Source organism: Candidatus Omnitrophota bacterium (assembly GCA_016929445.1).
Taxonomy (GTDB): Bacteria; Omnitrophota; Gorgyraeia; order JAFGIU01; family JAFGIU01; genus JAFGIU01.
The window spans coordinates 1-41,861 of record JAFGIU010000078.1; the positions used below are offsets into that span (position 1 = coordinate 1).

36 protein-coding genes are annotated in these 41,861 nt (G+C 54.3%); 33 read left to right on the forward strand and 3 right to left on the reverse strand.

Features of this window, described 5'->3' with window-relative positions; genetic code table 11:
• Nucleotides 1-1,494 (reverse strand): AAA family ATPase (locus JW937_06570; protein MBN1587074.1); only part of this gene is annotated, 1,494 nt, incomplete at its 3' end.
• 93 nt (nt 1,495-1,587) lie between these two features.
• Between JW937_06570 and JW937_06575 the strand changes: the two genes are divergently transcribed.
• The 12 genes from JW937_06575 to JW937_06630 all read left to right on the forward strand — a co-directional run bounded on the left by JW937_06575 (nt 1,588) and on the right by JW937_06630 (nt 15,447).
• Nucleotides 1,588-2,370, forward strand: coding sequence for a transporter substrate-binding domain-containing protein (locus JW937_06575; GenBank protein ID MBN1587075.1), 783 nt, complete (start codon nt 1,588-1,590; stop codon nt 2,368-2,370).
• Nucleotides 2,371-2,505: 135 nt separating this feature from the next.
• Nucleotides 2,506-3,681, forward strand: coding sequence for a hypothetical protein (locus JW937_06580; protein MBN1587076.1), 1,176 nt, complete (start codon nt 2,506-2,508; stop codon nt 3,679-3,681).
• A gap of 7 nt (nt 3,682-3,688) precedes the next feature.
• Nucleotides 3,689-4,612 carry a hypothetical protein gene (locus JW937_06585; protein ID MBN1587077.1) on the forward strand — a complete coding sequence of 308 codons (924 nt, stop codon included), beginning with the start codon at nt 3,689-3,691 and terminating at the stop codon, nt 4,610-4,612.
• The gene (ggt, locus tag JW937_06590; GenBank protein MBN1587078.1) at nt 4,613-6,286 is read left to right on the forward strand and encodes a gamma-glutamyltransferase; all 1,674 of its coding nucleotides are present in this window, start codon (nt 4,613-4,615) and stop codon (nt 6,284-6,286) included.
• 413 nt (nt 6,287-6,699) lie between these two features.
• Complete coding sequence (locus JW937_06595; GenBank protein MBN1587079.1) at nt 6,700-7,956, forward strand: hypothetical protein; 1,257 nt, start codon at nt 6,700-6,702, stop codon at nt 7,954-7,956.
• 18 nt (nt 7,957-7,974) lie between these two features.
• Entirely contained in the window at nt 7,975-8,883 is a 909-nt protein-coding gene (locus JW937_06600) for a zinc ABC transporter substrate-binding protein (protein ID MBN1587080.1), read from the forward strand.
• Entirely contained in the window at nt 8,883-9,707 is an 825-nt protein-coding gene (locus JW937_06605) for a metal ABC transporter permease (protein ID MBN1587081.1), read from the forward strand. Before JW937_06600 ends, JW937_06605 begins: the two co-directional genes overlap by 1 nt.
• 44 nt (nt 9,708-9,751) lie before the next feature.
• Entirely contained in the window at nt 9,752-10,804 is a 1,053-nt protein-coding gene (locus JW937_06610; protein MBN1587082.1) for a hypothetical protein, read from the forward strand.
• Nucleotides 10,791-11,213 carry a hypothetical protein gene (locus JW937_06615; GenBank protein MBN1587083.1) on the forward strand — a complete coding sequence of 141 codons (423 nt, stop codon included), beginning with the start codon at nt 10,791-10,793 and terminating at the stop codon, nt 11,211-11,213. Before JW937_06610 ends, JW937_06615 begins: the two co-directional genes overlap by 14 nt.
• A gap of 9 nt (nt 11,214-11,222) precedes the next feature.
• Nucleotides 11,223-12,947 (forward strand): cation:proton antiporter, encoded by a 1,725-nt coding sequence (locus JW937_06620; GenBank protein ID MBN1587084.1) that lies wholly within the window; start codon nt 11,223-11,225, stop codon nt 12,945-12,947.
• Between the two features lie 401 nt (nt 12,948-13,348).
• The gene (locus JW937_06625) at nt 13,349-14,707 is read left to right on the forward strand and encodes a circularly permuted type 2 ATP-grasp protein (GenBank protein MBN1587085.1); all 1,359 of its coding nucleotides are present in this window, start codon (nt 13,349-13,351) and stop codon (nt 14,705-14,707) included.
• On the forward strand, nt 14,704-15,447 hold the full coding sequence (locus tag JW937_06630; GenBank protein ID MBN1587086.1) for an amidohydrolase family protein: 744 nt from the start codon (nt 14,704-14,706) through the stop codon (nt 15,445-15,447). Before JW937_06625 ends, JW937_06630 begins: the two co-directional genes overlap by 4 nt.
• Here the strand turns inward: JW937_06630 and JW937_06635 are convergent.
• Complete coding sequence (locus tag JW937_06635) at nt 15,393-16,994, reverse strand: CHAD domain-containing protein (GenBank protein MBN1587087.1); 1,602 nt, start codon at nt 16,992-16,994, stop codon at nt 15,393-15,395. The genes JW937_06630 and JW937_06635 overlap by 55 nt on opposite strands.
• Nucleotides 16,995-17,322: 328 nt before the next feature.
• On the opposite strand from JW937_06635, the gene sixA reads away from it, so the two are divergent.
• The 18 genes from sixA to JW937_06725 all read left to right on the forward strand — a co-directional run bounded on the left by sixA (nt 17,323) and on the right by JW937_06725 (nt 37,265).
• Nucleotides 17,323-17,829, forward strand: coding sequence for a phosphohistidine phosphatase SixA (gene sixA / locus JW937_06640; protein ID MBN1587088.1), 507 nt, complete (start codon nt 17,323-17,325; stop codon nt 17,827-17,829).
• Between the two features lie 19 nt (nt 17,830-17,848).
• Nucleotides 17,849-18,541 (forward strand): dTMP kinase, encoded by a 693-nt coding sequence (gene tmk / locus JW937_06645; GenBank protein ID MBN1587089.1) that lies wholly within the window; start codon nt 17,849-17,851, stop codon nt 18,539-18,541.
• Nucleotides 18,534-19,265 carry a thymidylate kinase gene (locus JW937_06650; protein ID MBN1587090.1) on the forward strand — a complete coding sequence of 244 codons (732 nt, stop codon included), beginning with the start codon at nt 18,534-18,536 and terminating at the stop codon, nt 19,263-19,265. The genes tmk and JW937_06650 overlap by 8 nt, the downstream gene beginning before the upstream one ends.
• Nucleotides 19,266-19,340: 75 nt before the next feature.
• On the forward strand, nt 19,341-20,036 hold the full coding sequence (locus JW937_06655; protein MBN1587091.1) for a response regulator transcription factor: 696 nt from the start codon (nt 19,341-19,343) through the stop codon (nt 20,034-20,036).
• Nucleotides 20,037-20,042: 6 nt separating this feature from the next.
• Nucleotides 20,043-21,824 (forward strand): HAMP domain-containing protein, encoded by a 1,782-nt coding sequence (locus JW937_06660; GenBank protein ID MBN1587092.1) that lies wholly within the window; start codon nt 20,043-20,045, stop codon nt 21,822-21,824.
• 110 nt (nt 21,825-21,934) lie between these two features.
• The gene (locus JW937_06665) at nt 21,935-23,179 is read left to right on the forward strand and encodes a putative porin (protein ID MBN1587093.1); all 1,245 of its coding nucleotides are present in this window, start codon (nt 21,935-21,937) and stop codon (nt 23,177-23,179) included.
• Nucleotides 23,180-23,211: 32 nt separating this feature from the next.
• Nucleotides 23,212-24,174, forward strand: a complete 963-nt coding sequence (locus tag JW937_06670) for a phosphate ABC transporter substrate-binding protein PstS family protein (protein ID MBN1587094.1) — start codon at nt 23,212-23,214, stop codon at nt 24,172-24,174.
• Nucleotides 24,174-26,450, forward strand: coding sequence for an ABC transporter permease subunit (locus JW937_06675; protein MBN1587095.1), 2,277 nt, complete (start codon nt 24,174-24,176; stop codon nt 26,448-26,450). Before JW937_06670 ends, JW937_06675 begins: the two co-directional genes overlap by 1 nt.
• A gap of 8 nt (nt 26,451-26,458) precedes the next feature.
• Nucleotides 26,459-28,099, forward strand: coding sequence for a phosphate ABC transporter permease PstA (pstA, locus tag JW937_06680; protein ID MBN1587096.1), 1,641 nt, complete (start codon nt 26,459-26,461; stop codon nt 28,097-28,099).
• Between the two features lie 54 nt (nt 28,100-28,153).
• Nucleotides 28,154-28,996: a phosphate ABC transporter ATP-binding protein gene (gene pstB / locus JW937_06685; GenBank protein MBN1587097.1), complete on the forward strand. Its 843-nt coding sequence runs from the start codon at nt 28,154-28,156 to the stop codon at nt 28,994-28,996.
• 56 nt (nt 28,997-29,052) lie between these two features.
• Entirely contained in the window at nt 29,053-29,715 is a 663-nt protein-coding gene (phoU, locus tag JW937_06690; GenBank protein MBN1587098.1) for a phosphate signaling complex protein PhoU, read from the forward strand.
• A gap of 77 nt (nt 29,716-29,792) precedes the next feature.
• Nucleotides 29,793-30,695 carry a glycosyltransferase gene (locus JW937_06695; GenBank protein MBN1587099.1) on the forward strand — a complete coding sequence of 301 codons (903 nt, stop codon included), beginning with the start codon at nt 29,793-29,795 and terminating at the stop codon, nt 30,693-30,695.
• Nucleotides 30,692-32,101 carry a hypothetical protein gene (locus JW937_06700; protein ID MBN1587100.1) on the forward strand — a complete coding sequence of 470 codons (1,410 nt, stop codon included), beginning with the start codon at nt 30,692-30,694 and terminating at the stop codon, nt 32,099-32,101. Before JW937_06695 ends, JW937_06700 begins: the two co-directional genes overlap by 4 nt.
• Nucleotides 32,079-33,311, forward strand: coding sequence for a glycosyltransferase family 4 protein (locus tag JW937_06705; protein ID MBN1587101.1), 1,233 nt, complete (start codon nt 32,079-32,081; stop codon nt 33,309-33,311). The genes JW937_06700 and JW937_06705 overlap by 23 nt, the downstream gene beginning before the upstream one ends.
• Entirely contained in the window at nt 33,283-34,887 is a 1,605-nt protein-coding gene (locus JW937_06710) for a hypothetical protein (GenBank protein ID MBN1587102.1), read from the forward strand. Before JW937_06705 ends, JW937_06710 begins: the two co-directional genes overlap by 29 nt.
• Before the next feature lie 122 nt (nt 34,888-35,009).
• Complete coding sequence (locus tag JW937_06715; GenBank protein MBN1587103.1) at nt 35,010-35,750, forward strand: hypothetical protein; 741 nt, start codon at nt 35,010-35,012, stop codon at nt 35,748-35,750.
• A gap of 8 nt (nt 35,751-35,758) precedes the next feature.
• The gene (locus JW937_06720) at nt 35,759-36,634 is read left to right on the forward strand and encodes an exosortase/archaeosortase family protein (protein ID MBN1587104.1); all 876 of its coding nucleotides are present in this window, start codon (nt 35,759-35,761) and stop codon (nt 36,632-36,634) included.
• Nucleotides 36,624-37,265 carry an EpsI family protein gene (locus JW937_06725; GenBank protein MBN1587105.1) on the forward strand — a complete coding sequence of 214 codons (642 nt, stop codon included), beginning with the start codon at nt 36,624-36,626 and terminating at the stop codon, nt 37,263-37,265. Before JW937_06720 ends, JW937_06725 begins: the two co-directional genes overlap by 11 nt.
• An 11-nt stretch (nt 37,266-37,276) precedes the next feature.
• Here the strand turns inward: JW937_06725 and JW937_06730 are convergent, their stop codons facing one another.
• The gene (locus JW937_06730) at nt 37,277-38,152 is read right to left on the reverse strand and encodes a phosphate ABC transporter substrate-binding protein (protein MBN1587106.1); all 876 of its coding nucleotides are present in this window, start codon (nt 38,150-38,152) and stop codon (nt 37,277-37,279) included.
• Nucleotides 38,153-38,695: 543 nt separating this feature from the next.
• On the opposite strand from JW937_06730, the gene JW937_06735 reads away from it, so the two are divergent.
• The 3 genes from JW937_06735 to JW937_06745 form a co-directional block, all read left to right on the forward strand.
• A complete protein-coding gene (locus JW937_06735) occupies nt 38,696-39,652 on the forward strand; it encodes a TIGR02597 family protein (protein MBN1587107.1) in 957 nt (318 codons plus the stop codon).
• A gap of 18 nt (nt 39,653-39,670) precedes the next feature.
• Complete coding sequence (locus tag JW937_06740) at nt 39,671-40,294, forward strand: hypothetical protein (protein ID MBN1587108.1); 624 nt, start codon at nt 39,671-39,673, stop codon at nt 40,292-40,294.
• 45 nt (nt 40,295-40,339) lie between these two features.
• The coding region (locus JW937_06745) for a hypothetical protein (protein ID MBN1587109.1) at nt 40,340-41,861 on the forward strand (1,522 nt) is incomplete at its 3' end.

The window sequence follows — 41,861 nt, forward strand, 5'->3', positions numbered from 1 at the left end:
CAGGATTTTGACGGCCTTTTGCTGGTCGGGGTCGGGGGGGAGAGGGGTTTTTGCTTTGTCATCCCGAACCCTGGCGGGGACGTGGGGATCTTTGTCCCGCAAAGATGGCCGCGGCTCTGCTGGGCCTCGCCATGACGTATTCGTGTTACATTGCTTTACGGAATTCGCCACGGACAAAGTGAAGGCATTTGCATCCACCTCTACCAAAGTCCCAATCGTGGCACGCTGCTTGAGCTCCTCAGGATCAAAAAGCCGGATCACGCCGAACTCGCCGTCATATCCTGCCTGGCGGATCACTCGCCCTTGCCGCATGCGTTCAATGGCTTCGGTGAGCAAGGAAAATTGCAGCTTCTCGAGTTGCTCCGGCGGCAGCTCGTTGAGAATATGAAACTCGCTCCCGAATTTTGCCAGCAGCTTCTCGTATTGCTGTTGTACCTTCTTGCTCCCGGGCCCGACTCCCAAAATTTCGGAAAGGATCTCCGGCAGAGGAATGATGCTGCGGAACGCATCCGTGTGTGCCGGTCTCTCCAGAGGAGCCCGGTCTGCCAGTTCTTCCACGCGGTACAGGACGCCGAGAGTCAGCGGTTTATTGCATACCGGACAAATCCCTCCATGACTCCGGCTTTCTTTTGGAGACAGTTGAACTCCGCACTTGCGGTGTCCGTCTGCATGGTATTTGCCTTCTTCGGGGAAGAACTCGCAGGTTCCGCCGTATCCCTCTCCGGTTTCCAAAGCACGGCGCATGGAAAAGTAGTCCATGGGCGTTTCAAACAAGCAGGCCTCCCGTCCGAGTTTGGAGGGAGAGTGAGCGTCGGAGTTGGAAACCAGCCGGTACTTGTCCAAGTCTGAGACCCGCCAATTCATTTCCGGATCCGAAGAGAGCCCTGTCTCCACAGCAAATAGATGACCAGCCAAGTCTCCGTAGCAGCCGGCTACGGAATCGAAGCCCGACTTGGACCCGAGCACAGCAAACCAGGGGGTCCAGATATGCGCGGGCACCAGATAACAGTCCTCTCCGCCAGACTCCAAAGTGATCTCCAACAGGTCGCGGGAATCCAGGCCCAGGATCGGGCGGCCGTCGGAGCGGATATTACCGATGCTTCCGAGTTTGGCGTTGATCTTTTCAGCCTGTTCGACTGTGGGACTGTAAATGAGGTGGTGGATCTTTCGCGTGCGCTCGCCCTTCTTATAAATCGTGGAAATCTCCACGGAGAGCATAAAGCGCACGGGGCCTCTGCAAGAAGCGGGTAAGCGATTGGCGATGCCGCGTTCCAGGTCTTCCCGCAAACGAAAGAGCCCCTGTTCCGCAGGCACGAGCTTGCTCTTGATCTCCTCAATCCAGGCCGGGTGCGTGAAATCGCCGGTCCCGATCACCTGGATCCCTTTTTTCTGCCCCCAATAGGCCAGATTTTCCAGGTCGCAATCCTTGCTTGTGGCACGGGAATACTTGGAGTGAATATGCAGGTCCGCGTAGAAGCGGGGATGCTTGCTCATAATCTGGATTGTCCGTCCTTTCGAGAAATCCATTATAATTAACCCACCGCAATGAGGATATCTATTCGGGGCGTGCAAAGAGGAGGGGTTGAGGTGAGACGGCAAACTCTTTTGAGAGTTGTGTTTGGGGTCCTTCTGGGCGCCGGTATCTTGTTGGGATTCGCAGGCGCGTCCGCACTTGCGCAGGAGAGCAGCCTCACCTTGCGGGTCGGGGTTGCTCCCAACAACCCGCCGCTTATTTATAAGGAGGGCCAGAACATCGCCGGGTTGGAGGCGGACTTTGCGCGCAAGCTCGCCTGGGCTCTGGGCAAGGAAGTCCAATTTGTCGAACTCCAGTTCGATGAGCTTATCTCCGCACTGAATGACGGCCGTGTGGACATTATTATGTCCGGCATGTCCGTGTCAGAGCCGCGCAGCCTGAACATCGCATTTACGGAGCCGTATTTACGAACAGGGCAGACAGCCTTGATCCGCCGGGAGGATTCATCCCGCTATCTCAATCCTGATGAGGCTCTTTCCACAGAGGCCAAGGTCGGTGTGGAGCGGGGGACCACCGGGGATCTTCTGGTGCAGGAGCGTTTTCGCAATGCCCAGCGCATGGTCTACAAGGATCCTCAGCGTGCGGTGCGGGCTCTGAAGAAGAGGAAAATAGGATTATTTGTTCACGACGCCCCGGTGATTTGGTGGCTGGCTGCGGAAAACGAGGCAGATGGTTTGATTGCAATGAGCCGGGGGCTGACCGAGGAGTATCTTGCGTGGGGGGTTCGTCAAAGTGACACGGAGCTCCTGGAGGATATCAACTATCGCGTTGCACTGTGGCGGCAGGACGGGACCTTGGGAGATATTCTGCGCCGCTGGGTTCCCTGCGCGGAGTAAGCACTGAATAATATCACCGCCTACCTAAAAACGAGTGGCGCCCCGGAGGCTTTATGTGTCCGGGGGCTTCCCTATTCCTTTGACCGCGTGCTCGTGGTGCCGGCTTGTCAAGAGCCGGTGTCTTTACTCAATCGCTTGTTCTCCATCCCAACGGGCGGCCAGTCTGTTTTGTGTGTGCTGGTCCTCAATGGCTTCGGCAGTCAGGGGCTCCGGCGATCCCGGAAGCTGTTGAGCCGGCTCCGGAATCATTACCCGGCCATTTGGCAAACCCCGGGTTGTTCCCAGTTGTCGCTGCATTGTTCCCAGCCACTTTGGAAGCGGGCAATTCTCGCCGTGGATTGCTGCACACAGGGCCGTCTTTTGTCTCCTGAACATGGAACAGGCCTGGCGCGCAAGATCGGGGCGGACATCGCCTGCCGGCTTATTGATGTGGGAGCAGTGAAGCATCCGTTCATCCATTGCACGGATGCGGACGTGGTTTTGCCCGTAGGATATTTTGATGTGCAGCCCGCCCCGGAAGACGTGGCATTAGTGTATCCTTTTGAGCTTTGGTGCGCCGGGGACTCGAGCGCGCAAAGAGTTCAACTGATGCAAATGTACAAACTCCATTACGAGCGTAGCGGATTGGATTGGGCTCGTTCTCCGTACACCTTTCACACCGCGGCAAGGGCGCTGGCCGTGGATTCCGGTGACTACGCTGCGGCAGGGGGTTTTCCGAAAATTGCGGACAACGAGGCCTTTTATCTTCTGAATGAACTCTCGAAATTGGGCCGGGTCCGGAGTCTTTCCTCTCCCACCCTGGGGGTCCATCAGAACGGGGATAGCATGGGCCCTCTGGAGGAGCCGCGATTTTTGCATCCTCAGGTGTTTTTCTACCTAAAAACCTGGCTCAAGCAAATGAGTGAGTTTTGGGGCAAGAGGAAAACCTTTTGCCAGCTGGGATTTGGGCGTATCCTAACCCGGGGTTTGGCCTATGAACGTGCTTCCGGTCTTTCGGCGGAGATTTTGCAGAAAGTCCTGGAGTCCATGGGGGCGGAGCAAGCCGTGCGTCATGGGTTGGAGCGTGCCCGGACGCGGGAGGAGTTTCTGAAGTCCCTGCACACTTGGTTTGATGCCGCGAAAACGCGCCGCTTCCTCAATCTGTTGTCTTGCTCCTACTACCCTTCGGTGAGTTTGCCGCAGACTTTGCTTAGAGCTCCCTTTACGCCCAAGTTAAGCCAGAATTGGGGGCATGGCATTGATCCCTTGCAGACAGCAGTAGCTGCCTTTAGAGAAAGAGAAATCCTTCAAGCAATAAAAGCAGAAAGCTAATTGACGCATGAGTTTGCCTGATAGGAGTTTTGTGGAGCAAAAGAAAGTCAAGGAGTGCCCCAGGGGGCATTGTGTGTGGATTTACCGAAAGTCCGAGGCCTATGTCAGCAGAGTTCTCGAATACAATCAGCTCCATCCTGAGACGCCGATCCGGATTCTTTTTGTGTGCGGCGGACTCATTGAGGTCACCCGGAATGGAGGGCATCTGCCTCCGATGGAGACGGAGAGGCTGCGATGGTTCCGGGCCCGGCTTCCGCAGGGGGTGGAGATTCATGCTTGTTTGGAAACCCCGCAGGGAGAGACGCTTGCTGCCCTGGAATGGTCTCAACAAGAAGCCCTTGCTCAAGAGGTGGCCAAGGCCATTGATACGAATCCGGATATTCAGGGAGTGCACTTTGATATTGAGCCTTACCGGCCCGGCGCCCTTCCCTTCTACATCTACATGAAGAAGTATTGCGCGAAATCCGTGGGCGCGGCGGTTAGCGGGGCAGATGCGCAACTCCTCGGTGTTTTGGATTTTCCGGTTCTGATGGGCTATGACTTGGCCTCGGAACCGCCTCATTCACCCAAGGCTTTCGGCGCTGCCGCAGCCAGAATCTACACGGAGTATGCCCGTGCGGCTTCCGCGGCCGGCACCTGTTATTTTGTGGGCGTTCCGTTTATCTCTACCTGGTGCGAATTTGAATACCGGAAAAACCGTAAGACAAATATTGTCGAACATACGCCATGGCGCATGGAAGCTTACGTGCGCGAAGCTCTTCACGTTTTTGAAAAGGAGCATTTCAAATCAGATCCTTATTACGCGGGTGTCGGGATCTGGGGCTTTCTGGAACCTTCCGAACCAGGCGTGAGTCCGCTGCGTCTGGAGTGGGGGACTTACCCTCACCTCATTAAAGAGGAGTGTTGGGCACTTTTGCCCCGCTTTGCCTGAGTGAAACTCATTCGACTCTTTTTTGCCCTTGCTTTGCTTTCTACAATCACCCCTTCCTTTGCTGCTCAGACAGGAGGAGTGATTGCCACACCCCATCCCATTGCCACTGAAGCCGGAAAGCAAGTCTACGCGCGCGGCGGGAATGCCGTGGATGCCGCAGTGGCGGCGGCGCTCACCCTGGGGGTGGTGGACGGATACAATTCCGGGATCGGCGGGGGCTGTTTGATGCTGGTGCGCTGGTCCTCCGGGGAGATCGCGGCCTTTGACGGCCGGGAAACTGCGCCTGCCTTGGCAACCTCAGACATGTTTATCCGAGAGGGACAGGTGGATTCCAAGCTCAGCCGTTTGGGGGCTTTGGCAGTGGGCGTTCCCGGTTCTTTGGCCGTGTACGATCATGCGTTGCGGGTAGGCGGCCGCTTCTCACTTGCCGAACTTCTGGCCGGGGCCGCGTATTTGGCCGAAGAAGGCTTTGAGATTGACGGAAATTATTCAGAGCGCTTGGCCCGCGCCGCGCCGTATCTTCTGAATTTTAAGAGTTCCAGCGAAGTGTTTCTGGATGAGAGGGGATTTGCCTGGCCCGAAGGGCACCGGCTCAGACAACCGGATCTGGCCCGAACCTACCGCAGTCTTTCCCGGCAGGGCATTGACTATTTTTACGGCGGGCCCTTTGCCGAGGCGGTCGAGGACTGGATGAACCAAAACGGCGGCCTGCTTAGTACACAGGACTTCAGGGATTATCAGATGCGTTTCCGCGAGCCGGTTGCCTGCATCTATCGCGGTTATACGGTTGTGGGATTCCCTCCGCCGAGTTCCGGGGGGATTCAGGTGGCTGAAATCCTCAATATCCTGGAAAACTTTGATCTTAAAGCCCTGGATCAAGAGTCCCGCTCTCTTCGCTGGCACGTGATGGGGGAGGCCATGAAGCGGGCCTTTGCTGACCGGGCTTACTGGTTAGGCGATTCGGATTATGTGTCCGTGCCCCGGGGCCTTGCCGGCAAATCCTATGCGCGTGCCCTGGCCGGACAAATCAATCTCGATAAAACATCCCCGGTTTCCACACACGGGATGCCCCCGAAGGCTGCCGAGGATCTCTTTGGCAAACATACGGCGCATATCAGCGCAGCGGATGCGCAGGGGAATTGGGTGGCGCTGACCGCATCGCTCAACACGAGCTTTGGCTCCAAGGTGGTGATCCCTGGGACAGGGGTCCTGCTCAATAACCAGATGGACGATTTTTCTGCGCTGCCGGATTCGGCCAATGCCTATGGTTTGGTCGGGTTTGAGGCCAATAGTGTGGGGCCTCGTAAACGTCCGCTTTCCAGCATGAGCCCGACCTTGGTCTTGGAGGGCCAAAGGCCGGTGCTTGTTTTGGGCGCAGCCGGCGGGCCGACGATCATCAGCCAGGTTGTGCAGGTGATCGTTAATTACCTGGATTTGGGTATGCCTTTGGAGGAGGCGGTGGCGGCCCCGCGGATTCATCACCAGTGGAAACCCGACCGTCTGCGCACGGAAGAGTCTGTGCAGCACGATCAGGTGCGTGAACTCTTGTCCTACGGCCACTTGCTGGAGATGACGGAATTCATGGGGGCAACCCAGGCTGTGGGCTACGATGCCGGCGGCGCACTTGTGGCCGTGGAAGATCCTCGCCTGAATTCGCGGCGGTCCTCCCATTGACAGAGATCTGAGCCGGGCCTAGAGTAGGCCCCATGTTGCGGAAGCTTTTTATCCCTCACAGGAATTTTCTGGTTGGTCTGCTGATTGCGGGTTTGCTCCTGTTGGTTGTTCTGGGCGCGATGCCCCATAACCATGCTTTGGATCCGGAACACGGTTCCTCTGAATCCGGTCAGTGTTTAATCTGCAAGGCTGTCCGGGGCTTTATTTCCGCAGATCCATCACCCCCGGTGCTGTTCTCTGAGAGTGAAAGTCGTTCTCAAATCATTCCGGAATTTTCCGAGAAGTGCCCCTTGTTGACTGCAAAGGCGTCCTGCCCCCAACGTGCGCCGCCTTGTTGGGTTTCCAACACCGTCTAACGCAGTTCGATACCTGACATTCAATCATCGAATCAACCCGCAGAATAGGAGACTCGTATGCGAAGAGTCATTGCAACCTTGCTTGCATTCTGCCTCCTCCCGGCCCCGGCCTTTGCCGGGCTTGCGGAGGCGGAGGCGAACGCACTGAAAGACGAAATCCGCCATTTGACCGAGGCGGTTGAGGCCTTGACCCGGACGGTTCAGCGCCAGGAATCCCGTATCCAGGAACTGGAAGCGGAAAAACGTGAACCGGAAGCCAAGGCAGAGCGTCCGGCTCCGGTTTCGCTTCCGGTGGTGCGCGCGGAGGCGCCCAAGGGTTTGTCTGTGTTCAATCCCGAAATCGGTGCAGTGGCCGATATTGTGGCAAAGCTGACGGAAAGCGGGGAGGACGGCGAAGGAAATGACAAGATCAGCGTGCGCCACCTGGAACTGGTCTTGGGACATGATGTGGATCCCTTCACCCGCATGGATGTGGTTCTCGGACTCTCGGATTATGAGCACCACATTCATGTTGGGGAAGCCTATATCACGCGCTGGGAACTGCCCTGGGACACCAAAATCCGTTTGGGCCGGGTCCGTCCCAAGGTGGGCAAGTCCGCGCCTTTGCATTTGGGCATGCTCGATACCGTGGACCAGCCCTTGGTGGTGCAGAGTTATTTGGGGCACGAAGGGCTCGCGCGCACCGGGATCGAGGGGAACTGGTTTTTGCCGGAGTTTGCCGATACTCTCACCCAAGAGCTCAGCCTCAATTTGAGCGAAGGCGGCGTGGGCGAAGGCGGAGCCCTGTTTGGGGAAACAAGCAGGCGTCCCTCTTTCTTCGGGCATCTCAAGAATGCCTGGGACATCAACGACGAAAACACTTTTGAGTTGGGAGCGACTTATCTCACGGGTGCGAAGGGAGAGGAGGAAAATTTTGATGTTCACTCCCTGGGACTGGACGCGACCTGGATTGCCTACCCGACCCCCAGTACCCGCCTGAAGTGGCAGAGTGAGGTTTACCTCCAGCACCGCGAGGACACCGATCCTGGACTTTCCAACGATCCATGGGGCATGTATAGCTTGTTGGACTATCGTTTGGGGCCCAAGTGGGGAACCGGCCTGCGTTTCGATTATGTGGAGTTGGTGGATGCCCCGATAAGCAATCCCAGGTCCGCAGATATGGGAGCCGCTGCCTATCTCACCTTTTACCAAAGCGAATTTGCGCGTTGGCGCGCTCAAGTGCAGCATGTGGAATGTGCCGAAGGAGGGAACGACAACCGTTTCTACCTGCAGGGCACATTTGCGATCGGTGTTCATAAGCACCAGTTGCAGTAGGCACAGGAGATTCAGATCATGAAAAGAATTCTGACGGTTCTAGGTATCGCAATGTTTACGATGACCCCCGTGGTTCAAGCCAAACCCTTGCGTGTGGTGGCGACACTCTCCACCTTTGCGGATTTGGCTCAGACCGTGGGCGGAGAGCATGTGAAGGTTTCTTATATAGCTTCTCCAAAATTCAACCCGCACTTTATCGAACCCCGGCCCAGCGATGTGCTCAAGGTCAAGAAGGCCGGACTTTTCATTCATGCGGGCCTGGATCTGGAGATGTGGCGGTGGCCTTTGGTGGATGCGGCAGGCAACGGAGCGGTGCGGCCCGGAGGGGAGAGGGAACTGGATCTTTCCCGGGGGATTTCACTCATCGAGATCCCCACTAGCGCAGTCAGCCGGTCCCAGGGCGATATCCATATCTACGGCAATCCGCATTATTGGGTGGCGCCGGCGAACGCCGGAATCATGGCTCAGACAATTGCGGACAAGTTGACGGAGATCGATCCTGCGAATGAGGCGGACTACCAGGCGGCGGCGAGTGCTTTTGTGCAGAAACTCAACGCGGCGATTGTGCGCTGGCGGCAAGAAATCGCGCCTTTGCAAGGGAAGGAGGCGGTGGCCTATCACAACGAGTGGCCTTACTTGACAAACTTTGCGGGTCTTCGCGTGGACTATTTTCTGGAACCCAAGCCCGGGATTCCGCCCACTCCAAAGCATGTCCAGTTCCTGGAAAACTATATGCGCCAAAAGGGAATTCACGTGATTCTACAGTCCAATTCTTCGCCTAACGCGGCCTCCCGGAAACTTGCTGAAGCTACCGGAGCGCGCCTCGTGACGCTCTGCCATAATGTGGGCGGGCTTCCCGGTTGCGACGACTATTTTGCGATGATGGATTACAACCTGAATCAGCTCACGGAGGTTTTTGAAAACTAATGGAATTTTTGCAACTGATGGCGGCTCCGTTCCTGGCCTGTCTGGTTCTAACCGGCATCCATGCCTACTTAGGCTTGCATGTGATCGAGCGCGAGGTTATTTTTGTGGATTTGGCTTTGGCTCAGGTCGCGGCCTTTGGGGCAACCGTGGGGTATCTCTGGGGATTCGGGTTGCACTCCTCTCAGGGCTATCTCACGGCCCTGGGCTTCACAATGGCGGGGGCAGCGGTCTTTGCCTTTACGCGGACCCGCAAACCCGTGGTTCCGCAGGAGGCGCTTATCGGGATTGTCTACGCGGTGGCGGCTGCAGCCTCCATTCTGGTCCTGAGCCGGGCCCCTGAAGGCGGGGAGGAACTTAAATCCCTCATGGTGGGGCATCTCTTATTTGTCCGGTGGCCGGAGATTCTTAAGGTGTTTCTTCTTTACAGCGCGATCGGGTTCCTGCACTGGCGTTTGCGCAGGCCTTTCTTGGAGATCTCTCAAGATGTCGAGGCTGCCTTTGCCAGGGGAATGCGGGTGAGGCTGTGGGATTTCCTTTTCTATGCGACCTTCGGTTTTGTGGTTACCAGCTCCGTGGAGCTGGGAGGTGTGCTGGTGGTCTTCTCCTTCCTGATTGTGCCTGCGGTGTGCGGAGTCCTGCTGGTCCGGAGTGTTCTGGCGCGTCTGGTGGTGGGTTGGATGTGCGGGACGCTCACGAGTGCGGCGGGAATCGTGGCCAGCTACGTGTGGGATTTGCCTACGGGGGCCAGTGTTGTTTGTTGTTTCGGGATTTGCCTGATTCTTTGTGCTCTCTTTGCGGGGGTGCGGGGCCGCCCTTCTCATTGAAGCTCTGACGACTTTACCTATAATAGGGAGCGGAGGGGCTGATCATGATACGTTGGGGGCTGACTATCGTAGGGGTCGGGATGCTTATCCTGGCCGTGGTTCAACGCGTTTCTTTCCCGCCTATTTCCACGACTCCTGAAGTGGTGACGACTGAAAGAGCGGTGGAGTATCTTCAGGATTATGGCCAATACCGGTATTTAAGCATTCAAAGCGCACCGGACTTGGATCGCCGCATCTACGAGGCTGTTTCCGTGCGGCCCGCGAACGCAGCGCGTCCCACAGACAAAGTCTACTCGCCGCTCGGTCCGGGCGATGGTTTTCCTGCAGATTTGGAATCCTACCTTGGGACTTTGGTGCGTGTGAACAGGCGCTCCACAGGGCACAAGGTCTCCTTGGGTATGGTTGAAGACAAGAAGGCGGGAAAGGAGGAGATGGTGCAGGAGCGGATCCTCACTCCCATTGAGGGAAGCGATTACCGGCTTTGGGTGATTTCTCCCTCTTTTGACGGGGGTGACCCGGGCGGGTGGCACAGGTACTCTTCTTTTGAGGGGGTGCTTACGCGTTTCAGGGATCTCAAGGAGAATGTCAGACGGCCGGATGTCGAGCATAGCTACAAAGAGCTGGTTCAGTTCATTGAAAAGGAATTTGGCATAGCCGTGCCGGAGGACGCCTACTTATTGGTCTGTGATGTGGACTGGGACCACAAGCCTTACTATTACTGTCCCCTGAAGGGAAGCCAAAACCAGATTTTTTATATGATGAGCGATGCGATCCTGAATAAGGTTCAATCGCAGTCTTTGCTGACCGGGATCTTCAAGCCTTGGAACTCTGCGGTCTACGGTGACTTCGGAAAGATTCTGGGGATTGATATGCCCAAGACCATTGGCATTTTGGACCAACGCAACGGTGAGGACTACAATCGCGACCGGAGCGTAGACTTTTCCAATATGGTCGTTATGGGGTCCTTTTTTACCCTGCTCGGTATCATCGGAATCATCCGGCACCGTTTTAAGATGAAAAAACTGGCTAAGCAGAGAATACAATCCCCCTTGCACAATCCCCAACACCTGGAGAGGAACGTCGATGACCAAACTTAAGGTTTGTTTTGTGATCCTGATCTTGTCTTCGGTTGGGATAAGTCCCGTGGCCCTGGCTGATGAAGATTCCGGCCGCATTATTAGCGGGGTTCTCGGAAGCTTGCTCGGGGTGCCTCCGCAAGAGCAGGAGCAGCCGGATGCCGTTTATATTGCTCAAGAAAAAGAAAAGCTCGTGTACTTGCTCCAGAGCGGGGAATATGCGACCAGCCGCCAAGGCGAGCCGGTGGACGCGATGTTGCTGGGTATTCCTTTGACGCGTGCGGACCATGTGTACAAGGCCACGCCGTTTCCGCCCCCGGGCGGCGCCTATCGAGCGACGAATCCCTATTCCGCGCAGCCGGGATCTTCGACGAGCGCTCCTTCAGGGTCTTATCAACAACAGTTGGAACAAATGCGCCAAGGGTACTGATCCAAGCCGATGGATCAAGTTCCTCTTTTCACAGATCTCTTCCTGGTTCTCGGCCTCGCCACTCTGGTGGCCGTGGTTCTTGAGCGTTTTCGTCTCCCCACGATCATAGGTTTTCTGTTAGCCGGTCTGGCAATGGGTCCGCACGGCTTTGGTTTGCTCCCGGATGTAGACCGCATTCACCATGTGGCGGAGTTGGGGGTGGCTTTACTCATGCTCACAATCGGGCTGGAGCTTTCCTTTGATCGTTTGAAAGGGATGGGCCGCGTCGCAGTCTTGGGCGGAGGCCTGCAACTGGTGCTTTCCAACTTGATCGGCATGGGCTTTGCCTATTGGAAAGGGTGGCCGCTCTTCCAGGGGTTCCTCCTTGGGTCGATGATTGCGCTCAGCTCTACGGCCATTGTTCTCAAATACTTGATTGACCGCGGTGAGACAGATGCAGTCCACGGGCGCATGGCAGTGGCTATTCTTATCTTTCAAGACCTGGCCATTGTTCCGCTCATGATCCTGGCCGGAGCCGGGTCAGGAAACGGGGGTATTTTTGAGGAACTGCTCACACCGATTGCCAAGGCCCTGGTATTTTTGCTTGCGATTATCTTGGCCTCGAAATATGTGTTGCCGTGGGTTTTGAGGCAAGTCGCCCTGCATCGAAGCCGGGAAATATTCTTTTTGTCCGGCGTGGCCCTTTGTTTGGTCACTATGTGGGCCGGGGAAAAGATGGGCTTGTCGATTGCGATCGGAGCCTTCTTTGCCGGACTGATGTTTGCGAACAGTGATTACAGCCATCAGCTCCTGGGCGATATCACACCCTTCAGGCATCTCTTTGTCAGTTTCTTTTTCGTGTCACTCGGCATCCTTTTTGATATCCACTTTGCCTTGGAAAATATCTGGTTGATCCTGCGTGTGGTCGGGCTTGTGCTCCTGGTCAACTTTGTGCTCATGAGTGTCTTGCTCACGGTTTTGGGTTACGCTCCGAGAATAGCGTTGACTGTCGGCATTATTCTGTCGCAGGTTGGGGAGTTTTCTTTCCTTTTTCTGGAAACGGCGCGTTCATCGGGCGCTGTGGGCCCGAGGCTCTACCAGGTGCTTATCTCTTGCGCTTTTATTACCATGTGCATGACCCCGATCCTGTTCGCAATGGTGACTCCGATTTCACGTTTTGCTCAACGCCGCCCCCGGATGGGACTGCCCCCGACTCAGTGGGGACCTGACCAGGGAGTCTCGGGCGCGCTGCGGGAGCACATCATTCTTTGCGGGTTTGGACCCACAGGCCAGGACATGAGTTCCGCCTTTCAGGAAGAGAAGATTCCCTTTGTCTTGGTCGAGATGAATCCGCGGCAGATTGCCAAGGCCCGCGAACGGCGCGTGCGTGTGATTTACGGGGATGCGGCCAACCGTGAGGTTATGCACAAGGCCGGGATTGAGCGCGCCAAGGCCGTGGTCGTGAGTTTTGGGGATCCGGTGGGAATGGCGCAGATGATCCGGGTGGTAGAGGCCCTGAACCCTGGAATCTTGTTAGTGGTACGGACTCGTTTCGAACGCGATGCGGCGCGTCTGTACGGATTGGGAGCGGACATTGTGATTGTGGAGGAATGGGAGGCGAGTTTTGAGTTGCACCGGACGGTCTTGGCGGCTCTGCAAGTGCCTCCCGAACACATTAACCGGCATTTGGAGCGCATCCGCACACGAAAAGAGCTAATTGTCGAGGATTCTATCCTGAACACCGAGAGCAACTAGATCCCCTACAGGGACGGTTCTCGCCTATTCCTTTCGCAGCAAGGAGTTACGTGAGAACCGTCCCCCCAACCGCATCCGTCTTGTTAGAGCGGTGAGCAGTTCTCCACCGCGCTGCCAGCCAGCAAACTCCTCGTGAGTCTGTATGCGATTGGGGATGGACGGCGCCTCGCAGAGGAGCTCAAAATCGCTGAAGCCACAGATGTCTTGGCTGCGTGTGCCCTGCGATTTTGGGCAGCCCCCCGTACTTTACTGTTTGATGAAGCGACTTTATAAGGCGATCCGGCGCGAGGTGACCGGCCCGATCCCTAGGGAATGCAGACCCGAAATCCACACTCATGGGGACGACCCTTACATAACTCCCATTGCTGTAAATAGTTGGCGAGAACCGTCCCTGGTGTATAATGGGCCCCGTGATCAACCCGCTCTACGACTCCATTGCGATTGAGAACTCCGCCCAAATGAGGGAGGCTCAACGCCAAGTCAACGAAGAGATGATTCGCCGCGATTGTCTCTTTGACGGCAAACCCCTGCCGCACTTCCTTAAACCGTATTTTCTCTCCGAAAAGCAAACGGAGCTTCTGGGGGATATGTCCGCGTGTCTTATCGGCGTTTTGGAGAAGATCACCAAGATCTACTTTGAGCGTCCGGAGCTGCAATCCAAGTTCGGCCTCAGTCCTTTGGCCGCGGAACTCATGGAGATCCACCCGGGCTATTCCAGGAACATTGTGATCTCCAGGCCGGATGCCTTTCTGGACGGGGAGGACCTGCAGTTTATCGAGTTCAACTGCGACAGTCCGGCCGGGGCGGTGTTCACGGACCTGGAAGAGGAAATCTTTCTCAATGCCTTCCCGATGACAGAGTTGGGTAAGCAGGTGGATTGGGTGCGCTTCAGCCGCACAGAGGCTGTGGTCGACGCACTCTTGGATTGCTATATGGATTTCGGCGGACGGCGTGAGCACCCGAGCATTGCCATTGTGGATTGGAGAGATGTGAAGACCCAGGGGGAGTTCAAGCTTCTCCAAAATTACCTCAATCAGGAAGGTTACGAGGCCGTGATTGCGGACCCCAGGGATTTGGTCTACAAGCAGGGGGAGCTTTATGCCGGAGGCGTGCGCATTGACTTGGTCTACCGGCGTGTGATTTTTAATGAACTCATGGAGAGCATTTACGAGGTCCAAGACTTTATCCGCGCCTATCGCGATAAAAAGGTTTGTGTGGTGAATCCTCTGCGTTCGCGGCTTGCGGCCAACAAGGCCATGCTCTCTCTTCTCACCAATAACGCTTATGACCATTTCTTCACCGACAAAGAAAATGAGGCTAAGAAGAAGTATATTGCCTGGACGCGCCGGCTGGTCGACGCCGAGCACTTTTACGGGGGGCGGAAGAAACTGGTGATCGATCTGGTGTTGAATCACCAGGAGGATATGGTGCTCAAGCCGGCCGACGGCTATGGCGGCAAGAATGTTTTCATCGGAAGAGAGACCTCCAAAGAAGAATGGCGGAGGCTTGCGGAAAAGGCGTTGGATGCTGAGGAGGAGTGGGTGGTTCAGGAATACGTGCCTATTCCCGAGCAGACTGTGCCGGTGATCGAAGGCAATGCCGTCAAGCTGGTGAAGAAGAAGGTGAATATCAATCCCTATGTTTTTAACGGTCGTTATGCGGGCGCCATTGCCCGCCTGTCCGACGACTCGGTCATCAATGTGAGTGCCGGCGGCGGATTGGTGCCGGCCATTACCTATGCGGAGAGAGAAGAGACTTGATCATTGACGTGCACAATCACATCGGGCGAAGCGGGGACGGCTGCGAATCCCGTTTGGAAGATTTGTTTAGGGCCATGGAAGCGGGCGGAGTCGACCGGACCGTGCTCTTTCCCGTTGACGACAAAGCTGAAGGGGCGGGCTACCGGAGCGCGAATGACCGGGTTTTGGAAGCCGCGCAGCAGCATCCGGGGAAGATCATTCCCTTCTGCCGCGTGAAGCCCGCAGAGGGAGAACCGGCTCTGCAAGAGCTGCGGCGCTGCGCAGAGCGGGGCCACCGGGGTGTGAAGCTGCACCCGCGCTCCGACGAATTCAGCCCCGGACAGGCGCACGGCGTTCTGGAACTTGCCCAGGAGCTTGGGCTCCGCGTTGTGATCCATACCGAAAAAGAAGAGAACTGCCGGCCGGATGAGTGGCGTCCGTTCTTTGAAGAATTCCAGGGCATCCATTTTCTTATCACGCACGGCGGTAAAGGGACCTACCGGACGCTGCACGAAGTGATCGGCCATTTGCGGAATGTCTGGGTGGATACGAGCGTGCTTTCCATGTTTCGCACCAGCTTCATTATGCAGCATTTGGGTTTGGACCGGATCGTCTACGGCACGGACTTTCCCTATTCCCACCCTTTATTGGAAACAAAGAAGCACGAACTCATCCTGAGCGAAGCGGATGACCGGGACAGGGTGTTCTACCGGAATGCCTTGGATTTCCTGGGCGAGGTGAAAGGCGCTTTCTTGCTCTGAAAACGTTTCCACTGCGCGGGGAGCTTAGCCTCCAGAGATTGTATTTTGCGGTGCTGCTGCTCGATCATCCGGCCGAAAGCCAAAAGGAGTTCGGGGGAAGTGGGCTCCTTCGCATCTGTGTCGAAAGCGCTTTTCCTTAATAGCTCTGCCGCAAGATGCGTGTCGCGATGATTTCCGAGCAGTGTTTGCAGGGAGCTCAGACGCAGAATGAACTTGTCAAATCCCTTCCCATAGATTCCGCTGAACCACTCGCTCGTATAACGCAGTTGTTTGCAGGCGAGGCGCAGTTTATGCCAATCGCCTGGGTTCCCGTTTTGCAGGGCCTTTTTGCCCCAGCGTAGGACTTTGTTGTATTGCCCTTCCAGGAGTTTAACCGCGGCCTCGGAGGCGGGGGTGCATGCCAAAGGGGCTCGGGGCCGCTGAGCAGGACCCTGCTCAAGAAAGGCTGTGAGGTTTGCGAGGAAGCTCTGGTAACGCGCGGAATCCAGAACCTCCAACATCTCTTGCCGGACGATTTCACGTTTCTCCATGAGCCGGGCCTGATACTGTCCCACCGCATCCCCGTCCTCCTGGGCGGTGTAGAGATACCTGGAAATCATTTCCAAGTGATTATCATAATCCCGCACCCGGCCCAGGGCTTCCGCTATCCATTTGAGTGTGTTGTCGAAACTGATGACTTTGGAGGCCGGAAGCGCGTCTCCAAAGGTGACCCATGCAGCGCGCATCCGGCGGATCGCCACGCGCATGTCATGCACAAATTCGGGATCCAAGCCCAAGCGGGCGCCGGGCTCGTTGGCCCGCATGAACTGAAAATGCGCGGCCAGGACCCGGTAAGCCAAATCAATGAGGCGGTCTTGGTGCCTTGCCGTGGGCCGCAGCGGCACTGCCGGCGCCGGGGGCTTGAGCTCCAAGGCCTGAAGGCTCCGGTTGAACTTGCTGCCGGCAGAGGCGGGGATCGAAGTCTTCTCGCACAGCTCGCGCAGGATTGTTTCCGTGACATGGACCGGCCCGTTCCAGTGCTCGATTTCAACTTCCCTAAATGTGTCTGTCAGGACCGGGCGTTTCCCGTTGAGACGGAAAATGCGTGTGTGATCAATGGAGAGGGCCAACTCATGGTCTTCTCCGCGGCGCGCTGTGGCACAGGTGCGCTGGGTCTGGATTCTAAACAGGGGTTTGAGCCGCAGCGGGGCCCCGCATTGCTTGAGGTAGGCGCGGATCGCTCCCGGCGGAAGTGTGTTGAGGACTTTGCGAATCGGGGCCTGCACTTCTTCGATTTCAGCGCGTTGGGCCACCCCGCTCTTGGCCTCAGTCAGAGCCTTGAGAAAAATCTGCAGGCCGGATTTGCTTTGACGCACGCGAAGCGCGGCTCCGGCCCGGTAAAACCACCAATCCCGGGTATCCAGATAGATATCGCGGATTTGTTCCTCCCTGCGCACACCTTGTTTGAATTGGTAGTCGTTTTCCAGCAGAGAGAGCAAGGCCTCAAAGGCCTTTTCGTCCGCGTCCAGCTTGAGTTCCAATTCTTCTCTTCGCAGAAATCCGCTCATGGCAAATCCTTGTATGGTAGGCCCCGCAGCCTGCGGGGTGTTAGCATAGCACTGCGCTTGGGCCCGCGCAATCGCGGTCCAGCTTGGGTGTCAGGGCCACAGTCTATGCAGCGAACCCTGAGGAGCCGCGTAGCGGCGTCTGGAAGGGCACAAGGGGTGCCTGCCACACGGTCAGGTCAAGACTCGGTTCACTCAGGAAGCTAAAGAAAGTATTCGCAAGGGGATGTAAGCTCCCGGTAAGTTCTTGGAGCCCCCACCACCAATGGCTTGACCTGCCTGAAGCGCAGTGTTAGTTGTAGCATGCATTTAGGCAAGGAGAGATCGGATTTTGAGACTTTTATTAATGCGCCATGCCACGGCGGTTCCCCGGGGGATTTTGAAACCTGGCCAGGATGCGGCGCGGCCCCTGACTGAGCAGGGGCGCCAAGAAGCCCGGGCCGTAGCTAATGGGTTGCAGAGAATAGAGTTAAAGATCGATCTGATTTTGAGCAGTCCATGGTTGAGAGCAAAGGAAACCGCCGAGAATGTTCTCGACGTATACAAAGGGGTGCCGGAGCTGTGTCTGTGCGAGGCCATGCAGGGGGATGCGAGCCCGCAAGAAACTTTCAATGCTCTGAGAGCCTACGTTGAATTTGGGATTATTCTGCTTGTAGGCCATGAGCCACACCTGAGCCGGCTCTTGGCTGAGCTAGTGACCCAGCGCGCCGACTTGGATGCGGTGTTCAAAAAGGCCGGAGTGGCATGCGCGGACTCCCACACGCGTCCTCCCCAGGCAGGCTCAGGTGTGTTACGCTGGCTGATGACCCGCAAGCAACTGGAATTGATCGGCAAGTAGTCGATTGTGGAGACTGACAATGGCAGAAGCCCCGCGACAGCAGAGACACCCCTATCCGGGAAGACTTATTATCGTTGAAGGTATCGACGGCTCCGGCAAGAGCACCCAGCTGCAACTTATGGCTCGCTGGCTTGAGGCGCAGAGACACACTGTTTTCTTTACAGAGTGGAACTCCTCGAAGCTGGTCAAGGAAACCACTCGTAAAGGCAAGAAATCCAAGACGCTGACTCCTCTCACATTCAGTTTGCTTCACGCAACGGACTTTGCAGACCGTCTTTTCTACAATATTCTCCCTCCACTCAAGGCCGGAATGATTGTTTTGGCTGACCGCTATATGTACACGGCCTTTGCGCGCGATGTGGCACGCGGCTGTGACCGGGATTGGGTTCGCAAGCTTTACAGTTTTGCCATCAAACCCGACCTGGCTTTGTACTTCCGGGTTCCTGTGGAAATTTCTTTGGGACGTATTCTTTCGGGACGGGAGGCAATCAAGTATTACGAAGCGGGCATGGACCTTAACATGGGGGATGATCCGGTAGAAAGTTTTGTTAATTTCCAGACCAAGATCCTGGCAGAGTACGACCGTGTGGTTGACGAGTGCGAGATGCATGTGATTGACGCCTCTGCGGATATTGATGAGCAGCAGGATATTGTGCGTAAGACGGTTGTTGAAATGCTGCAAGACTACGAATCGGGGAAGCGGAATGGGTAAAGTCAAATTTCTGGGAGAGGGAATACCGTATCTGGATTCATCCTCACTCAACCTGAAGGGCAAGCTGATTATTATTGAGGGGACTGATGGAGTGGGCCGGACCAGCCAGGTCGAAAAGCTGCGCAATCACCTGGAGATTCAGGGCTATGGGGTTGTGGAGACGGGCTGGACCCGCTCCAACCTGATGTCCAAACTTATCGAGCTGGCCAAAGAGGGAAATTCGCTGACACGGGAAACTTTTAGCATGCTTTATGCCACGGATTTTGCGGATCGCCTGGAAAATCAGGTGATCCCGGCTCTTCGCAGCGGTTTTGTGGTGATTTCGGATCGCTATGTTTACACTGCCTTTGCGCGTCACGGCGCCCGCGGGGGCAATCGCGAATGGATACGGGATGTTTACGGATTTTCACTGGTGCCGGACATCGTTCTTTATCTGAAGGTCGACGCAAAGACGCTTATCCCCCGAGTTATCAAGGCCTCGGGTATGAATTTTTGGGAATCCGGTATGGACATGCGCATGGGGGAGGATCTGTACGACAGTTTTTGTGTTTACCAGGAAAAACTGATCAAAGAGTACGATGCCATGGCTGAAGAATACGGTTTTGAAGTTGTGGAAGCCCGCGACAGGTCCATTGGGCAGATCCACGAGGATATTTGCGGCCGGATCGAGCCGATTCTAAGGCGCTCCCGCGGCGTGGATCTCGCCAAGCTGCAGCAAAAATGAAAGGCTTGGCGACATTGGCAAACCAGTCAGAGGCATCAACGTGAAGCAGAGCTGTTGCGAATAGCGAGGCGGGTAATGGAAAAGAAGATTCTGGTGGTCGAAGACGAAAAGAATATCGTCGAGACAGTAAAGTACAATCTCGAGAAAGACGGCTACCGTGTGACTGTTTGCATGGACGGGGAATCAGCGTTGAAGGCGTGTATGAAGGACAAGCCTGATTTGGTTGTGCTGGATCTGATGTTGCCCAAGCTCGATGGACTGGAAGTCTGCCGTGCTTTGAGGGAGGCGCCCGAGACCCGGGGGATCGCCATCCTGATGTTGACTGCAAAGGCCGAAGAGGCTGACAAGATCGTGGGTTTGGAACTGGGTGCAGACGACTACATGACCAAGCCCTTTAGTCCCCGGGAGCTGGTTGCCCGTGTGAAAGCTATCCTGCGCCGCTCCAAGAAAGGCGTGATGCAGGAGGAGGACATCAGTGAAGTCGGCAAAGTGCGCGTGGATTGGGGCAAGTACAAGATTACCGTCGACGGAAAGACCGTGACGCTGACGGCCAAGGAATTCGCTTTGTTGAGGACTTTGCTGAATGCAAGGGGGCGTGTGCTTACTCGTGATGCACTGTTGGAGCGGGTCTGGGGCTATGAGCGTTCCTTAGAGATTGAGACGCGTACGGTCGATTTGCATGTCAGTCAACTTAGGCGGAAATTGGGCGAGGACGGAAAGCGTATTCTTACGGTCAAGAATGTGGGTTACCGTTTCGTCCTGGACGAATAGCGAGCCATGCGTCAGCCTCTTTATAAAACTTTGCTTTTGAACATGCTGGCCGTAATCGTTATTTCTTTCCTATGCGCCGCAATCATTGGAGACACACTCGGCGCCAAATGGGTTGTTAAGCAGCGCACCGCTTCTCTGGAACAACTTGGCCGAGTCATGCTTCCTCAGGCGCGGGATGGTTTCGGCCCCCCGGCCCCAAATTCTGAATCGCAGGCTGTAGCCCGGCGCTTGGGAAGCCTGGGCAACTGCCGGGTCACATTGATTTCTAATGACGGCGTTGTCATCGGAGATTCGGAGAGAAACTCCGAATCTCTTCCGCTGATGGAATCCCACCGCAACCGCCCCGAATTTATTCAAGCCGTGGATGAAGGTCTCGGCTTCGGGTTTCGTTACAGCCGCACCCTGAAGAAGGATTTTCTGTATGTGGCATTCCGCGTTGAAAAGGAGGGGCGCTCAGCAGGGGTGTTTCGTTTGGCCATTTCCTTAACGGAGCTGGAGCAATTGAGGGGCTCCATGCGCCAAGCTGCATTCGTCAGTCTGGGGCTTGGGTTGCTCTTTGCGGTTTTATTGAGCCTGTGGTTTTCCAGGCGCTTGACCCGGCCTATTGCGCACATGACTCAGGTGGCTCGCCGGATGGCTGAGGGGGATCTGGATGAGGAGATCAGAACCAGTGAAATTGAAGAGGTAGCGGAGTTGGGGATAACTCTGAATGGGATGGCTCGTTCTCTACGGGGTCACATGGACAGTCTTTTGGCCGAAAAGAACCAAGCCACAGCGATCGTCCAAAGCATGGCTGAAGGTGTGGTGGCCCTGGATGAAATAGGCCGTGTTTTGATGATCAATCCAGCCGCGGCTCAGATGTTCGATGTGGCGGTTGCAAGACCCAGAGGCCTGCCGTTGGTTGAAGTGATCCGGCAGCACGAGATGAATGAGTTGGTGGAACAAGTACAGCTCAAGAAGAAGACCGCGCGGCGAGACATCCATGTTTATCAGCCGGTGGAAAGGGTTCTGACCGCCCAGGCTGTTTTGACGGGCAGTTTCGGACCTGGAGATCCTCATACGGTCATTGTGATTCAGGACCTTACTGAGCAACAACGCTATGAGCGCTTGAGGCGGGAGTTTGTGGCCAACGTTTCCCATGAATTGAGGACACCGCTCACATCAATCCGGGGTCTTGCGGAAACCCTGGAAGAGGGGGCTTTAGAGGATCCGAAGAATAACCGGCGCTTTCTCGGGATCATACGTGAAGAGAGCAGCCGGCTGGAGCGTCTTATCGAGGACTTGCTGCAGCTTGCGCGCATCGAGTCCCAAGAGGCCGCTTTTAAAACACAGGAAGTGGATTTGGAAAAATTAGTCTTGGGCTTGGCCAAAACTTTCCAGTCTGAACTCAAGAAGCGAAGCCAAAAACTGCAGATTGAGCTCGGCAATCTGCCGCCAGTCCAAGGGGATCCGCGGCGATTGGAGCAAGTTTTTATCAATCTGATGGACAATGCCATTAAGTACAACAAGGACTGCGGAGAGATTAGGATTTCTGCTCAAAAGGCGGACGGGAAATTAAGAATTTCCGTTCAGGATACGGGCATCGGTATTCCCGAAGAGGATCTTCCCCGAATCTTCGAGCGCTTCTATCGTGTGGACAAAGCACGCTCCCGGGAGCTTGGAGGAACCGGCCTGGGGCTGTCCATCGTCAAACACATTGTGGAGGAGCACGGGGGGGAAGTTTCTGTGACCAGCGAGTTGTCCAAAGGATCGGTTTTCTTGATTACCTTGCGGCTGGCCGCGGGATAACCTTACACAGAGCTTACATAGAATAGTTCTCCTGCTGACATCATCCTTCCACAATACTCCCCGGGTGGGTTAGGTAGAGGATGGTTGTGTCACAAAAAGGAGGATGTCCGATGCGTAAGTGGACAGCTTTGGCTGCAGCCTTTCTGGTTGCATGCTTTTTGTCGCCATCACAGCTCTTTGCAAGTGAAGTGGATGTTCTGCTCGATAAGCTGGTCGAGAAAGGTCTTTTGACTCGTGCCGATGCCGAAGAAGTGCGGGGCGAAATGAAGGCCGAGTCCCGCGCAGCAATCTCATCAACAGAAGATGTTGCTGTGGTGAAGACTGCAGGGCCGGAGTGGAAGGTCAGCGGTGACATCCGGCTTCGAAATGAGTACCGGGAACGAACGGGTAGCACAAGTCAGAACCGGCAAAGAGTCCGTTTTCGCGTAGGTGTGGACGCGAAAATTAGCGACGAGCTGAAGGTTGGAGCTCGTGTGGCTACGGGCAGCCTGACAGACCCGGTTTCCACGAATCAGACCTTCGACGATACCTTTGTGAAGAAGAACTTCAATCTGGACCGTGCTTATATCAAGTGGACTCCGGATACAGAGTCAAGTGTGAAGGTTATGGCCGAAGGAGGAATTTTCGGAAATCCGTTCCATACTGTGAGTCCGATGATATGGGATGACGACCTTTCCTTTGCCGGTGTTGCAGGTAAGTTGACGCACGAAGGGGAAATCGGGGATGTGTTCCTGGTTTTGGGCGTATTTCCGGTTGATTCGGATGGGTATGGCAGCGACGCCCCCACACTGTATTCGACTCAGTTGGGCGCCAGCGTAAAACCATTCGAGAACGCCCGCTCCGAATTCGCCGGCAATCTGAAGGTGACCGGAGCTTTTGCCTTTCATATCTTCCAAAACACCGCAAACAAGGCAATCATTAACACCCAAACAGGCAATACAGCCGCAGCCAGTGATTTCAACGAGTTCAACCCTTCGATTCAACTTGACACCAAAATTGCCGCCGTTCCCTTCAAGCTTTTTGCGGATTATGTTAATAATGACGGCGGGGGCAGCCAGGATACCGGTTATCTGGTTGGTTTTAAGCTCGGCAAGGCAAAAGAGCCGTGGTCTCTCAAGAAGGGTGTGGAGGTCGGTTACTTCTATGAAAAGCTGGAGGCAGACGCCGCCTTTGACGCGTTTGTGGATTCGGACTTCGGTTCTGGCGGGACCAACCACAAAGGACACAAAGTCTGGTTGAAGCTGGCCACACTCGAAAACTCCAGCCTTCAATTCGCCTATTTTGATACCAAAGCTGTCACAGGGGCTGTGGCAGATAACGATACCTTTCAGGTTGATTGGGTTACTAAGTTCTAAAACCAGTAGCCCTCACACAGGAGGAACGGCAAATGCGTAAGACTGGAATATTCTTGGCGGCATCCGCTCTCATTTTTTTGGGCGCGTCTGTGAGCTATGCTGCCTCAGTTGATTCCCAGCTTCCGAAGTATGCGAAAGTATCTGGGATTTCTGGGAATCTCAACAGCGTGGGTTCGGATACGCTGAACAATCTGATGACTCTCTGGGCTGAGGGGTTTGCCAAGCACTATCCGAACGTGAAGATTCAGATTGAGGGCAAGGGTTCTTCAACCGCGCCGCCGGCTTTGATTGAAGGGACGGCTCATTTGGGCCCCATGTCGCGTCCGATGAAGTCCAAGGAGATTGACGCATTTGAAGCAAAGTACGGATACAAACCCACGGTTTTCCGCGTGGCTCTGGATGCCTTGGCGGTCTATGTGAACAAGGACAATCCCATCTCTTTTATGACCATGGAGCAGGTGGACTCGATCTTTTCCACGACTCGTAATTTGGGAGGGAGTACGGATATCACGACCTGGCGCCAGTTGGGTTTGACAGGGGCCTGGGATAAGCCCGTTAGTATTTATGGACGCAACTCCGCATCCGGAACCTATGGGTATTTTCGAGAAATTGCCATGGGTAAGGGCGATTACAAACCAGTGGTGAAGGAACAGCCGGGTTCTGCGGCCGTGGTCGAAGGTGTGACCAATGACCTCTTTGGGATTGGGTATAGTGGTGTGGGCTACAAGACTGCCGGGGTCAAGGCCTTGCCGCTTACGGCCAAAGGGAGTGTGGAAGCATTTGCTCCGGTCGAGGAGAATGTTTATTCCGGAGACTACCCCTTGAGCCGCTACCTGTATGTCTACGTGAACAAGGCGCCTGGCCAGGGGCTTGATCCGTTGACCTCTGAGTTCCTGAAGTTTGTCCTCAGTCAGGAAGGCCAGGAACAGGTCATCAAGGATGGCTATGTTCCTCTGGTTTGGGACATTGCCAAGGATGATCTAGCAGAACTCTGATGAATGTTTCGGCCGTTCTCCATTCTGGAACGGAATCGCAGCCGCCGCAGTCGTTCGCCCTGAGCGATGCGGCGGCTCGGTCTTTTCGAGCGCGCACCCAGCGAATAGACCGCTTTGCCCGGGTTTTGATTTCCATCAGTGGTATCTCAGTGATTGCTGCAGTGCTTGGAATCGGTATCTTTCTTCTCACGGAACTGGCTCCGCTTTTTGGGGGCGCGGACGTGGTCCAGATTCAGCAGCTTTCGACTTCCGTTAACGGTTCCGGCTTAGTGGTGCTTTCCGACGAGCACCAGGAGAAGTTTCTTACTATTGATACGGAGCCCTGGGTGCGGGTGCAGTCCCTTTTGCCGGAAAAGGCCCCTCAGAAATTGGAGTTGGAAGGGCTTAGCGGCCAAAAGCTTCTTTCGGTCTACAGACAGAATCAATCCTCCAGAGTGGCTTTTGGGACGAATCAGGGAAAGGTGTGGGTCGGCAGCATTGCCTTGAACACAGTGTTTGTAGGTTCGGAGCGCACCATCCAGGCTGCTGTGGAAAGGGAAGTCTTACTCGATATCGCAGAAGGGGAGATCAGCAAAGTCGCTTTCAGAGCCGCTGAAGATGTTGAATTAGCGATTTCTCTTGTCGATGGTTCCAACCTTGTAGCCACCCGCGTTGCCGTAAAACGGCCTTTAGTGGGCCCGGTTAAGCGAACACCTTCCAATGGGGTGATTCCCATGGACGCTCCTCAAACGGTAACCGGAATTCTGATTAAGGAGGACTGCCAGGAAGTCCTGTTGGGTACCTCCGGAGGGGAATTGCAGCGCTGGCGAGTGCCTTCCGTCGGCCCCCCTGTTCTTTTGGAATGCCTCCGGGTGGTAGAGGAAGGAGGCGTGAATTTTATGGCCTTCATCCTCGGGGATAGGTCCGTAGCGATTGGGAGCGGTAACGGAGAAGTCCAGACTTGGTCTCCGGTGAGGGATCCGGGCAGTGAGGATGGTTGGACTTATGAGCGCGTGCATTCCTTCAAAAAGCACGATACGGCCATTGCCCAGATTGTGGGCTCGCCCAGGGACAAAGGGTTTGTGACTGCCTCAACAGACGGAGCCCTGAAGCTGCACTACATGACCACGGATGCGACTCTGGCGGAATGGGAGATGAACAGCGCGCCTGTTGCTCTGGAGTTTACGCCAAAAGCCGATGGCCTGCTCGCGTTGGATTCGGATGGCCGGATGCATCAGTGGAGGGTGGATAATCCCCATCCGGAAATTAGTTGGAAAGCTCTTTTTGGAAAGGTTCGCTATGAAGGCTATGACGAGCCCAAATATGTCTGGCAGTCGCATGGAGCAACCGATGACTTTGAGGCCAAGTTCAGCATGGTGCCCTTGGTCTTCGGAACACTGAAGGGCACTCTTTATGCCATGCTCTTTGCCGCGCCCATTGCTTTGTTTGGAGCCTTGTACAGTTCCCAGTTTTTGGACAAGCGGTTGCGCAACCCGGTAAAGTCCTTTGTTGAGTTAATGGCGGCGCTTCCGAGCGTTGTCCTGGGTTTTGTAGCGGGTGTGATTCTGGCTCCGTTTTGTCAGGGCTATGTGGTCTCAATCTTGATCTTGCCGGTGCTGCTTCCTATTGTGGTGATTCTCGGAATGACCTTGTTGTCCAATTTTTCCCCAGTTGTCTTGCAAGCGCTCATTCGAAAGTCCGAACTCTGGGTGATGTTAGGTTTTCTCTGCGTGGGCTGCTGGCTGGCCTTGGTCCTGGGGCCTTTGTTGGAACGGCTGGTTTTTGGAGGGGATTTTCAAGACTGGCTGTTGGATTTGTTTGGGACCCGTTATGACCAGCGGAATGCTTTGGTTGTTGGAATGATCATGGGCTTCGCGGTAGTCCCGCTCATTTTTACCATTTGCGAGGACGCATTTTCATCCGTGCCTCAGCGTTTGGTGTCGGGCTCCCTGGCTTGCGGGGCTTCGCCCTGGCAGACTGCGTGGAAAGTGGTTTTGCCTGCGGCAGGATCCGGTGTGTTTTCAGCCGTTATGGTGGGTTTCGGCCGTGCGGTGGGGGAGACCATGATTGTTCTTATGGCAACCGGCAATACTCCGATTATGGATTGGTCCGCCTTTAATGGATTTCGAGCCTTGTCTGCGAATATAGCGGTTGAAATTCCGGAGGCACCCTGGGGCAGCACGCACTACCGGGTACTTTTTGTGGCTGCGCTCCTTCTTTTCTGTATGACATTTATCGTTAATACAGTCGCGGAAATGGTTCGTCTAAGACTTCGAAAGCGATTGCAGGGGATGTAGTAGTGGGCATGAAACGATCCAAAATCAAGAATACATTGGATACGGTCCCGATTTGGGTCACCGGCAGCATGCTGGGCGTTGCCCTTTTGATGATTGTGGCTCTCCTTGGACTGATCCTTGTTCAAGGGCTGGGGGCTTTTTGGCCCCAACCCTTGTGGAAAATTTCACTCAATAACGGCCAAGAGTATTTGGCGCTGGACCATCGTGGCGAGGTGATTCCCGCCCAGGAGGATAGCGCCGGTGAACCCTTGCGCCGGACTTTGTACCGGATCGGAAATAAGGATCTGTACGGGAAAGACTTTGTCTGGATTGACCACAGCGAAATCAAATCTCTGGAAAGGCCAAGGGAGGCGGTGGCAGTAGAGCGTCTGGAATGGGGGCCTTTGTATGGGTACGTTCAAGCTGTGATCGCGCGGGGTGTGCAGAGTTCCGGGCGGTCCGACGAGGTTTGGAATAAGCTTCAGGAACAGCTCCCATTAGCTGCCAAGCGCCGGAAGAAGATTCATGAGCTTGAGAAGGCGGAGATCGGAAGGATTAGCGGCAAAATCAGCCAAGCCCGCCTGGACATCAAGAAGGTGGAGCTGAAAATGGACCCCGGGTCTCTGCGCGCCCGGGAAATGATTGATGCCCAACAAAAACGCATCAAAGATCTGAATGAGAAGTATGAGGAAGCGGCGAAGACACTGGCTGAGCTCCGTGCCGAAGACCGGGAATTTGAAGTGCTGTTTCGGACGGTGGAGGGGCATGAGAAGAGTCTGCCCATCTCTTCTATTGTCCGGCTCTACGAACCAAACCGTCTGACATGGTTCGGGAAAGCGGGGGTCTATCTGTCCAGAATGGCCGAGTTTATTTTGGGGCAGCCGCGGGAGGCCAACTCCGAAGGAGGCGTGGCCCCTGCGATCTTTGGAACGGTCATGATGACTCTGATCATGACAATCGCGGTTGTCCCGCTCGGGGTGCTTGCGGCATTTTATTTGCATGAATACGCGAAGCAGGGGCCGATGGTTTCCGGAGTCCGGATCGCGGTAAATAATTTGGCCGGAGTGCCGTCCATTGTCTTCGGGGTTTTCGGAGTGGGTTTCTTCTGCTACATGGTAGGAGGAACCATCGACCAGCTCTTCTATCCGGAGCGTCTGCCGAGCCCGACGTTTGGAGGAGGTGGGATTCTTTGGGCCTCGCTCACCCTGGCGCTTCTGACGTTGCCTGTGGTAATCGTTTCCACAGAGGAGGCTTTGGCTGCAGTGCCCAATTCGGTCCGCGAGGCTTCTCTGGCTTGCGGGGCCACCAAGTTTCAGACGGTTTGGAAAGTCGTGATGAAGGCTGCAACGCCGGGTATTTTGACCGGCGCTATTTTAGCCATGGCGCGCGGTGCGGGGGAGGTTGCGCCCCTTATGATTACGGGGGTTGTAAAGCTGGCGCCCGATTTGCCTGTGGATGCGGTCTGGCCTTATCTGCACTTTGATCGCAAGTTTATGCATCTAGGTTTTCATATTTATGACGTGGGATTTCAGTCCCCAAATATCGAAGCCTCCAAGGCGATGGTCTATATGACCAGTCTTTTGCTGTTAACAATTGTCGTTTGTTTGAATATCTCCGCCATGCAGATTCGTGCCCGCTTGCGCGGAGAACTGCGCGACGCAGCGACATAGGTCTGACACCCACTCAACCCGTAAATGAGAGGTGTCGGACAGAGTGAGGGGGTTATGGTAAAGACTATGGATAAGCAAAAAGAGTCTAATCAATCGCGAATACCCAAAGCACAGGTCGGGCCTGATAGTCTGCAAAGTTCGTCCAAGCCCGCGTTGACTGTACAAGAGCTGGATGTCTATTATGGAAAGACGCAAGCTCTCAAGCAGATCAACATGACAGTGCCTGAGCACCGGATATCGGCTTTGATTGGCCCCTCAGGCTGCGGCAAGTCCACCTTGTTGCGCTGCTTTAACCGGATCAATGACCTGATCGAGGAGTTTAGGGCGGAGGGGAAGATTCTTCTGTATGATGAGAACATTTTAGATCCCGGGATTGATGTGACCGGATTGCGCAAGAAAATCGGAATGGTTTTCCAGAAGCCGAACCCGTTCCCTATGACCATTTATGAGAATGTGGCCTACGGTTTGCGTGTGGACGGAATCAATAACCGGGAGTATTTGAGGCAGGCTGTTGAAGAGAGCTTGAAGAGCGCAGCTCTTTGGGATGAAGTCAAGGACCGTCTTGAGAGTAACGCCTTACGTTTGAGCGGGGGCCAGCAGCAACGCCTTTGTATTGCGCGCGCTATTGCCAACAAGCCGTCTGTCTTGCTGTTGGATGAGCCGTGTTCAGCCCTGGATCCGATATCCACTGCCAAGATCGAAGAGTTGTTGCACCAGCTCAAAGAGAGATATACGATTGTGATTGTGACTCACAATATGCAGCAGGCTGCGCGGGTTTCAGATATAACGGGGTTTATGTTGCTGGGAGATTTGGTGGAGGTAGGCAAGACGGATGAGCTCTTCACAAACCCCGAGGATGAGCGCACTGAGGCTTACATAACCGGAAGATTCGGCTAGGGTGTCAGGCACCCGGTCAACCAGTAGATTCGGGTTTGAAGAATCGAGAGTAAATAGTGAACAGACAATTTGACTCAGAACAAATCGAGCTTCAGGGGAAACTGCTCCACATGGCCGGCCTTGCGGAAGAGGCGATCGGCAATGCGGTGCGCGCTCTGGAATCCCGTGATTCCGCCTTGGCGGATGCTGTTATTCAAAATGACGAGGCGATCAATCTTTCGGAGATCGAGATCGAGAATCAATGCCTGAGACTCCTTGCGCTGCGGTCTCCCGAAGCTACAGATCTCCGGTTTATCACAATGATTTTCAAAATCAATAATGATTTGGAGCGTATTGGTGACTTAGCTGTCAATATCGCTGAGCGAAGTCTGGATCTTTTGCGCTCCCCCCTCCTTAAACCGCTTATCGATATTCCACGCATGGCGGATATTGCCCAAGGGATGGTCAAGGATGCTCTGGATGCTTTTGTGCGTAGGGATGCCGATCTGGCTGTAGAAGTCTGCCGCCGTGATGACCAGGTTGACCTGATTAACGATCAGCTCTTTCGGGAACTGTTGACATATATGCTTCAGGACCCGACGAGCATCGAACGCGCTGTGGGTCTGATTTTCGTGGGGCGCCATTTGGAGCGCATTGCAGACCACTCGACCAATATCGCGGAAGACGTTGTCTATTTAGTCAAAGGCAAAACGATTAAGCACCATACAGGGCTAGGCTAAGCTCTGGCCCGAATCCTCAGGTATCTGTGCCGCCGGGAAGTCTGACCAGCCCTTCCGATCACTAGAGATGTCTCCCTATGATTAGTGTCATTATCAATACAAAAGACAGGCCGGAAGATCTCAAGGTTTGCGTGCGCTCAATCCTGAAACAGGCGCGGCCGGTTCAGGAGCTGGTTATTGTAGACGCCAGCCGGAATCCTGAGGAAGCAAGGGCAGAGATGGAACAACTGTTGCAAGAGAGTTCTATTGTCCTGAAGTACCTCCATACCAAGGCAGGGAATGCCTATCAGCGCAACGTGGGGATTGCGAATCTGGACCCGGATTCGCAATATGTCTGGTTTTGCGATGATGATGTTGTGCTGCCTGAATATGCGGCACAGACGTATATCAAGAAGTTTGAGCAGCACCCGGATGTTGCCGCAGTGCAGGGTATTGAAGTAAACAGAACCCGGCAGCATGCTCTTGGGAATATTGTGAGAAGAATATTTTGTGTCGGTTATGAAGGGAAATCCTGGAAGTTCTTGCCGTCCGGGGAGCACGTGATGGTGATTCATCCGGTTGGGGACCAATATGTGGGTAGCTTCATGGTGGGTCTCACCTGCGTAAGGAAGAGGATTCTGGACGAATTCCGGTTTGACGAATGGTTTGAAAGCTATGCGTGGCTCGAGGACTATGATTTCTCCTACAGGATAGGCAGAAAATACAAGATGTTGATTACACCGGATGTCAAAATTACCCACAATCGATCAAATGTGTCACGGCTTGGCCCTTTTATATCCAGCCGGATGCTAATGCTCAATAAGAGATACTTCTTCTGCAAGAATGTAGACAAGTCCGCCGGGCGATATTGTGCCTTTTTGTGGTCTCTGGCAGGCCACTTGGTCCTCAATTGCGGGAAGAGCATTTACAAATGGGACTGCGGGTATTTTCTGGGAACCCTCTCGGGAATTGGGAGGATGTCCTTGGGGAGAGACTGTTGAAGATTCTTGTGGCAGTAGCGGTCACTGTTGTCATTACCTATGTGTTTCTCCTTTTCGTACAGGTGCCTGTGCTGGCGATTCTCTTTTTGGGCACCATTGCCTTCTGTGCCGTCTTTTGGGTGTTTCCCAAATCCTCGGTGTTTTTCTTTTTGATCTTTATGCTCTTTCAGGGGCCTATCGCCTACTTTGCGAAGGCGGGAGTCGTTTATAACCTGGAAGAGCTGGGGATTGTGCTGATGGCGGTGCTTGTGGCTGTAAAGAAGCTGGTTCTCCGGAAGCCCTTTTATAGGTCGGGTGTGGATTTGCCCTTGCTCAGCTTGGTCCTGATCGGCACGGTGAGTTCCTTTGTATACAGGATTGTGCCGCCGGTGGTTGCGTTCGGAGGGTTGGTGCTGTTCCTCAAGGGATTCCTGCTTTTCTACATATTTCTCAATTTGGACTTAGAGGAAGATGATATCCGGAAGTTCAAGACCTGGTTTTATATGCTGGGGATTTTCACAGTGTTGTACGGAGTCTTGGCCGGAATCTGGCCGGGAATCTTTCTGGCGGCTGTCGGATCTGTTCCCTACACCCGTTTTGGTATGCCGGCCTTGCAGGCATATCTGGGGCATCCGGGGAGCTTCTCTGCCTTGATGGGTGTGCTGTTCTGCTTTGCTTTTGCCGACAGGCTTTCCAGGAAATCTCCGAAGTCTACGCTGCTTGTGGTCATTTTTCTGGCAGGTATTATCTTGTCACTCAGGAGAACAACGTTTCTTGGAGTGCTCTGCGGCTCTGTGTGCGTTCTCTTGTCTAAGCAGGTCCGGCAGAAGCTTCAGAAGGAGACGTCCGTAAAGATTCTGGGAATCGTTCTCGCAGTTTGCGTTTTGTTTTCGGGACTTATTGTCGTGCTATATCGGGACTTAGCGGTGTCGTACTTAACGAGCGAGTCTCCCCGTTCGATGTTGTTCCAGGCCGGCGTGCAGGGCGCGGCAGACCATTTCCCCCTGGGCTCGGGATTTGGCACATTTAGCGGAGGTATGGGACAGAAATTCTATAGCCCGCTCTTCTACAAGTATAGATTGAGCAGCACCTGGGGACTTTCCAAAGCAAATCCGGGCTTTATTAATGATACGTTCTGGCCCCATATAATTGCCGAAACAGGAGTTTTCGGGTTTCTATGCTACGCGGGAATCATTTGGGCTCTGTTCAGAGTTTGTTTCCGGGCCCTAAGAGTTTTCCGGAGCGAAACAGGGATGGGGTTGGCCATTGCTGCTTTCATGCTGTTGGTCTTGAGTTTGGTGGAATCAACCAAGGCTCCTTTTTATGAGATGGCTTTGTGGACTTTTTTCTATTTTGGGAGTGTCGGCGTCCTCCAATCCTGGATGAGCAAGCAGCGGAGTTCTGATGAAGATCCTGCAGGTCAATAAATTCCTGTACCCAAAGGGTGGCGACGCCGTATCGATGCTTGCCACCGGAGAGCTGCTCAGGCAGAAGGGGCACCGGGTTCTGTTCTGGGGCATGGCGGACGCGCGCAACCAGCCGCAGGAGTATCCTGAGACCTTTGTTCCTCTTGTAGACCTCAATGCCGCAGGGGGAGTCATGGAGAGTCTAAAAGTAGGAGCGAGGCTGCTATATTCCTTTGATGCCAAGCATCGTATCCAAGATCTTGTGCAAAGAGAGAGACCGGATCTTGTGCACTTGCACAACATTGCCCACCAGATTTCACCGTCAATTCTCGATGTGCTCAAGAAGCACAAAATCCCTTGTGTAATGACAATGCATGATTACAAGGTGGTTTGCGGATCCTACACCCTATTGTCGCACGGACGCATATGTGAATTGTGTGCCAACGGGAAGTACTACCACTGTCTTTTGGAAGGCTGCGTAAAGGGGTCCAGGGCGAAAAGTTTCCTGACAATGGTTGAAATGTATCTGCATCACAACATACTTGATATTTACGGCACTGTCAGTTGTTTCATCTCTCCGAGTCGCTTTCTAAAGGATAAGATTGTCTCGATGGGCTTCAAGAAGAGGGTCAAACACCTATCGAATTTCGCCGATTTGGATCGCTTCAGTCCTGATCACCATGTGGCGGGGCGGTCGGTCGTTTATGCAGGAAGGCTTTCAAAAGAGAAGGGGCTTATGACGCTTGTTGATGCCGCTGCTCAGATTCCTGAAATTGATTTCAAGATTATCGGGGAAGGCCCTCTGAAAAGAGAACTGGAGATACGGGTTAAGGGCTTGAAGACGGGAAATGTGCAGTTGCTGGGGCACATGCCGGCAGAGGAGCTGCGCAAAGAGGTGGGAAAGTCGATGTGTGTTGTGCTGCCTTCGGAATGCAATGAAAACCATCCCAGAGTCGTTGTTGAGGCTTTTGCTCTTGGAAAGCCTGTGGTGGGATCGAGAATTGGGGGAATCCCCGAGGCTGTTAAGGACGGGGAAACGGGACTGACATTTTGTCCGGGTGACGCGGAGGATTTGGCAGAAAAGTTGCGGTATGCCACTGACGATGCCGGGCGGCTGAAGAAATGGGGGCGGAGCGCGCGCAACTTTGCGGAAGCCGAATATAGTGCGGACAAGCATTACGCCGGGCTTATGGCGATTTACGATGAGGCGCTATCCGATGCCGCGGGTTAAGGGCATGCGGGGACAGATGCTCTTGTTTCTCCTGTCCCTTGTGCCGCTGATTGCCAGCGCTCCCCCGGCGGCCGGTTCAGAGAGTCCCGGAGAGATCAAGGTTTTGGCCGCTCAGGAGCGCGGCGAGGTCAACAAGTGGGTTTTTGGGAACAATCTTTGCGGTTATGACCCGATGACGTATGAAGATTGGGCCAAGGAGTACAGAGGATTCTCCGATTTCGGCGAAGGTTTTTGGGACCCGCTCAACAAAAGGCCTGTGCCTGCTGTTCTCAATTTGGCGCGGGAGGCCGGAATTACTGCGGTGCGCTTTCCCGGAGGCTGCGGAACGCATCATTACAATTGGAAACGGGCGGTCGGAAAGGACCGTAGCGATTTCCTTTTTGGAATTGAAGAGTTTTTGCAGGTGGCTCGCCGGCTTGATGCCGAGCCTGTCATTACGGTTAGCTACTTTACGGGAAATCAAGGCGATGCGGCGGATTTAGTTGAATACCTGAACACTTTGAATGACGGGAGCAATTGGAACGGGGGCAAAGATTGGGCGGCCGAGAGGGCAAGGAACGGACACCCTGAACCCTACGGTGTCAGGTATTTTGAAATCGGGAATGAGGTTTGGCATGGGGATCACAAGGATATCAGCCAGGTTTCCCCGCAGGAGTATGCGGTGCGTTATCTGGCCTATTATGCGGGCATGAAGGCCGTGGATTCGAGTATTCAGATCGGGGCTTTGCTCAAAGACGAGGCCTGGACTCGGGAGCTTACAGCCGTGATCGGGGGACGGCTGGACTTCGGGGTGACGCATTTCTATTTCTCCTCCGGATGGGCTCACAAGGAGCTGTCCGGTAAAGATGTGGACCGGGTCTTTTATGAAACACTGAACGAACCCCAGTACTATGCATTCAGGCTGCAAACAATGCTCCGTTTGATTCGCAATGCAGCGGGGCGCGAGCTCCCCATTGCCTTCACCGAGTACAATACGGCTTTTCATCAAAACAAACCGGTTCCTTACAGGCACTGCCTGGGCGCGGCCCTTGTGAATGCTGAAGTACTGAGAGTCATTATGGATCCGGAGAATCATATCCTGATGGCGAACTACTGGGATTTGCTGAGCCGGTTTTGGGGGATGCTGAATAACTTCCAACCCATTGAGCAGAAATATCTCGGACATCCGTATACGAAGCGTCCGAATTTCTACGTTTATGAGTTGTATCACAAACACTTCGGGCAAATCCTGCTGGAGACTTCCGCAAAAGGCAATGCCGCCGGGTTGTCGATTAATGCGAGCAAGAGCAAAGAAGGGGATTGCTTGTATCTGATGGTAATCAACAAGTCGATGGATCGAAGTGTGGAGTGTTCCATTCTGCTGGAGGGTTTTGCCCCTGCTTCCCCAGGGCAGGCCTGGGTCCTGAATGGGCCGGGTGTGGATGCCACGAATGAAGAGGAACCCGATTGTGTCAAAGTGACCCGCAGGGCAGTCGACAACTCGAAGGGTGTGTCCGGATTTGCTTTTGAGCCGCATTCCCTTACGGCCATTGAGTTTAGAAGTGAAATATCCGGGTTAGGCGGCCGCAAGAACTGAAGATAGAGAGTTTTCAGCATGCTTACAAGTCGCATACGTGGATGTTACAAGAAAAAGGATAATAGCTACGCTTACTATACGCCTAAATAATGGCTGTTTTAAAACCCAGGGAGGACGCTCCAATGCGTCAGCAAGCTTTGTTGAGAGGATTTGCGGTAAGCTTCATTGTTCTTGGCGCCTTATTGCTCGGACAACATGAGGCCTATTCACAGTTTGATGTTGATTTTGGTTACAGCAAGGACGCAGGCCTGAAAGACAAGACCGGTGATGAACTTATCGCGGCTTGGCTTGTCAGCAACGGGTATTATTCTGATTTTGGTGATGCCCGGAACTTTGCGAATACCGGTTATATCGGTTACAAGGCCGCTGATTCAGATCCGTTCTATTGGAGCTCGGCTTTGCCCTATACCATTGAGGTTGTCCAAGAGAGGGCGGGATATGCCGACTACAATGTTTTGGGCTACTACACGGGTATGGGAGCCGGCAAGAATCTTGAGCAGCTTCTTGGCGGGACCCAAGACGGACCTGCACCCTTCACAGTGAATGATCCCTTCGGGTTGTATTTGGGCACGCCCGGGGGCAACTTGTGGTTCACCGGAAGAGGAGAAAATGTCCAGCAGGCCGGTGTTGCAGGCAATGTAGGCGGCGATCCCCAGGCGCTGATCTACGAGCTGGCGCCGGGTACGGAATGGTTGATTACTTGGGAAGATCTGGATTCCACTCTTTGCAAGAGTGATAACGACTACAATGATATGTACGCAAGACTGAGCGTGGCTCCGGAGCCTTTTGGGGGCGTGCTGTTTTTACTTGGCGGAGGCATATTTGCAGCGGTGCGTCGCAGGAATAGGAAGCGGAAACAGTAGTCCGAAGAATGGGTGACATGCGTTTTGCCTATCTTAGAAAGCCGGACCATGTGATGTACTACTTGGCCTGGCTTTTTATAGCCATCATTTATGCGCCTGTCTTTCACGAGCTCTACGGCTCTCGCTGGGAGACCATCGACTACACACATGCGTACTTTGTGCTGCCTGTATCTTTATGGGTTGTGTGGAAGAAGAGGGAAATTCTGAGAGACCGTTCTTTCCAGTCCACATCCCGGCATTGGGACATATTCAGCCTGACAGCAGTCTGTTCCGGCCTGCTGATGTTTCTTTTCGGTTGGCGCCAGGAATTTCTATCCATCTCAACCCTGTCCCTAATTCCGGTATTATGGGGTGTTACCGCCTATTTATATGGAATCCCGGCGGTGAAGACCCTAAGCTTCCCTATTTTGTTCCTGCTCTTCCTTGTTCCTCCGCCCCTGGGGGTCTTGGACTCCGTAACGCTGCCTATGCGCTACGGGATTTCCGCTGCAACCGAAACGCTTCTGCGCATGCTGGGGTATCCCATTACCCGCATCGGGCTTTTGCTAAGTATGGATGGCAGGGAAATCTTTATGGGAGCTCCTTGCAGCGGGTTCCGTTCTCTGATTACCCTGTTTGCTCTGGCTGTGGCTTATGTGTATTTCGTTGGAGGAAGTTGGAGAAAAAGGCTTGCGCTAATCGGTGCGGCTGTTCCTCTGGCACTTTTTGGCAACCTGCTGCGGGTGACAGCTCTGTGTCTGGTCACCTATTATGCGGGGCAAAAAGCTGCGCAGGGATTTTTCCACGAGCTTAGCGGGGTGCTCATCTTTTTGATCATGATTCTGGGTTTGATGGGATTGGAATCCTGGATCGAAAGACCACAGAAGAATCCCGATGAGTTTTGAAACGAGAAGACCCCTTCCGATTTTGGCTCTATTGCTGGCCATAATGGGGGCGGCATTTTTGCTTCCCAAACCCCGATACGCGAGCCTCGATATCCTGGCTGAACTGGATATACCTATGGCCTTTGCCGATTGGAAGGGCAGGGAAGTGGCCGGAGAGCTGAACTTGAAGGATGACCGGTATAACTTCGTTAATGATGTTTGCGCCCGAATCTATCAGAACAGTAAGGGAGAACAGCTGTTATTCCTGGTGTTGGACGCAGGCAATTTTCACAATCCCAAGGTTTGCTACACAAGTTCCGGATTTGTTGTGAAGGATTTGGGAAACAAGCAGTTTGAAGCGGGGGACACAAGTTTTGAGGCTCAGGCATTGAGTATGCAGAGACAAAGCTATGAAGTGCTTCTTTTCTACTGGCTCTGCATCGATAGAAAGATTAAAAGTTGGACAGGACAGAAAGTGTCGGAACTCTGGGCTTCCCTAACCAACCGGAAAAAGGCAGGACTTATGGTACGTTTGGAGATTCTGGCAAAGGAAAGACAGCAGGAGCAGGGATATGCGCTGGGCCGCCGGTTTATCGGGGACCTGAGCAAGTCAATCAGCACAGAAGACAGGGAGTATCTTTTTGGAACCTAGTCCGGCGATGCCTAATTGCCGGCCACCTGGGCCAGCTCAGCTCGATAATACCCCACCATTTGCACATAGTCCTGGCCGTCAGTCAAAATCCAGTCCACAAAAGCCTTCACTTCTTTGTTCATAGAAGCGGGATTGATGTAGAAGTGAAGGGGACGGCTCAGCGGGTATGTTCCGGCGGCCACATTCTCTACACTGGGCCAAACTGCCTCTCCTTCAGGTTGCCTCTTCAGGCGTATGACATGGGCTCCCTCAGAGTACGCAAAGATACCGCCGTAACCAATGGCGTTTGGATTGCGGGACACGGCTGCGATCAGGGATGTGGTTGTGGGGACTTCTACCATCTCGTCGGAGAAGTCTTTGCCTTGCAATATTTGTTCCTTGAGATAGGTCCGTGTGCCGGAATGCCTGTCCCGGCTGTAAATATCAATACGCCGGTCGGCGCCACCCACTTCGCTCCAGTTCCGGATTTGGCCGCTCAGGATTCCGGCCAAATCCGTGACAGTGAGGTCGCTGCGGGGATTGGTGTTGTGAACATACACACCCAGACCATCCATGGCCACTACAAACGGAACCGGCCGCATCCCGAATTTGTCTTCAAAGGCGAGCAATTCGGATTCTTTCATGGCCCGGGAGGCAGCTGCGATATCGATTCTGCCGGCCATCAGGGCATCAAATCCCGTTTCCGAACCGCCGCCACTGACTTCAATCTTCAGGTTAGGATTGATTTTGGAGTATTCTTCAGCCCAGCGCTTGTTGAGATGAAACATGGTATCCGAGCCCTGGAGAACGATAAAGTTTTGAGCAGTGGATTCGAAGGGAAGCACGAGCAAGGCTGAAAGCCCGAAGGCCGCGGCGAAGAAGTATTTATAATTAGCAGATTTAGCCATAGAGCACCTCCCAGGTCTTATGTAAGTTAAAAGTATGTTCTGTGTATTATTATAGTAAGGCGAACTTCTTTTGTCAGCGTTAGATTTCTTGCAAGCCCCCGTTGCCACCTGTCTTCCGTGAAAGACTCCTTCCTTCAGGCTTTGATCACCCATAGCAGATTTCCGACACGCCCCGGAGGCGGCACGTCTGTGGCCGGAGCGCAATCCGGATGAGGCATTTGCTTCCTCTCCGGCGCTCTCGATGTAAGAGAACAGGGTAATTTACAGCCTCCTTACATAAAGTGCATTGGAACCAAACACTTGGTCGCTAATCTGCCTGCGGTAGCTCAAAAAAACCTGGTGTTGACCGGCTTTGACAAGCATCTTTCAGTCTATGGTTGCGGCTTCCGCCATCAGTCGCTCGGTAACCGGACACGTTGGCAGACTTCTCTTGACTGCCATACCCAGGAGGGCAGCCTACAGGTAGTTGGAAGTGTGAAATAGGCCAGTGGTAGCGCGAATCACGATTGGAGTACTGATGCAAGGAAGCTTAAGGAGGAGAATGTGAAGACGAGAGCAGCGATTGCAATCGCAGCGGCAATTATGTTTGTGGTGCCTCTGCAGTCTGCTTCTGCAGCGGAAGTCGTGGGAGTTAGCCGCGTCGTAGTGCCGCCTCAGACAGATGTGCACCTCTCACTTCCGTTCAGCCGGAACCCCGTAGGTGAATATACGGTAGCCAGTATTGTGCCGGGCAGTGGGGTGACGGTGGCGGACGTGTTGGTGCCAGGAGCATACGCAGACACGTACTATGTGCGTTTTGTAGACCAAGACGCTGAAGGACTCTGGGCAACCATCGATGACAACGGGACAGGCAGCATCACTCTTTTAGATCCGGCAATTCTTAATTTTGTGGACCCGGGTGATACGTTCCGCGTGTATGAGCACCACACGCTGGGCAGTGTCTTTCCTCCCTTTATGTTTGGGAAGTCCTATGTTGCGGGCACCAAAGTCCTCATTTTCAAGAATGATCTTTCCGCGATGGCACAGAACCTTTCAGCCGATCGGGTTGCGACTTACACGACCGCGGCCGGGGGCGTTTGGTTTGGTTCCGGCGGCGTTACCAGCGCGACGATCCTGGAGCCCGAGACACAGTTCATTCTCCGTAATGTCTCAGACTCTGAGTTGCAGTTCATTGCGTTCGGCAAGGCTGCGGATTTTTCTGTTAGCCGGTTGGTCGCAGCAAATGGCGATCTGAACATCGGTACAGGCTATCCGGTCCCTGTCGTTCTCAAGAATGCCGGGATTGAGGGAAATCAGCGCAAGGTACTGTTTTACGACAACGCTGCTAGCGGGCAGAACAAGTCGGCGTCCAAGGTCGCTTCCTATACCACTGGGGCCGGTGGCCTCTGGTTTGGCAATGGAGTTACCGGGAATGAGCTGATCAATCCTTCGGAGTCGATCACTTTTCGTTTGCCTGTTAGCGAGGCCGGCACGAAGGTGACGTTTACCAAGCCTTATTAAGGAAAGGACAAGAGCAAGATGAAAAACCTTATGGTGATCGCGCTTTTGGCAAGTGCCTTGATGCTGACAGGCACTGCTTATGCGAACGTGACCTACGAAGTGGGGGTGGAAACCGCCTTCGACGCTTCCGGGGATCCGATTATCGACGGGACCTATGCGATGGTTCTGGATCGCGACAACGACGGATGGAATGGGAATTCCTATCTCACGCAGTCGCCGGGTGATGCAAACGGATTCTCCTGGCTTTGGGATTCGGACGACTACTTGATGGATTACGGCCAGGTTGGGGATATCGGTTTCCCGCTGCCCGGGTTCGCCACTCCCAATGCCGCTTATACGACGGGCGCGGATGCTGCCGCCGGCGGTTTTCCTGCCGGTTATGACGCTGGTGTGGATCAGTACTACCTGCTCTGGTTCGATAAGCCGTTTGATGTGGCGTCGGCAGGGCCGGGTGGGAATGTAGATTATGGCGCCGAGCTCCTGGGTTTCGCAGGTCAGGATCCGGGAACCTACACTCCGACCTTTATTGGTGGCAATGCCTACTTGACAACGGTTGTTCCGGAGCCGATATCCGCTGCTTTGGCGTTGATCGGTGCTGGAGCTATGATCACGCGCCGTCGCTGGAAGCATGTCCGGGTTTAAGGGAACTTATTGACTTGCAACCTCACACACAAGGAAGAGGACGAAATGAACAAAATAGCAAGAATTGCATTTGCAGCCATGATGACCTTCTGTATGGTCGGCACTGCCAATGCGGCCATTGTGAATGTTTCCAGTGATATTGGGGCATCCACTACATGGACCTCTGACAATACGTACAATTTGACCAAACAAATCTATGTTCTGCCGGGCGCAACCCTGACGATTGATGCCGGAACGCTTGTCCAAAGCACGGCAAATGTGGGAGGCAGCCTTGCTGTGACCCGCGGTGCCAGGATTTATGTGAACGGCACCCAGGAGAATCCGGTTATCATGACCTCCACCAATGACAACCTCACTTCCTGGCGTGAGGCCGTTAACGAGTGGGGCAACTTGACGGTTATGGGCGATGCCCTGATCTCCGCTTCCCACTTTGGCGGAAGCCCCGTTGGCTCCAACACGAAAACCCCCACGGGCCTGAATGTGAAGCAAATGGAAGGTTTAACCGCAGGGTTTCCCGGCGATACCAAGGTGATGTACGGCGGCGACAATGATGACGACGACAGCGGCGCCATCCAGTACCTTTCCATTCGGTACGGCGGCAAGGTTCTCGGTCTCGGAAACGAGCTCAACGGTCTTTCCATGGGCGGCATCGGCCGTGAGACCGATGTGCATCATGTGGAGATCATGAATAACGTCGACGATGGTATTGAGATCTGGGGCGGCACGGTGAACTTCAAGTACTGCTCGATCTGGAATGTGGGCGATGACAGCTTTGATGTTGACCAGGGATGGCGCGGAAAGGCTCAGTTTATTTTCATTGTGCAGGGCTACAGCACGGATGCCAGTCAGGGTTCGGGCGTGGGCGACAACTGTTTTGAAACGGACGGAGCAGAGGATTCCGATGCGCAGCCTGTGACCACGACTACCATTTACAACGCGACGGTTATCGGCCAGCCTCTCGACGGGGACGGCGGAACCGTATGGCGTGACAACGCCCGCGTACAATACCGCAACTGCGTGTTCATGGATCTGGGTTATAAGCTGGTTCAACCCGATGGAGATGACGGAGACGGTGCCTCAGGTTATGGCTATAGCGGCACCTTGTCCTTTGCGGATACATGGACCACGGATGCGGGCATTCATTCTTTGGTGAACGCAATTTCGCCAGTGCCGGCGCCGGGTACCTTTAATCATCCGGATACGCTCTATCAAGTCCAGCAGGATGGAAAGCTTGCGGAGATCACAGGTTCTGTCTTCTTCCGCAATCAGAACGGAAGCGCCTACACGGATTCCGATACGTTCGGCGTTACGGTCAGCGGAGGCAGCAACCCGGCTCTCGACAATATCGTGATCCCGGGCACCGCAGCAGCGGATGCGCCGATCAAGAGCATTGCTCGCGGCGGAGTTGTGGTTCGCGGCGGTAAGAACATGGTTCCGGTCACCAGCGTGGATCCTCGCGCCAACAACGAAGCCACAAGTCTTGTGACGGCAAGTGCGGCGCCGGCTGACGGCTTCTTCACACCGGTTCCGTATCGCGGTGCTTTCAGTCCCACGTACAACTGGCTGG

Excerpts from the sequence above, each read along its gene's own strand:
- JW937_06585 (MBN1587077.1), top strand. The coding sequence starts at position 3,689 with ATGAGTTTGCCTGATAGGAGTTTTGTGGAGCAAAAGAAAGTCAAGGAG.
- JW937_06595 (MBN1587079.1), top strand. The coding sequence starts at position 6,700 with ATGCGAAGAGTCATTGCAACCTTGCTTGCATTCTGCCTCCTCCCGGCC.
- JW937_06600 (MBN1587080.1), top strand. The coding sequence starts at position 7,975 with ATGAAAAGAATTCTGACGGTTCTAGGTATCGCAATGTTTACGATGACC.
- JW937_06605 (MBN1587081.1), top strand. The coding sequence starts at position 8,883 with ATGGAATTTTTGCAACTGATGGCGGCTCCGTTCCTGGCCTGTCTGGTT.
- JW937_06610 (MBN1587082.1), top strand. The coding sequence starts at position 9,752 with ATGATACGTTGGGGGCTGACTATCGTAGGGGTCGGGATGCTTATCCTG.
- JW937_06615 (MBN1587083.1), top strand. The coding sequence starts at position 10,791 with ATGACCAAACTTAAGGTTTGTTTTGTGATCCTGATCTTGTCTTCGGTT.
- JW937_06620 (MBN1587084.1), top strand. The coding sequence starts at position 11,223 with ATGGATCAAGTTCCTCTTTTCACAGATCTCTTCCTGGTTCTCGGCCTC.
- JW937_06625 (MBN1587085.1), top strand. The coding sequence starts at position 13,349 with ATGGGCCCCGTGATCAACCCGCTCTACGACTCCATTGCGATTGAGAAC.
- JW937_06635 (MBN1587087.1), bottom strand. The coding sequence starts at position 16,994 with ATGAGCGGATTTCTGCGAAGAGAAGAATTGGAACTCAAGCTGGACGCG.
- tmk (MBN1587089.1), top strand. The coding sequence starts at position 17,849 with ATGGCAGAAGCCCCGCGACAGCAGAGACACCCCTATCCGGGAAGACTT.
- JW937_06650 (MBN1587090.1), top strand. The coding sequence starts at position 18,534 with ATGGGTAAAGTCAAATTTCTGGGAGAGGGAATACCGTATCTGGATTCA.
- JW937_06655 (MBN1587091.1), top strand. The coding sequence starts at position 19,341 with ATGGAAAAGAAGATTCTGGTGGTCGAAGACGAAAAGAATATCGTCGAG.
- JW937_06660 (MBN1587092.1), top strand. The coding sequence starts at position 20,043 with ATGCGTCAGCCTCTTTATAAAACTTTGCTTTTGAACATGCTGGCCGTA.
- JW937_06665 (MBN1587093.1), top strand. The coding sequence starts at position 21,935 with ATGCGTAAGTGGACAGCTTTGGCTGCAGCCTTTCTGGTTGCATGCTTT.
- JW937_06670 (MBN1587094.1), top strand. The coding sequence starts at position 23,212 with ATGCGTAAGACTGGAATATTCTTGGCGGCATCCGCTCTCATTTTTTTG.
- JW937_06675 (MBN1587095.1), top strand. The coding sequence starts at position 24,174 with ATGAATGTTTCGGCCGTTCTCCATTCTGGAACGGAATCGCAGCCGCCG.
- pstA (MBN1587096.1), top strand. The coding sequence starts at position 26,459 with ATGAAACGATCCAAAATCAAGAATACATTGGATACGGTCCCGATTTGG.
- pstB (MBN1587097.1), top strand. The coding sequence starts at position 28,154 with ATGGTAAAGACTATGGATAAGCAAAAAGAGTCTAATCAATCGCGAATA.
- JW937_06695 (MBN1587099.1), top strand. The coding sequence starts at position 29,793 with ATGATTAGTGTCATTATCAATACAAAAGACAGGCCGGAAGATCTCAAG.
- JW937_06705 (MBN1587101.1), top strand. The coding sequence starts at position 32,079 with ATGAAGATCCTGCAGGTCAATAAATTCCTGTACCCAAAGGGTGGCGAC.
- JW937_06710 (MBN1587102.1), top strand. The coding sequence starts at position 33,283 with ATGAGGCGCTATCCGATGCCGCGGGTTAAGGGCATGCGGGGACAGATG.
- JW937_06715 (MBN1587103.1), top strand. The coding sequence starts at position 35,010 with ATGCGTCAGCAAGCTTTGTTGAGAGGATTTGCGGTAAGCTTCATTGTT.
- JW937_06720 (MBN1587104.1), top strand. The coding sequence starts at position 35,759 with ATGGGTGACATGCGTTTTGCCTATCTTAGAAAGCCGGACCATGTGATG.
- JW937_06725 (MBN1587105.1), top strand. The coding sequence starts at position 36,624 with ATGAGTTTTGAAACGAGAAGACCCCTTCCGATTTTGGCTCTATTGCTG.
- JW937_06730 (MBN1587106.1), bottom strand. The coding sequence starts at position 38,152 with ATGGCTAAATCTGCTAATTATAAATACTTCTTCGCCGCGGCCTTCGGG.
- JW937_06740 (MBN1587108.1), top strand. The coding sequence starts at position 39,671 with ATGAAAAACCTTATGGTGATCGCGCTTTTGGCAAGTGCCTTGATGCTG.